General features: G+C 63.9%; 50 protein-coding genes, 2 tRNA genes and 1 pseudogene. 25 read left to right on the forward strand and 28 right to left on the reverse strand.

The window, feature by feature from the left end:
- Nucleotides 1-403: 403 nt before the first annotated feature.
- Complete coding sequence (locus KBI52_RS17910; protein ID WP_173947574.1) at nt 404-1696, forward strand: adenylosuccinate synthase; 1293 nt, start codon at nt 404-406, stop codon at nt 1694-1696.
- A 34-nt stretch (nt 1697-1730) separates the two neighbouring features.
- The gene (locus KBI52_RS17915) at nt 1731-2918 is read left to right on the forward strand and encodes a histidine kinase (protein ID WP_173947573.1); all 1188 of its coding nucleotides are present in this window, start codon (nt 1731-1733) and stop codon (nt 2916-2918) included.
- A gap of 74 nt (nt 2919-2992) precedes the next feature.
- On the opposite strand, the gene rpoH is transcribed toward KBI52_RS17915, so the two are convergent.
- Nucleotides 2993-3883, reverse strand: a complete 891-nt coding sequence (gene rpoH, locus KBI52_RS17920; RefSeq protein WP_173947572.1) for an RNA polymerase sigma factor RpoH — start codon at nt 3881-3883, stop codon at nt 2993-2995.
- 188 nt (nt 3884-4071) lie between these two features.
- The gene (locus KBI52_RS17925) at nt 4072-5028 is read right to left on the reverse strand and encodes an RluA family pseudouridine synthase (protein WP_173947578.1); all 957 of its coding nucleotides are present in this window, start codon (nt 5026-5028) and stop codon (nt 4072-4074) included.
- A gap of 137 nt (nt 5029-5165) precedes the next feature.
- Here KBI52_RS17925 and KBI52_RS17930 point away from each other — a divergent pair.
- Nucleotides 5166-5241: transfer RNA gene (locus KBI52_RS17930), tRNA-Glu, on the forward strand.
- Nucleotides 5242-5399: 158 nt separating this feature from the next.
- On the opposite strand, the gene KBI52_RS17935 is transcribed toward KBI52_RS17930, so the two are convergent.
- Complete coding sequence (locus KBI52_RS17935) at nt 5400-5810, reverse strand: hypothetical protein (protein WP_173947571.1); 411 nt, start codon at nt 5808-5810, stop codon at nt 5400-5402.
- A 337-nt stretch (nt 5811-6147) separates the two neighbouring features.
- Nucleotides 6148-6429, reverse strand: a complete 282-nt coding sequence (locus tag KBI52_RS17940) for a hypothetical protein (protein ID WP_210809143.1) — start codon at nt 6427-6429, stop codon at nt 6148-6150.
- Between the two features lie 422 nt (nt 6430-6851).
- Between KBI52_RS17940 and KBI52_RS17945 the strand changes: the two genes are divergently transcribed.
- Complete coding sequence (locus KBI52_RS17945) at nt 6852-7229, forward strand: hypothetical protein (RefSeq protein ID WP_173947569.1); 378 nt, start codon at nt 6852-6854, stop codon at nt 7227-7229.
- Nucleotides 7230-7255: 26 nt separating this feature from the next.
- Here KBI52_RS17945 and KBI52_RS17950 read toward each other — a convergent pair whose 3' ends face one another.
- The 3 genes from KBI52_RS17950 to ggt all read right to left on the reverse strand — a co-directional run bounded on the left by KBI52_RS17950 (nt 7256) and on the right by ggt (nt 11254).
- A complete protein-coding gene (locus tag KBI52_RS17950; protein WP_173947568.1) occupies nt 7256-8446 on the reverse strand; it encodes an O-succinylhomoserine sulfhydrylase in 1191 nt (396 codons plus the stop codon).
- A gap of 84 nt (nt 8447-8530) precedes the next feature.
- Nucleotides 8531-9436: a dTDP-4-dehydrorhamnose reductase gene (gene rfbD, locus KBI52_RS17955; RefSeq protein ID WP_173947567.1), complete on the reverse strand. Its 906-nt coding sequence runs from the start codon at nt 9434-9436 to the stop codon at nt 8531-8533.
- 63 nt (nt 9437-9499) lie between these two features.
- Nucleotides 9500-11254, reverse strand: coding sequence for a gamma-glutamyltransferase (ggt, locus tag KBI52_RS17960; RefSeq protein WP_210809146.1), 1755 nt, complete (start codon nt 11252-11254; stop codon nt 9500-9502).
- Between the two features lie 191 nt (nt 11255-11445).
- Here ggt and KBI52_RS17965 point away from each other — a divergent pair, with 191 nt between their 5' ends.
- On the forward strand, nt 11446-11676 hold the full coding sequence (locus KBI52_RS17965; protein ID WP_173947565.1) for a hypothetical protein: 231 nt from the start codon (nt 11446-11448) through the stop codon (nt 11674-11676).
- A gap of 159 nt (nt 11677-11835) precedes the next feature.
- Nucleotides 11836-13164, forward strand: a complete 1329-nt coding sequence (locus KBI52_RS17970) for an MFS transporter (protein WP_173947564.1) — start codon at nt 11836-11838, stop codon at nt 13162-13164.
- On the opposite strand, the gene KBI52_RS17975 is transcribed toward KBI52_RS17970, so the two are convergent.
- Nucleotides 13116-14282: a transglycosylase SLT domain-containing protein gene (locus KBI52_RS17975; protein ID WP_173947563.1), complete on the reverse strand. Its 1167-nt coding sequence runs from the start codon at nt 14280-14282 to the stop codon at nt 13116-13118. The two genes, KBI52_RS17970 and KBI52_RS17975, sit on opposite strands and share 49 nt — an antisense overlap.
- A 523-nt stretch (nt 14283-14805) precedes the next feature.
- On the opposite strand from KBI52_RS17975, the gene KBI52_RS17980 reads away from it, so the two are divergent.
- Nucleotides 14806-15627 carry an ABC transporter substrate-binding protein gene (locus KBI52_RS17980; protein WP_247654474.1) on the forward strand — a complete coding sequence of 274 codons (822 nt, stop codon included), beginning with the start codon at nt 14806-14808 and terminating at the stop codon, nt 15625-15627.
- Between the two features lie 7 nt (nt 15628-15634).
- Here KBI52_RS17980 and cobU read toward each other — a convergent pair whose 3' ends face one another.
- Both cobU and KBI52_RS17990 read right to left on the reverse strand, forming a co-directional pair.
- The gene (gene cobU / locus KBI52_RS17985; RefSeq protein ID WP_173947561.1) at nt 15635-16180 is read right to left on the reverse strand and encodes a bifunctional adenosylcobinamide kinase/adenosylcobinamide-phosphate guanylyltransferase; all 546 of its coding nucleotides are present in this window, start codon (nt 16178-16180) and stop codon (nt 15635-15637) included.
- Nucleotides 16181-16186: 6 nt separating this feature from the next.
- The gene (locus KBI52_RS17990) at nt 16187-17578 is read right to left on the reverse strand and encodes a PAS domain-containing protein (protein ID WP_210809150.1); all 1392 of its coding nucleotides are present in this window, start codon (nt 17576-17578) and stop codon (nt 16187-16189) included.
- A gap of 259 nt (nt 17579-17837) precedes the next feature.
- On the opposite strand from KBI52_RS17990, the gene KBI52_RS17995 reads away from it, so the two are divergent.
- The 8 genes from KBI52_RS17995 to phoB all read left to right on the forward strand — a co-directional run bounded on the left by KBI52_RS17995 (nt 17838) and on the right by phoB (nt 25667).
- A complete protein-coding gene (locus KBI52_RS17995; RefSeq protein ID WP_371823188.1) occupies nt 17838-18893 on the forward strand; it encodes a lysylphosphatidylglycerol synthase domain-containing protein in 1056 nt (351 codons plus the stop codon).
- A gap of 58 nt (nt 18894-18951) precedes the next feature.
- A complete protein-coding gene (locus KBI52_RS18000; RefSeq protein ID WP_210809153.1) occupies nt 18952-20244 on the forward strand; it encodes an ATP-binding protein in 1293 nt (430 codons plus the stop codon).
- A 171-nt stretch (nt 20245-20415) separates the two neighbouring features.
- Complete coding sequence (gene pstS, locus KBI52_RS18005) at nt 20416-21453, forward strand: phosphate ABC transporter substrate-binding protein PstS (protein ID WP_210809155.1); 1038 nt, start codon at nt 20416-20418, stop codon at nt 21451-21453.
- A gap of 39 nt (nt 21454-21492) precedes the next feature.
- Nucleotides 21493-22467: a phosphate ABC transporter permease subunit PstC gene (gene pstC, locus KBI52_RS18010; protein ID WP_210809157.1), complete on the forward strand. Its 975-nt coding sequence runs from the start codon at nt 21493-21495 to the stop codon at nt 22465-22467.
- A 10-nt stretch (nt 22468-22477) separates the two neighbouring features.
- Complete coding sequence (pstA, locus tag KBI52_RS18015; RefSeq protein ID WP_173947555.1) at nt 22478-23386, forward strand: phosphate ABC transporter permease PstA; 909 nt, start codon at nt 22478-22480, stop codon at nt 23384-23386.
- Complete coding sequence (gene pstB / locus KBI52_RS18020) at nt 23383-24201, forward strand: phosphate ABC transporter ATP-binding protein PstB (RefSeq protein ID WP_210809160.1); 819 nt, start codon at nt 23383-23385, stop codon at nt 24199-24201. The genes pstA and pstB overlap by 4 nt, the downstream gene beginning before the upstream one ends.
- Before the next feature lie 29 nt (nt 24202-24230).
- Nucleotides 24231-24944 carry a phosphate signaling complex protein PhoU gene (gene phoU / locus KBI52_RS18025; RefSeq protein ID WP_173947553.1) on the forward strand — a complete coding sequence of 238 codons (714 nt, stop codon included), beginning with the start codon at nt 24231-24233 and terminating at the stop codon, nt 24942-24944.
- Between the two features lie 3 nt (nt 24945-24947).
- On the forward strand, nt 24948-25667 hold the full coding sequence (gene phoB, locus KBI52_RS18030) for a phosphate regulon transcriptional regulator PhoB (RefSeq protein WP_173947552.1): 720 nt from the start codon (nt 24948-24950) through the stop codon (nt 25665-25667).
- Between the two features lie 280 nt (nt 25668-25947).
- On the opposite strand, the gene KBI52_RS18035 is transcribed toward phoB, so the two are convergent.
- Nucleotides 25948-26484, reverse strand: a complete 537-nt coding sequence (locus KBI52_RS18035; protein WP_173947551.1) for a GcrA family cell cycle regulator — start codon at nt 26482-26484, stop codon at nt 25948-25950.
- Nucleotides 26485-26867: 383 nt separating this feature from the next.
- Here KBI52_RS18035 and KBI52_RS18040 point away from each other — a divergent pair, with 383 nt between their 5' ends.
- Genes KBI52_RS18040 through KBI52_RS18050 form a run of 3 tightly spaced genes read left to right on the forward strand, consistent with a single transcriptional unit; the run spans nt 26868 to nt 29985 of the window.
- Nucleotides 26868-28076, forward strand: a complete 1209-nt coding sequence (locus KBI52_RS18040; protein ID WP_210809162.1) for an aspartate aminotransferase family protein — start codon at nt 26868-26870, stop codon at nt 28074-28076.
- Nucleotides 28073-28999: an ornithine carbamoyltransferase gene (gene argF / locus KBI52_RS18045; RefSeq protein ID WP_173947549.1), complete on the forward strand. Its 927-nt coding sequence runs from the start codon at nt 28073-28075 to the stop codon at nt 28997-28999. The genes KBI52_RS18040 and argF overlap by 4 nt, the downstream gene beginning before the upstream one ends.
- On the forward strand, nt 28996-29985 hold the full coding sequence (locus KBI52_RS18050) for an Hsp33 family molecular chaperone (protein WP_173947548.1): 990 nt from the start codon (nt 28996-28998) through the stop codon (nt 29983-29985). Before argF ends, KBI52_RS18050 begins: the two co-directional genes overlap by 4 nt.
- A gap of 53 nt (nt 29986-30038) precedes the next feature.
- On the opposite strand, the gene argE is transcribed toward KBI52_RS18050, so the two are convergent.
- Complete coding sequence (gene argE / locus KBI52_RS18055) at nt 30039-31211, reverse strand: acetylornithine deacetylase (protein ID WP_173947547.1); 1173 nt, start codon at nt 31209-31211, stop codon at nt 30039-30041.
- A gap of 8 nt (nt 31212-31219) precedes the next feature.
- Nucleotides 31220-31612, reverse strand: coding sequence for a Co2+/Mg2+ efflux protein ApaG (apaG, locus tag KBI52_RS18060; protein WP_173947546.1), 393 nt, complete (start codon nt 31610-31612; stop codon nt 31220-31222).
- 213 nt (nt 31613-31825) lie between these two features.
- Between apaG and KBI52_RS18065 the strand changes: the two genes are divergently transcribed.
- On the forward strand, nt 31826-32917 hold the full coding sequence (locus tag KBI52_RS18065; protein WP_173947545.1) for a 2'-deoxycytidine 5'-triphosphate deaminase: 1092 nt from the start codon (nt 31826-31828) through the stop codon (nt 32915-32917).
- A gap of 67 nt (nt 32918-32984) precedes the next feature.
- Nucleotides 32985-33059 (forward strand) — tRNA-Gly (locus KBI52_RS18070).
- Between the two features lie 86 nt (nt 33060-33145).
- Here KBI52_RS18070 and KBI52_RS18075 read toward each other — a convergent pair.
- From KBI52_RS18075 to KBI52_RS18105, 7 genes are all read right to left on the reverse strand, one after another.
- A complete protein-coding gene (locus KBI52_RS18075; RefSeq protein ID WP_210809164.1) occupies nt 33146-34372 on the reverse strand; it encodes an integrase in 1227 nt (408 codons plus the stop codon).
- On the reverse strand, nt 34362-34655 hold the full coding sequence (locus tag KBI52_RS18080) for a hypothetical protein (RefSeq protein WP_371823187.1): 294 nt from the start codon (nt 34653-34655) through the stop codon (nt 34362-34364). The genes KBI52_RS18075 and KBI52_RS18080 overlap by 11 nt, the downstream gene beginning before the upstream one ends.
- Before the next feature lie 131 nt (nt 34656-34786).
- Nucleotides 34787-35122: a DUF2190 family protein gene (locus tag KBI52_RS18085; RefSeq protein WP_210809166.1), complete on the reverse strand. Its 336-nt coding sequence runs from the start codon at nt 35120-35122 to the stop codon at nt 34787-34789.
- Entirely contained in the window at nt 35119-35346 is a 228-nt protein-coding gene (locus tag KBI52_RS18090) for a phage head-tail joining protein (protein WP_210809435.1), read from the reverse strand. Before KBI52_RS18090 ends, KBI52_RS18085 begins: the two co-directional genes overlap by 4 nt.
- Nucleotides 35347-35358: 12 nt before the next feature.
- Nucleotides 35359-37167: a prohead protease/major capsid protein fusion protein gene (locus KBI52_RS18095; RefSeq protein WP_210809169.1), complete on the reverse strand. Its 1809-nt coding sequence runs from the start codon at nt 37165-37167 to the stop codon at nt 35359-35361.
- Nucleotides 37164-38561, reverse strand: coding sequence for a phage portal protein (locus tag KBI52_RS18100; RefSeq protein ID WP_210809171.1), 1398 nt, complete (start codon nt 38559-38561; stop codon nt 37164-37166). The genes KBI52_RS18095 and KBI52_RS18100 overlap by 4 nt, the downstream gene beginning before the upstream one ends.
- A 7-nt stretch (nt 38562-38568) precedes the next feature.
- Nucleotides 38569-39129, reverse strand: a complete 561-nt coding sequence (locus tag KBI52_RS18105; RefSeq protein ID WP_210809173.1) for a hypothetical protein — start codon at nt 39127-39129, stop codon at nt 38569-38571.
- 482 nt (nt 39130-39611) lie between these two features.
- On the opposite strand from KBI52_RS18105, the gene KBI52_RS33030 reads away from it, so the two are divergent.
- Together KBI52_RS33030 and KBI52_RS18110 are read left to right on the forward strand one after the other, a co-directional pair.
- Nucleotides 39612-39857 carry a helix-turn-helix transcriptional regulator gene (locus KBI52_RS33030; RefSeq protein ID WP_247654480.1) on the forward strand — a complete coding sequence of 82 codons (246 nt, stop codon included), beginning with the start codon at nt 39612-39614 and terminating at the stop codon, nt 39855-39857.
- Between the two features lie 113 nt (nt 39858-39970).
- Nucleotides 39971-40648 carry a DUF4145 domain-containing protein gene (locus tag KBI52_RS18110; protein ID WP_262266091.1) on the forward strand — a complete coding sequence of 226 codons (678 nt, stop codon included), beginning with the start codon at nt 39971-39973 and terminating at the stop codon, nt 40646-40648.
- On the opposite strand, the gene KBI52_RS18115 is transcribed toward KBI52_RS18110, so the two are convergent.
- Complete coding sequence (locus KBI52_RS18115) at nt 40602-42458, reverse strand: phage terminase large subunit family protein (protein ID WP_210809177.1); 1857 nt, start codon at nt 42456-42458, stop codon at nt 40602-40604. The genes KBI52_RS18110 and KBI52_RS18115 overlap by 47 nt on opposite strands.
- Entirely contained in the window at nt 42439-42954 is a 516-nt protein-coding gene (locus tag KBI52_RS18120; RefSeq protein ID WP_210809370.1) for a hypothetical protein, read from the reverse strand. The genes KBI52_RS18115 and KBI52_RS18120 overlap by 20 nt, the downstream gene beginning before the upstream one ends.
- Nucleotides 42955-43109: 155 nt before the next feature.
- Here KBI52_RS18120 and KBI52_RS18125 point away from each other — a divergent pair, with 155 nt between their 5' ends.
- Complete coding sequence (locus tag KBI52_RS18125) at nt 43110-43442, forward strand: Rap1a/Tai family immunity protein (RefSeq protein ID WP_210809381.1); 333 nt, start codon at nt 43110-43112, stop codon at nt 43440-43442.
- On the opposite strand, the gene KBI52_RS18130 is transcribed toward KBI52_RS18125, so the two are convergent.
- From KBI52_RS18130 to KBI52_RS18155, 6 genes and pseudogenes are all read right to left on the reverse strand, one after another.
- The gene (locus KBI52_RS18130) at nt 43417-44073 is read right to left on the reverse strand and encodes a hypothetical protein (protein WP_210809391.1); all 657 of its coding nucleotides are present in this window, start codon (nt 44071-44073) and stop codon (nt 43417-43419) included. The genes KBI52_RS18125 and KBI52_RS18130 overlap by 26 nt on opposite strands.
- Nucleotides 44066-44992, reverse strand: coding sequence for a helix-turn-helix domain-containing protein (locus KBI52_RS18135; RefSeq protein ID WP_210809401.1), 927 nt, complete (start codon nt 44990-44992; stop codon nt 44066-44068). The genes KBI52_RS18130 and KBI52_RS18135 overlap by 8 nt, the downstream gene beginning before the upstream one ends.
- Before the next feature lie 664 nt (nt 44993-45656).
- The gene (locus tag KBI52_RS18140; protein ID WP_210809412.1) at nt 45657-47195 is read right to left on the reverse strand and encodes a DUF1254 domain-containing protein; all 1539 of its coding nucleotides are present in this window, start codon (nt 47193-47195) and stop codon (nt 45657-45659) included.
- Nucleotides 47196-47273: 78 nt separating this feature from the next.
- Nucleotides 47274-47561, reverse strand: a complete 288-nt coding sequence (locus KBI52_RS18145) for a hypothetical protein (protein WP_173947522.1) — start codon at nt 47559-47561, stop codon at nt 47274-47276.
- 60 nt (nt 47562-47621) lie between these two features.
- The gene (locus KBI52_RS18150; protein ID WP_173947521.1) at nt 47622-49493 is read right to left on the reverse strand and encodes a DUF1254 domain-containing protein; all 1872 of its coding nucleotides are present in this window, start codon (nt 49491-49493) and stop codon (nt 47622-47624) included.
- A 203-nt stretch (nt 49494-49696) separates the two neighbouring features.
- Nucleotides 49697-52086 (reverse strand): annotated as a pseudogene (locus KBI52_RS18155) (arylsulfatase).
- Between the two features lie 443 nt (nt 52087-52529).
- Here KBI52_RS18155 and KBI52_RS18160 point away from each other — a divergent pair.
- A complete protein-coding gene (locus KBI52_RS18160) occupies nt 52530-52796 on the forward strand; it encodes a hypothetical protein (RefSeq protein ID WP_173947520.1) in 267 nt (88 codons plus the stop codon).
- A gap of 35 nt (nt 52797-52831) precedes the next feature.
- Entirely contained in the window at nt 52832-53668 is an 837-nt protein-coding gene (locus KBI52_RS18165) for an LssY C-terminal domain-containing protein (RefSeq protein ID WP_173947519.1), read from the forward strand.
- Nucleotides 53669-54037: the final 369 nt, after the last annotated feature.

A 54037-nucleotide genomic window follows, 5' to 3' on the forward strand; every position in this document is an offset into this window, starting at 1 on the left:
CGATCCGGTGAGGCACCGGCGCTTCAGACAGGCGAGATCACCGGGACAAGCCCGGTGATGACGGGAGAGGATCAGGACGGGCCATCCCGATCCGGTGAGACGCGGCGTTCCAACCAATCGAGATCACCAGCACAGAGCCGGTGATGACGGAGGGGGTGTCAGGCCCCGCGCCTCGCAGCATCGGCACACGCCTGGCGATGCAGGGAAGGGGTTCCGCCCATCGACCTCCAGGCGATCGCGGCTCGATGCAAAATCATATTCCCGCCGCGCAGGGCTCCTATGATGGCGGGATCGAGGCGCATTCCGCCTTGACCTGAGGCGCGCGATCCACCATGAGGGTTTGCAAGGTTTTTGACCCAACCCTGGCCTTGCGCCGGGGTTTTTTTGTGTGAGGCATTGAGCGATGGCGAACGTGGTTGTCGTGGGCGCCCAGTGGGGCGACGAAGGCAAGGGCAAGATCGTCGACTGGTTGTCCGAACAGGCGGACGTGGTCGTGCGGTTCCAGGGCGGGCACAATGCCGGCCATACCCTCGTGATCGGCGACAAGGTGTACAAGCTCTCGCTGCTGCCCTCCGGGGTCGTGCGCCCGGGCAAGCTTTCCGTCATCGGCAACGGCGTGGTGCTCGATCCGCATGCGCTCGCCGGAGAGGTGGAGCGCCTCGCCGAGCAGGGCGTCTCGATCACCCGCGAGTCCCTGCGCGTGGCCGAGAACGCCACGCTGATCCTCTCGATCCATCGCGAGCTCGACGCCCTGCGCGAAAGCGGCAGCGCCGGCACGAAGATCGGCACGACCAAGCGCGGCATCGGTCCGGCCTACGAGGACAAGGTCGGCCGCCGCGCCATCCGCCTCATGGACCTCGCCGATCTCTCGGCTCTGCCCGAGAAGATCGAGCGGCTGCTCACCCACCACAACGCCCTTCGCCGCGGCTTCGGCCTCGATGAGTTCGAGCCGAAGGCGATCTACGAGGAATTGGCCTCCGTGGCCCCGAAGGTGCTGCCCTACATGGACGCCGTATGGCGCCTGCTCGACGAGGAGCGGCGGGCCGGCAAGCGCATCCTGTTCGAAGGCGCGCAGGGCGCGCTGCTCGACGTGGATCACGGCACCTATCCCTTCGTCACGTCGTCCAACACGGTGGCCGGCCAGGCGGCGACCGGCTCGGGCCTCGGGCCGGGCGGCGTCGGCTACGTGCTCGGCATCGCCAAGGCCTATACGACTCGCGTCGGCGAGGGGCCGTTCCCGACCGAGCTGTTCGACGAGATCGGCGAGATGATCGGCCAGAAGGGCAAGGAATTCGGCGTGGTCACGGGCCGCAAGCGCCGCTGCGGCTGGTTCGATGCCACCCTGGTGCGCCAGACGGTGCGCACCTCCGGCATCGACGGCATCGCGCTCACCAAGCTCGACATCCTCGACGGCTTCGAGACCATCAAGATCGGCGTCGGCTACAGGCTCGACGGCGAGACCATCGACTACTTCCCGGCGAGCCAGGGCGCGCAGGCCCGCGTCGAGCCCATCTACGAAGAGATCGAAGGCTGGAGCGGTTCGACCGCAGGAGCACGCTCCTGGGCTGACCTTCCGGCACAGGCCATCAAGTATGTTCGCCGCGTCGAGGAACTGATCGGAGCGCCCGTCGCGGTGCTCTCCACCTCGCCGGAGCGTGACGACACAATCCTCATGAAGAACCCCTTTGAGGGTTGACGACGGAGCCACGGCGGGTCATTCCCAGAGAGAAATGGCAGATTATTACCCTCTCATCGCACGAGCCGTCGAAGGCTTGCCCGAGCAGACGCCCGACAAGCGGCGCGCCGTCTACGAGCGCGCCCGCACGGCTCTGATCGCCCAGCTGCGTTCGCTCAATCCGCCTCTGAGCGAGACGGAGATCCAGCAGGAGGGCCGCTCTCTCGACGAGGCGATCGACCGGGTCGAGGCGGATTACGTCGTACCTGCCGCAGGGTTCGATCCCGATCCCTTCCCGCCTGCGCCGGCTCGCGACCGGGCGGGGCCGGAGGAGACCCGGAGCTCAGGTTCCGTTCACGGCCTCCGGGCTCCCGCCCCTCAGGCTGCCGCCGACGAGGGGGCCGCGGACGCCTATGCGGAGCCGGCCGTAGCCCGTCCCAAGATCGACAGCCGCCCTCATCCGGCCATGCAGGGCAAGGGACGGCGCCGGACGATCATCTTCGGCTCGGTGCTCGCTCTCGTGATCGCGGCCATCGCGGCCTTCGCGTTCCTATGGCGCGACAAGCCCGAGGATCTCGCGCCCGAGGCCCCCGTCGCGACGGCGCCCCAGCCGGCCCCGGCCGATTCCAAGATCAACGAGCGGGTCGGCGGACAGGCTCCTTCGACGACCGCTCCCGCCTCGGCGCCCCGCCAGGAGACCGGCGTGGTGCAGCGTGCGGTCTTCTACGAGGAGGATCCGTCCAATCCGCAGACCCCCAAGGCGCAGGTCGGGCGCGTGACATGGCGTCTTGAGGACGTGAATCCCGGTCAGGGGCAGCCGCTCGAGAAAGCGGTCAGCGCCCTGATCGAGGTGCCCGAGGCCGGGTTGACGATGCGCATGGTCTTGAGGCGCAACCTCGACGCGACACTGCCCGCCTCTCATACGGTCGAACTCACCTTCACGACCCGCGAAGGCGACGTGAACCGCGTCATCCGGGATGTCGGGCTGCTCCAGTTCAAGGATGAGGAAGCCGCGCGCGGAACCCCGGTCGCCGGGCTGCCGGTGCCCGTGCGCGAGAATCTGTTCCTGATCGGGCTGTCGAACCTGCAGGTCGACGTGGCGCGCAACACCCAGCTGTTCGTTCGCCGCAACTGGATCGACCTGCCGGTCCGGATGGTGTCCGGTCAGCGCGCGATCCTGAGCTTCGAGAAAGGCGGCTCCGGCAGCCAGATCCTCAACGACGCCTTCAACCAATGGCAGTAGGGCAACCCTGCTCCTGACAGCAAAAAAGCCGCGCTCGCTGCGCGGCTTTTTTCATGGTTTCGTCGCCAGCCGGCTTATGCGTCGGCCGACGAGGTCTCGATCTGGGTCAGGTTCTTCTTGACCGCTTCCTGGATCTTCTCGAAGGCGCGGACCTCGATCTGGCGGACGCGCTCGCGGGAGACGCCGAACTCGGTGGAGAGCTCCTCGAGCGTAATTGGATCATCCGAAAGACGGCGCGCTTCGAAGATGCGGCGCTCGCGTGGATTGAGCACGGAGAGCGCCGAACGCAGGGCGGTCAGCCTGTTCTGGCCTTCCTCCTCCTCGACGAGCACCTGTTCCTGGCTCTGACTGGTGTCGACGAGCCAATCCTGCCATTCGCCGCCGCCTTCACCCTCGTCACGCAAGGGCGCGTTGAGGGAGGCGTCACCGCCGAGGCGGCGGTTCATGTCCACCACGTCCTGCTCGGTCACCCCGAGCTGGGTTGCGATCTGCTTGACATGGTCGGGGCGAAGATCGCCTTCCTCGAATGCGGAGATCCGGCCCTTCGCCTTGCGCAGGTTGAAGAACAGCTTCTTCTGGTTCGCCGTGGTGCCCATCTTCACGAGGGACCAGGAACGCAGGATGTATTCTTGAATCGCCGCTTTGATCCACCACATGGCATAGGTGGCGAGGCGGAAGCCCTTGTCGGGTTCGAAGCGTTTGACGGCCTGCATCAGACCGACATTGCCTTCCGACACGACCTCGCCGATCGGCAGGCCATAGCCGCGATAGCCCATGGCGATCTTGGCGACCAGGCGCAGGTGGGACGTCACGAGCTTATGGGCCGCTTCGCGATCTCCATGCTCGCGCCAGCGTTTGGCGAGCATGTATTCCTCATGCGGCTCAAGCATGGGGAAGCGACGGATCTCGTCGAGATAGCGCGAAAGGCCCCCTTCATTGGCAAGCACCGGAAGCGCTGCAGCCATATCTTCTCCTCCTTTGGCTCCCTCACCATGAGGCAAGCCTGGGGCGGCCCCCCTCCGAGGCCGGCCGCCCTAACCCCCTATATAAGCGGTTCAACGTTGTCCGAATAGAGGCATCAGGCTTCAAGACGTGGTGAACGCTCCAGAGTCGCAAGGGTGCCAGCGTGACGTCATTTTGCGACCGATTGACGCTAAATTTCAGCCCGCAAAGCTTCCAGAAGTGCCGCCATGTCCGACGGGAGAGGGCTCTCGAAGCGTAAGAATTCCCCGCTGCGCGGATGTTCGAACCCGAGGATGGCGGCATGCAGGGCCTGCCGATTCAGGGCATCGAGCGCCTCCTTCTGTGCGCCGGAGAGCCGGTTCGCCTTGGTCTTGAAGCCGGACCCGTAGGTTGCATCCCCCAGAAGCGGATGGCCGAGATGGGCCATGTGGACCCGGATCTGATGCGTACGCCCCGTCTCCAGTTCGCAGCGGACGAGGCTCGCGAGAGGCTGGTCCGGGGGCAGTCCTTCCAGCACCTCGTAATGGGTGATCGCATAACGGCCACGGTCCTCGCCCACCACGACGATCTTCTCTCGATTGTGGGTGCTGCGAGCGAGCGGTGCGTCGACGGTTCCTCGCCGGCGCTCGGGCACGCCCCAGAGGATCGCCAGATAGGCCCGTTCCAAGGGACCCGTGCGGCCGTGATCGGCGAACTGCGCCGCCAGCGCCTGGTGGGCGAGATCGTTCTTGGCGACCACCAGCAGGCCTGAGGTGTCCTTGTCGAGGCGATGAACGATCCCGGGCCGCTTCACACCTCCGATGCCTGAGAGGCTCTCGCCGCAATGGGCGATGAGGGCGTTCACCAGGGTGCCGGAATCGTGCCCGGCGGCCGGATGCACGACGAGCCCGGAGGGCTTGTCGATAACGATCAAGTCATCGTCCTCGTAGACGATGGTGAGATCGATCGCCTCGCCGGCAGGTTCGGCCGGGACGGGCGGCGGCACGGTCAGGGTGATCCGGATGCCGCCGGCAACCTTCCGGTTCGGATCGAGGACCGGCACGTCGTCGATGGTGACCTGCCCGTCCCGAATGAGAGCCTGGACGCGGCTTCGTGACAGATCCGCCTGCAGGCGTGTCAGCACGCGGTCGAGCCGATCCGCCGTCATGTCGTGTTCCAGAAGCCATTCCTGTCGCGTCGCGCCGTTCACCGCATCCTCATTTGATCTGAGCCGTTCGCTTTTTTCAGCAAAAGGGCTTGAAGGGATTCGGAAGGGTGGTTATACGAGCGGCCTCAACCTTGCTAGCTCCCTTCGTCTAGCGGTCTAGGACGTCGCCCTCTCACGGCGAAAACAGGGGTTCGAGTCCCCTAGGGAGCGCCAAAGGTTCGATAGGACAGCCCCGCCAAGAGCGGGGCTTTCTCTTTTCTGGACACGGCCAATCGAGCGCCCGCGCCGAGCTGGAATTCCGCAGGCGCGAAGGCGTGTGGGTCACCGCCGCGGTGAATGCGGGGCAGCAGGGGCTGCCCTTCGGCATGCTGTCACTCGGCAGGCGTCAGGCGGGCCGTCGGCGACGCAGCGATGTCCCGCGCCGGCCTGAAGACGAAATAGGCGAACAGCATCATCGCAGCCAGGACGATCAGGGAAGCGAGCGCGGCAACCGGATCGAACGCCGTATAGCCGAGATGAAGCGCGGCGACCGCGACCGTCAGGATGACCGTGCCGATCGACCAGACAACCACTTGGATCATGGCGAGGCGGCTTCTGTCGAGCGCGGGACGACGCTCGTAGTAGATGCCGAAGAGGAACAGCGACACCCAGCCGAGCAGGTTGAGATGCGCGTGGGCCGGCATGATCGAATGATCCTGGGAAGCCGCCATCCCGATCCCCATCGCCATGCCGGCGATGACGAAGAGTACAGCCAGCTTGAAGCTGAGCGACGATGCAGTCATGAGGTCCTCCTAGAAGTATTCCCTGGGTCGTTTGCTTTTGTTTTCACTACAACCGTGAGCACAATGTCCGATGTGTGGGAAAGCACAATAGATCTTCTAGGGTATTATCACTACAATATTGTTATAACAATTCACATGTCTCCGGTGATAAGGTGCCACTCAGGAAACTCGACTGCTATATGAAACGACCCGCTTTCGCGGGCCGCCGGAGCAGAATTCAGCGAAGTCAGCTGCGTTGGGTCACTCGCTCCTTGCGGGATCCCAAGATCTTCCGTTTGCGGCCCTTCGCCTTCTTCCAAGACGGTCTCATACGGGCTTTGCGGGCCATCGCGTACTCCTATGGCGTGCTGCGGCTGTCCGCCGTCGAGGTTGCCGGATCGGCTTGTTCCAACCCCTCGCGCTGATCGTTCTCGTCCAGTCGGCGGTCGCTGGCAGAACGATCGTCGCGGCTTCGATGGACAGAGTTCTCCTCGGTCGGAGGGACGATGCTGGTGTTCAGGCTCCGCTCGGCCAAACCTTGAGCGCGGTCGTCAGCCTTGCCGGCCATGACTTCAGCCTTTGCTTTGAATATCGCTGCGGTGCGCGCCCGACCCCATGCCTTGCTGGTCTTGGAGCGCATGTTCGCAGCGCTCCACATGACTGGCCGCGCGCTGCTGCATCTCCTGGGCATTGTGGCAAGGGTTCTCGATTTCCTGGTGGCAGAACTGGCACTTCATGACGGCCTCCTTCTCAGCAAGAGCAGAAGGCCAACGTAGAGGTGCAGTCGAGGTTCCGCGGCTCATGCGCCTCGTGAGAGTATGGAGACAAGCCAGATTGCACTGGGGAATGTCGGATAATCCTGGTTTCAGCCACTCCGATGGTCGTGCCGCGCCCGGCTCAGGTCCGGTGCACTGCAGGTTCGGATGCAGCAGGTGCGCGCCCCACAGGAACCAAGCGTCCTGTGGCCTGTTCACATCCGTTGGTGATGGCGCGCAATTGCTTCGTGCCACGAGGAAGCGGATCCATTCCTGTTTCTAGCATCATCTCCGGAGGAAGATTTCTATGAAGAGAGCATTCATTCTGGCCGCTGGCCTTGTCGTCTTGGCGACCGGCGCGTGGAGTCAGGAATCATCGCGAAGCCGTGACGATTTCGGTCGCGGAAGCTGGCGCGAGAGCCACGACGGATGGGATCGCGACCGAGACCGCCGCCGCAGCCCGATCATGCGGGACGATGACGATGATCGGGATGAGCGGCCCGAGCGCGGAGCCCGGTTCTTCCTGCGCAGCGGCGATACGCAGCTTCGGGTCGTCTGCGGGAATCGGGAATCGACGCAGTCCTGTGTCGATGCGGCCCTGCGCATGTTCGACCGGGTGCAGTCTCAGCAGGGCACCGGTGCGCGGTCGCCCGCAACGTCCGCGCCCTCGCAGACGCCGCAATAGATCGGCTCAAGAGTATCGGTTTGCGCTCACGCGCGCTCGAGAGCACCCGTGAGATCGGCCAGCAGGTCGTCACGATGCTCGAGCCCGATTGAAAGGCGCACGAGGCCGTCCGGAATGCCCATCTCGCCGCGCTGACCCGGCGTGAATCGCTGGTGCGTGGTCGTGGCCGGGTGGGTGACGAGGCTCTTCGCGTCACCCAGATTGTTCGAAATCCGGATCAGGTTCAGCGCATTCAGGAAACGGAAGGCTGCTTCCTTGCCGCCCTTCACCTGGAGGGCGATCATGGTCGAGCCACCGCTCATCTGGCGCCGGATCAACTCGGCCTGAGGATGGTCAGCCCGACCCGGATAGGTCAGCCGCTGAACCTTGGGATGATCATGGAGGGCGTCCGCAAGATAGCCTGCCGTTGCCGTCTGCCTCTCGACACGCAGGGGAAGGGTCTCCAGGCCCTTCAGGAGCACCCAGGCGTTGAAAGGTGAGATCGACGGCCCTGTCATGCGCAGGAACTGCTGCACTTTCGTCTCGATGAATTCGGTCGAGGCCAGGATCACGCCTCCGAGACAGCGGCCCTGTCCGTCGATGTGCTTGGTCGCGGAATAGACAACGCAGTCCGCCCCCAGGACCAGGGGCTTCTGGAAGAGGGGTGTGGCGAAGACGTTGTCGACGGTGAGCGTCGCGCCCGCCTCATGCGCGATTGCTGCGACGGCCGCGATATCGATGATCTCAAGGCTCGGGTTGGTCGGGGTCTCGAGCAGGAAAGCTCTTGTTTCCGGTCGCACCGCCTCGCGCCATTGGTTCAGATCGGCGCCGTCGACGAGAGTGCAGCCGACGCCGAAGCGGGGCAGGAGATCCTCCACCACCCACCGGCACGAGCCGAAGAGAGCGCGGGCGGCCACCACATGATCTCCCGCCTGGACCTGTCCGACCATGGCGGCGGTCACCGCTGCCATGCCGCTCGCCGTAGCCCGGGCCGCCTCAGCCCCTTCAAGGGCAGCGATCCGCTGCTCGAAGGCGTCGATCGTCGGATTGGAGTAGCGGCTGTAGCTATAGCCGGGCTCCTCGTTCAGGAAGCGCCTCTCCGCGCTCTCCGCACTCTCGTAAACAAAACCCTGGGTGAGGAAGAGCGCTTCCGACGTCTCGCCGAAGGGCGTGCGTTGATGGCCCTCATGAACGAGGCGGGTTTCCAGGTGATAGTCGGGTTGGTGCGGCGAGGTCATGAGGGGATCCTACGATTGTTCTTTAAAAAGAACAATCGTCTTTTCTCGCGGAAAGTTTCATAATTTCCTTCTCCGATCCGGCCGTCAGCGCGCCACTTCCTTGCGCGCTTCCTCGATCAGACGCTTGACGCAAGGTTCCAGGGACGATCGCCAGAGCGGCAGGACCACCCCGTGGACGTCTTTCAGCTTGCTGCAGTCGAGCCGGGAGTTGGCTGGCCGTTTGGCCGGCGTCGGGTAATCCGCCGTTGCGATCGGCCGGACCTTCGCCGAAGGGCCGCCGAGCCGGGCCGACAGGGCGAAGATCTCCGTGGCGAATTCCGCCCAGCTCGCGAAGCCCGTCCCCGTCATATGGAACAACCCGCGCAGCGTCCGGTCCTCCCGCCGCTCGAGAAGGTTGCGGCTGATGGCGAAAATGCCGTCCGCGATGTCGAGGGCGCTGGTGGGCGATCCATGCTGGTCGCCGACCACGCCGAGCTCTTCACGGTCGGCCGCGAGGCGCAGCATGGTCTTCACGAAATTCTTGCCGAACGGACTGTAGACCCAGGCGGTGCGCAGGATGACATGATCCTCAGCCTCGGCCGCCACGGCTTCCTCGCCCAAAAGCTTCGACGTGCCATAGGCTCCCAGCGGCGAGACCGGATCGTCCTCTCGATAGGGCCGGTCGGCCGTGCCGTCGAAGACGTAGTCGGTGGACAGGTGGATGACGGGCACGTTCATCGCCGTGGCGGCACCGGCCACGACGCCCGCGCCGATGCCGTTGATGGCTTCCGCCAGTTCAGGGTCCGTTTCCGCCTGGTCCACGGCCGTGTAGGCGGCGGCATTCACGATCAGGTCGCCGCCGGTTTCGATCAGCGCGTCCTCGATGCCTGAGGGATCGGCGAGATCGAGCTTGGGGCGGCCGACGAGGACGGCCTGAGCGCCGTGCGCCCGCGCGCGCTCCGCCAGCGCACGGGCGACCTGTCCTTCCTTGCCGACGATGATGATACGCATGGACACCTGCAATCCTCTATGATGGTGAGGGCGGCCTAATCGAGCAGAGCCGCCCAGGCAAGATCAGTTGCCGATGGCAACGCCTTCGCGGCGGCTGTCGGCGCCGCCCACCAGCCCGGCTGGCGTCACGACGATAGCATGGATGCCGGAGTTCTGGTCGATCAGCTTGACCTCGTGGCCCTTCGCCTCCAGCGCCGCCTTCCATCCTTCGGCCTCCGTGCCGGCCTCCAGCTCGGTCGGGCCGTTGCGGCTCCCGACATTGGGAAGATCGGCTGCGACCTGCGGATCGAGCTTCCAGTCCAGGATGCCCACGAGGGTCTTGGCCACGTAGTTGATGATGAGGCTGCCGCCCGGGGAACCGACGACCGCGTAGAGCTTGCCGCTGCCGTCGAGCACGATGGTCGGCGCCATGGAGGAACGGGGGCGCTTGCCCGCCTCGACGCGATTGGCGACGGGCTTGTCGTCGTCCGTCGTGGCGAAGGAGAAATCGGTGAGTTCGTTGTTGAGCAGGAATCCGCTTTTGGTCATCAGCCTCGAGCCGAAGCCATCCTCGATCGTGGTCGTCATCGACACCGCGTTGCCGTTGCGATCCACGATGGACATGTGGCTCGTGCCGAATTCGATTCCGTCCGACGGCCCCCACAGGAAGGTCTTCTGGAAGGGCGGATCGCCGGGCTTCGCCTTGCCCATGGACTTGTTCGGGTCGACCAGGGCCGCACGGCTCTTGAGATATCCCGGATCGGTCAGGCCCCTGACCGGCACGTTGACGAAGGCGGGATCGGCCAAAAAGAGTGCCCGGTCCGCATAGGCGAGGCGGCCTGCCTCGGCGATCCAATGAACCGCCTCCGGGTCGGGCTTCAGCGACCCCATGTCTTGCGTCTCCAGGACGCCCATGATCTGCTGCACCGCGACCTGACCCGAACTCGGCGGGCCCATGCCGCAGATCCTGTAGGCCCGGTAGTTTCCGCACACGGGATCGCGCTCCTGGACCTTGTAGCCCTTCAGATCGTCAAGGGTCATGTCGCCCGGATTCGTGGCGTGGCCGGTCACCGTGGTCACGATGTCCTGGGCGATCTCGCCCGTGTAGAAGGCATCCGCGCCCTTGTCGGCGATGGCCCGGAGGGTCTTGGCGAAGGCCGGGTTCTTGAGGACCGTTCCGACCGCCTTTGGCGTGCCGTCCGCCTCATAGAAATAGGCGCGGGCCACTGGATCGTTCTGGAGATACTTTTCCTGCCCCAGGAGCCCGTTGAGCCGCGGCGAAATCGCAAAGCCCTCCTCGGCGAGACGAGCCGCGGGTTCGATCACCTGCGGCCAGGCCAGCTTGCCCCAGTTTCTGTGAGCCGTTTCCAGCAGGCGCAAGGTGCCCGGAACGCCGACCGAGCGGCCGCCGACGACGGCATCGTAGAATTTCATCGGCTTGCCGTCGGGGCCGAGAAACCGCTCCGGCTTCGCGGCAGCCGGAGCCGTTTCGCGCCCGTCGAGCGTCGTCATTGTCTTTCCGTCCCAGAAGACCATGAAAGCGCCGCCGCCGATGCCTGAGCTCTGTGGCTCGACGAGATTGAGGACGAGCTGAACGGCGATCGCGGCATCGACCGCACTGCCGCCAGCCGCGAGAATGTCCCGGCCCGCTTGTGCGGCCAGGGGATTGGCGGCGGCAACCATGTCTTTCGTCGCCGTGCCGGCGGACTTGAGCGTTCGCCCCGTGGGAGCTTCTGGAGCAGGAGCGAGGGCTTGGGCCAGAACCGGCGCGGACAAAGGCAGGCTGGCAAGAAGACCGAGCCCGAAGAAACCTCGCCGAAGAGCATTCCAATTGGTCATGCTGATAAGCTCCCTCTTCCGTGGTTGGACCTACCGGTCTGGAACGAGCCTAACAAAGGATCGTCTCCTTGCGCCACTTCGTTTGGACAGAGTCAGAGAAGAAATTCTGTATTTGCTGCGCTGCAATATCACACTCCTGTCACTCTTTTCCGGCAGGGTGCGATTCGTGAGGCCGACACAGGAGCAGGGACATGTACTCATATAATCTGTTCCAAAGTACGCAGCCGGACGGTCTGGTCTGTGCCGTCCCGGAAGAGCGCTCGGTTCCCTCGTTCGTCGTGGGACCGCACTGGCAGTTCGGCGGTCGGATCGAAAGCCAGGAGGCACCCCTCGGTTTCGACCGGAAGGCCGCCATGGAGGGCGTGCGCTTCAACGGCTTCTACCTCTTCGCCAGCTTCCAGAAGGATCGCCGGGGCCGGTGAGGCCTGAGGGGACATGCGTGCGTGTCCGGCAGCGCGGCCGGGCCGATCGGGCCGACTAAAGAAAATCGATAGGGTTCGGATCAACTCTTGATCTTGCGTGGCACCTGCTTTCTATCTTGGTGATCTTTGCGGCTGCCGCTTTGCATCACCGATTCGATTGTGAACTCATCCCTCGCACTTATCTGGACCATCACGGCTGCAACCACCTTGCTGCAAGCCGGCAACGGCCTGCTTCAGGCGCTCATGCCCTTACGCATGCAGGCCGAGGGGATTTCCGTCGCATCCATCGGCGTCGTGGCGGCGGCTTATGGGCTCGGCTTTTCGACGGGCTGCTTGCTGGCCCCAAGTTTCATCCGGCACGTGGGGTATATCCGGGCCTTTGCCAGCCTCGCCGCGGTGGTATCCGTCCTGATCCTTGTCATGACCCAGGCTCATTCGACCCTGGCCTGGATCTTCCTGCGGGGGCTGACGGGTGTGACGCTGGCCTGCATCTTCACCGTGACGGACGGGTGGATCAGCGCCCGCGCGATCTCCAGCCATCGTGGGCGCATCCTGTCGATCTACATGATCTGTACCAAGGTTGCCCTCATGGTATCCCCGCTCGGGATTGGATTCGGCAATATCCGCACCGATGGCTTGTTCATGGCGGTGAGCGCACTGATCACGCTCTCGCTCCTTCCGATCGCCGCAACGACCACCAAGGAACCGGCGGCGCCTCAAGGCGTCCGGATCGAAGTCAGGAAGCTGTTCGCGACGGCGCCGTCTGCGGTGGTCGGCGCCTTCGTGGTCGGCTTGGTCAATGGCCCGGTCATCGCCATCACGCCCGTCTTCGGGGTCACCATCGGATTGAGCCAGGATCAGGCGGCAGCCCTTCTGTTCGCCCTCCAGGCCGGAAGCCTCGCGATGCAGTGGCCGCTCGGGTGGCTATCCGATCGGGCGGACCGCCGCTACGTGATTGCCGGGCTCGCTGCGGGAACGAGCCTCGTTTCACTTCTGATTCTGTGGGCGAGCGCACAGGGCGCGAACGTGTTGATCCTGTGGTCGTTTGCGGCCTGGGGCGGCCTTGCCCTGTGCATCTATTCCGTCTGCGTCGCCCATGCCTGCGATATCGTTGATCCAGGACAGATCGTCTCCACCGTCGGCACCCTGCTGTTCTCCTGGGCGACGGGCGTCACGGTCGGTCCCCTTTTCGGCGCCCTGGCCATGGAGATGATGGGGCCGAAAGGCCTGTTCATCTACTCGGCCTTCGCCTCGCTGGGCCTTGTCGCCTTCATCGTGATGCGGATTCTTCAGGTGCAGCGGTCTCCCGCCCGGGGTGGCTTTGCCGATATCGCACCGACAAGCACGGCGACGGCCAGTCTGACACCCCGTGCAGACGTCGATGGCCTCGACGATCAGAGCCTCGCAACAGCCGGCTCCCGCAAAGCGGAGGCGTCGGATCAGAAGGCCGAGCCATCCGCCGTGGCCCGGGCCGATACGGCCTCGTAGCGGTTGAGGCGCTTGTCGATCATGTCGTCGATCTTGTCGTAGACCTCGGCGACGCTCAGCTGACGGGTCTTCTTGCCATCCTTGGTGAAGAACAGAGACTTGTTCGACTTTGCGGCGGCCGGGAAGGCATCGGGTGCGCTTTTCTTAGGCGTGTCGTCCACCAGAGCGATGAACCGACTTGCACTATCGACTCCGAAGAAGTGGGAGAGATAGAACTCCGAGCGACTGAGCTTGCGTCCGAGCTTCGTCTCGATCTTCCCCTTGTCGCGCTTCATCATCTCGGCTGCCATGAGAGCCGAGATGTAGGGATTTCGGCGCAGGCCGAGGATATGCTCCCGCATCGTCGCGTCGGTCACCTCGATCTTAGCCCCCGAACCGACGACCGCCTCCGCTTCGGCGATCAGGCCGTGCATGGGGCCGAATGATTTGACGGCTTCCAGCCATGTGCTGGAAATGAACTGAAACAGGCCGAGCGCGGACGAGGTTGACGCCTTGTTGCCTGGCAGGAAGCTCGATTCCTTGTCCGCCAGGGCCATCATGTACACGGGATCTGCACCCGTTGCCTTGGAGGCGCGCAGGATCGTGTCGACGATCCAGACGGGCACGCGCATGTCCTCGAACTCCATGAATTCCGTGAGCTCGCGGGAGACAGGTTCCTCGGTCGCGGTGCTGCCAGAGGTCGGTGCATCGGTCAGGGGAATGGACAGGATGATCTGCTTCTGCAGTTCGGCCGGCGTCGCGTTCACGGCCCCGACAGAAGCGATGGCTTCGAGCGGGTCCGCCGGCGCGGTGTTCCCGGCCGACAGGGTGGACGGTGTCATCGGCTGCACAGGCGGCACCCGGATGGCGTTCTGGCCGGCATCGAGGGCCGGTGGCAACGCCGTCCACGACTCAGCCGCCGAGGCGCTGGGCGTGTGGACGGCCGTGCCGATGGCAATCGTCAGGCATGCGCCAAAACCGAAGGACTTGGTGAGGTCGAGGAGCGTTCTCCCACCCTGCAGCCGTGAGAGCCGGTCAACGGCGTCACGGACGGTAGAAGACCCGCTCCTGTTCTCGCTTTCGAGGCAAATGGCCGTCTGCTGGCATGCGTCATGTGACGCTGTCAGAGGGATTTGCATATGGATAAGCCCCCAAGAGTGCGCCGCTTCTCCGCCAAGGCGGGTGCACGGCCGTTCTTCGTTCAACGGAGGCAAGTATGTGCTAGGGTGATATGTCCAGAATAGGTCAGCTTGGCGTTAAAATTTCGAATTTGTTCCCGGGTGCGACTATTTGTTCAGGCTGATTCATGAATGATCATCTTCATGGAAGCCTTATTTCCCAACGAAAATCTTAGAATGAGAACCATATAACTGATGGCGAGATGACGCAGGGGTAATAATACGATTTGATGAGCCGACAATAGGCAAGCTTTACTCATTTGCCGCAACGTAATACTCGACGTCACAACGTGTGGATCTCAAGTCCTCCTCGGGAAACCGCACTGTGGGATCTGCCATCGAGAGCGATCCTGCGCCTCGGCACCAAGGCTGCCCATGGACATGCGCGTGCTTCCGCCGATGGATCGTCGGGTATAAAGAGCCTGCAGCTCGCAGACCCGGTCCACCCACGATGCTCCTCAGATCCATCCTCCGGCATGCTTGGTTGCTCCTTCTGCCGTTCCTGACGACATTCATTCCCGGAGACACGCAGGCTCACGCGCGGCCTGAAAGGATCGCGTCTCTCAATCTCTGTACGGATCAGCTGCTGCTCGCGCTGGCGGATCGCAGCCAGATCGCCTCGTTAAGCCGGCTCGCGCGGGATCCGTCCATTGCCTTTCTGGCCGATCAGGCTGGCGCGGTTCCCCTGAATGACGGCAGTGCCGAATCCATCATCGTCGAGCGGCCGGATCTCGTGCTGACGGGCACCTACGGCCAGCGGGAGCAGGTCGCGCTTCTGTCACGGCAAGGGATAGACGTGCTGTCGCTGGGACCCTGGGAGAACCTCGCGGATGGACGCAGCCAGATCCGCACATTGGCCCGTCGGCTTGGTCAACCGGAGCGCGGGGAGGCTCTGATCGCCCTGATCGATGCCGCTCTGGAGCGGGCGCGCGGAACCGTGCCTGAGGGACAGAGCATCCTGTCCCTGGAACGGGGCGGTTGGGTCACGTCACCCCGTTCGCCCCTCGGCGAGATTCTGGTCCGCATGGGCTTCAAGCTTCACCAGGAGGCTCTGGGGCTGGTCGAAGGAGGAGTGGCGCGCCTCGAGAGGATCGTCACGACGCCACCGGCCTTCATGCTTCTCGATGCGGCTACGGACCAGGCGGCCGACAACGGGACGGCGCTGCTCCTTCACCCGGCCCTTGCCGAGGCCGTGCCCCCGAGCCGACGTTTGGTGCTTCCCGGCAAGCTGACGATCTGCGGCGGGCCCTCGACACCCGCGGCCATCGATCATCTGGGAGCCGAGGCCCGGGCGAAGGTGCGCTGATCGCGGTCTATTCCAGGTGCAGCCGCAGGGGAGGGGCGGGTTTGAGCAGGATTGGTTGGCCAGCCGCGACAAAGATCACGGCATCGCAGACCTCAGCGACCCTTTGATTGAGGCGGCCCTGCTCGTCCCGGAACGAGCGTCCAAGAGGGGTCGACGGGACGATACCGTGGCCGACCTCGTTCGAGACCAGGATGAGGGGACCCCGGGCGTCCCGGACAGTCTGAACGAGCCGATCGGCCTCCCGGGACGGATCGCGCCCCGCCAGCATGATGTTCGAGAGCCACAGCGTCAGGCAATCGACCAGCACGGCGTGTCTGGGGGCGGCCCGTGCCTGAACGGCCTCAACGAGATCCAGGGGCGCGTCGATCGTCTGCCAGGATCGGTCGCGCTCGGCGCGATGCCGATCGATGCGCTCGCGCATCTCGTCGTCGAAAGCCTGAGCCGTCGCGATATAGTCTCGCTCAGGCGATGTGCTCTCAGCCAGCTGCAGCGCAGTGCGGCTTTTCCCCGAGCGTGCTCCGCCCAGTATCAGGACGCGGCGGTGAATGGTCATGACCGCTCAGGCGCTCAACCGGCTGACTGGCAGGATCATGTGGACGCGCAAGCCTTCCGGCCGCCATTCGCGGTCGAGAGTGCCGCCCAGTTGTCCGGTGATGCTTCTCTGGGACAGTTGCGTGCCGAAACCCTCGAAGGTCGGGGGGCTCTCGATGGTCGGGCCACCGCTCTCGGTCCACAGGAGGTCGACGTCGTCTCCCTGAAGGGTCCAGTGGATGGCGAGGTCCCCCTCTGCGCATGAGAGACAGCCGTATTTGGCGGCATTGGTCGCCAGCTCATGCAGGACGAGCGCGAGGCTCGTCGTCGTGTTGGACCCCACGAGCACGCGCGGGCCTTCGGTGGCGATCCTGTTCTGGCCGGACTGCCGGTAGGGTTCGAGAACAGCCTCGATCAGCCGGCCAAGTTCCACGTCGGGACCTTGCCCCGTCTCTCCTCCCGCGACGGGCTGCACCAGTTCGTGCGCCCGCGAGAGAGCGCTCAGACGCCCGCGCAGGGCATTGGCCATGTCCTTGGGGTCCTTAGCCGTGCGGGCGGTCATCGAAACCATGCCGTTCGCAATCGCGAACAGGTTCTTCACACGATGGTTGAGCTCGCGTGTCAGAAGCTTCTGGGCCTCTTCCAGAGCATGTCGCTCGGTGATGTCGCTGACGACGCCATACAGGCTCACGGCGCGATGGGTCCCGCCCTCGTCGGTGTAGAGCGCCTGTCCGTGCGAGCGGAACCAGCGGAGTTTCCCATCAGGCAGGATAGCCCGGTACTGGCTGTCATACTTGCCGTCGGCTCCGGCAGACGCGGCCGCAGCAATCCTGGCCCTGACCCCCTCCACGTCCTCGGGATGGATCATGGCCCAGGCCTCTTCGAGAGTGAGGCTGTACAATCCGTTATGAGGAAGATGGTAGAGGGCGCACGAGCCCTCGTCCCAGGTGATCAGGTTCTTGTCCAGGTCGATCTGCCAGGTCCCGAGATCGGCGGCCTCGAGGGCGATCCTGTACTGGTTCTCGAGCATGCGCACGGCTTCCTCGGCGGTCTTCTGCGCATTGATATTCGTGCTCGTGCCGAACCATCGGGTGATCTTTCCTGACAGATCCTGGATCGGGATGGCTCGGCTGAGAAACCATTCGTACCCGCCTGCAGCGGTTCGGACCCGGTACTCCCATTCATAGGCCTGTCCGGTCTCAAGGGATCGTTGCCAATGTTCCCGGACCTGAGGAAGATCGTCGGGATGAATGGCAATCTCCCAACCGGATCCGAGGAAATGCTCGCCTGGAAGTCCCGTGAACTCGCGCCACCGGCGATTCACGTAATCGACAGATCCATCGGGACGGGATGACCAGACGAGTTGAGGCAGAGACTCCGCCAGAACAGCAAATTGCGTTTCTGTTTCCTTGAAATCCACTCAAAACTCCCGGGCCATCCTTGCGGCCAAGTCTCCGATGCCAAAGGAAGCATTGTTGTAGGCCTTTTTCGAGGCTGACAACCCACATCGGGCGCCCGCGGCGTTTTCTCCGGCGAAAGAGTAGCGCCAGCCTTGCGAAACCATTAAAAGGCCGGTGCCGACTGGCGGTTGCCCATGCCAGCGCATAGATGCAGGACAGCCTTCGTACCCGATGCGACCTTTCTCACGCTGAGGCTGATTGACCGATTTCATGAATGATATGAGCTCCCGTCCGGCGCCGCCGCCGGAGATGTCCTCTGCCGAAGCCCTTCATCCGAAGGAGCGCCGTTCCCGCCGGTTCGCCTGGATCGGGATGGCAGCGAGCATCATTCTGTTCGGCGCCTCGCTGGTGGTTCTCTGGCATATCGTGTCAGAAATCGACGTCAATGAACTGAAGGCGGCCTTCACGGCGGCCAGCCCGCGCCAGATCGGCCTCGCCGTCCTCCTGACCGCCGTCAGCTACAGTCTTCTGACCTGCTACGATGCCATCGCCCTGCGGCAGCTCAAGCTGCAGATCCGCTATCGCACAACGGCGCTCGCCTCCTTCACCAGCTATGCGGTGAGCTTCACGCTGGGGTTCCCCCTGCTGACGGCCGGCACGGTCCGCTACTGGATCTACTCGCCGAAGGGGGTGAGCCCGGGGCGGGTGGCGAGCCTCACGGTGATCGCCGGCGTGACCTTCTGGCTCGGCATGGCCCTGGTCCTGGCCTGGAGCCTGATCAGCAAGGCCGATGAACTGGCGAGCCTCGTCTACACCCACATCTGGATGAACCAGCTGGTGGGCCTTGGCGCCGCCATATTCGTCGTCGGTTACATGATCTGGGTTTCGATCAAGCGGCGCGCCGTGAAGATCCAGGGCTGGAAGCTGGAGCTGCCGGGATTTCGCCTGTCGCTGGCCCAGATCCTGATCGGCGCGGGGGATGTCTGCGCCGGCGCCGGAGTTCTCTTCGTGCTCCTGCCCGGGGGACACAATCTGAGCTTCGAGACCTTCCTGGCGGTCTATATCTTTGCCGTCATGCTCGGCGTGGCCAGCCATGCGCCGGGCGGCCTCGGGGTCTTCGAGGCCACCATTCTGCTGGCCCTCTCGAACTATCCCCGTGAGCCGGTCTTGGGCGCGCTGCTCCTCTACCGCCTGTGCTATTACCTCGTCCCCTTCGTGATCGCCCTGGCGATCCTGGGCGCCTATGAGATCCGCAACCGCATCCGGTCGGCCCGCCTGGCCTTCAAACCGGACGAGAACGAGATCTCCGGCGACGTCGAGCTTGGCGGGAGATGACACAGGGGCCGCCGTCCCCTAAAGAGGGCAGGCCCCATCCCCGAGACGTCCTGGCCCGATGACCGATCCTGACGACCTCACGCCGGACGCCCTCCGGCAGAGCGCCACTCCGATCCGGGACGCTGCCCTGCGCGGCGCGGTCGTCGCCTGCTTCGTGCTGGTCGCCGTGGCGCTGGTGCGGGGCTATGGGGATGGGTGGCTTCTGGTCTGGGCCGGAGTGGCGATCCTCACCGGTTTCCTCGTGGCGAGCCCCAAGCGCCCGCTCGGAACGGCCGTCAGGTCGCAGACGAAGGCGTCCCCGCGCTCGAGCGTCGCCGAGGCGGTTCTGGCGCAGATCCCTGATCCGGTCATCCTGGTGAACCAGCGGGCGCTGGTGATCGAGGCCAACAGGGCCGCCTACGACCTCCTGGCGGGCCTCAAGACGGGTCACCCCCTATCCTTCGCCCTGCGCAGCCCGGACGTGCTCGACGGCATCCAGGAGGTGCTGGAGACCGGCGAACCCCTCAAGGTCGAGTATTCGGAGCGGATCCCGACGGAACGGACCTTCGAGGTGCATATCGGCCCCCTGCAGGCGGACGTCTCGGATGCGGAGGTCCAGGCCGGTGTCGTCCTGTTCTTCCGCGATCTCACCTCGGCCCGGCGCCTCGAGGCGATGCGGGCCGATTTCGTGGCCAATGCGAGCCACGAGCTGCGCACGCCCCTGGCTTCGCTTCTCGGCTTCATCGAGACCCTCCAGGGACCCGCCCGCGAGGACGTGAGGGCGAGGGAGCGTTTCCTCGATATCATGAAGGGGCAGGCGCAGCGCATGAAGCGCCTGATCGACGATCTCCTGTCCCTGTCGCGGATCGAGATGCGCGCCCACCTGTCGCCCACCCAGACGGTCGATCTCGCCACGATCGCCTCTCAGATGGTGGAAACCCTCTCGCCGCTGGCCCGGGAGAGGGGGGTGGTCATCAAGGCCTCGCTGCCCGACCGTCCGGCTCTGGTCCTCGGCGATCGGGACGAGCTGCTGCGCATCGCCGAGAACCTGATCGAGAACGCCGTGAAATACGGCGAGAGCGGTGGAAGGGTGGATGTCGAGGTCGCCCGCATCGACGGGCCGGTGCCCCAGGTCGTCTTCTCGGTCCAGGATTACGGCCCCGGCATCGCCCCGGAGCACCTGCCGCGCCTGACCGAGCGGTTCTACCGGGTCGATGTCGTGCAGAGCCGGGACAAGGGCGGGACGGGCCTGGGTCTTGCCATCGTCAAGCATATCGTCAACCGTCACCGGGGGCAGCTGGCTATCGCCAGCGAGCCCAGGCAGGGCGCCCGGTTTACGGCGACCTTTCCGGAGGCCGGCCCGCGCCAATAGTTCCGTCCCGTCGCGATGCTTTTAGCCGCTCCGAGGGATCCTTCGGGGGTGTCATCTAATTGTCATCCAACTGTCGTAGAGGAGACATCCGTCGGGCCTAGCTGTCCCATCGCGAGACACGGCCCGGGCTTTTCAGCCGCCTGTCGCTCTTGCATGAACAGGAGACCTATCGTGAAGATTATGTCCTACGCCATTGCGGCCGGCCTTGCCGTCGCGAGCCTTACGACCACGGCATCTGCGGCCGACATCACGGGCGCAGGCGCGACCTTCCCGTTCCCGATCTATGCCAAGTGGGCCGAGGCCTACAACAAGGAAACCGGGAACCGGATGAACTACCAGTCCATCGGGTCCAGCGGCGGCATCCGTCAGATCCGGGCCAAGACGGTCGATTTCGGCGCGACCGATGCTCCGCTGAAGGGCGAGGATCTGCAGAAGGACGGCTTCGTGCAGTTCCCGGCCGTCATGGGCGGCGTGGTGGCCGTCTACAACGTCCAGGGCGCCGGCCAGCTCAAGCTGACGGGCGAGGTGCTCGCCGACATCTTCAACGGCAAGATCTCCAAGTGGAACGACGCCAAGATCGCCCAGGTCAATCAGGGCGTGAACCTTCCCAACGCGGCGATCACGCCGGTCTACCGCTCCGACGGATCGGGCACCACCAGCGTGTTCACCACCTACCTGTCGCAGGTCTCGGAAGGCTGGAAGAGCGGCCCGGGCGCCGGTTCCTCCGTGCAGTGGCCGGTCGGTCAGGGCGGCAAGGGCAATGAGGGCGTGGCGGCTCTCGTGAAGCAGGTGCCGAACTCGATCGGCTATGTCGAATACGCCTATGCCAAGCAGAACAGCATCCCGTTCGCGCAGCTTCAGAACAAGAACGGCAAGTTCGTGGCGCCGGAAGCCAAGACCTTCCAGGCTGCCGCCGCCAACGCCGATTGGAAGTCGGCCCCCGGCTACGGCATCTCGCTGACGAACCAGGCCGGCGACGAGGCTTGGCCCATCACGGCGCCGACCTTCATCCTCGTGCCCAAGACCCCCGAGAAGCCCGAGCAGGTGGCGGAGGCCTTGAAGTTCTTCGACTGGTCCTTCAAGAACGGCGACCAGATGGCTGTCGAGCTCGACTACGTGCCGCTCCCGAGCCAGCTGAAGGATCAGGTTCGCGCCACCTGGGCGAGCGAGATCAAGAACGCGTCGGGCCAGCCCGTCTTCAAGCAGTAATCTGATCTCGGTCGATTGAACAACAAAGCGGATCGGCGAATGACAGCTCTCTCGCAAGAACGTCTCGTGACGCGCGCGGATGCTCCCGCCCGCCGATCCTCCCAACCGGGCTTCGACCGGATCTTTCGGCTCGCAAGCCTCGGATCGGCCCTCCTGGTGCTGATCGTGCTCCTGGGCATCATCGGTGCCATGATCTATGGAGGCCTGCCGGCCTTCCGCGAGTTCGGCTTCGGTTTCATCACGTCGAGCGTCTGGAACGTCAACGAGGACCAGTACGGTGCCTGGGTGGCCATCGTGGGCACCCTGTCGACGGCGCTGATCGCCCTCGTGATCGGCGTTCCCCTGTCGCTCGGCATCGCGATCTTCCTGACGCAGCTTTGCCCGCCCTGGCTCAAGCGTCCGGTGGCGACCACCATCGAGCTGCTCGCGGCGGTGCCCAGCATCATCTACGGCATGTGGGGCCTCTTCGTCTTCGCGCCTCTCTTCGCGAACTACGTGCAGATCCCCGTGTCGAACATCGTCGAGGGCATGCCCATCGTGGGCACCATTCTTTATGCGCGCACGCCCTCCGGCGTCGGCATCCTGACGGCCGGCATCATCCTGGCGATCATGATCATCCCGTTCATCGCGTCGATCGCGCGCGACATTCTCGATCAGATCCCATCCGTGCTGCGCGAGAGCGCCTACGGCATCGGCTGCACCACCTGGGAGGTGGTGCGCAACGTGCTGCTGCCGCAGGCGGGCGTCAGCATCATCGGAGCGGTCATGCTCGGACTCGGCCGCGCGCTCGGCGAGACGATGGCCGTCACCTTCGTGGTCGGCAATGCCAACCGGCTGTCGGGCTCAGTCTTCGATCCCGGATCCACCATCGCGTCTCGCATCGCCAACGAGTTCAACGAGGCCATCGGCCTCCAGCTCAACGCCCTGATGGCGCTGGGCTGCATCCTGTTCCTAGTCACGTTCACCGTGCTCGTGCTCGCCCGCCTGTTGGTGGCGCGCGTGAAGGTCGGGTAGGAGGTTCATGATGGATACCGCTCTCCAGACCCGCACGCCGGCGAAGCCGTCGACGACCGCTCCGGCCCCTTGGGGCCGGGTGCGCCGCAGCCGCCATGTGGCCGACCAGGCCCTCAAGATCATCTGCACGCTCTTTACCGTCCTGGGCGCTTTCGTCCTCGGCTGGATCCTGCTCATGCTTCTCGTCGAGGGCATCGGCGGTCTCTCGCCTGCCGTGTTCACGCAGACGACGCCCGGTCCCGGAAGCCAGGGCGGCGGCATTGCCAATGCGATCGTCGGCAGCCTGATCCTGACCGTTCTCGGCATCGTGGTGGCCACGCCCGTCGGCGTGCTGGCCGGCACGTATCTCGCCGAATACGGCAAGGGTTCGAAGCTTGCCGAGATCATCCGCTTCGTGAACGACATCCTGCTCGCCGCGCCCAGCATCCTCATCGGCCTCTTCGTCTACATGCTCATGGTGCAGCCGATGGGCGGCTATTCCGGATGGGCCGGCGGCGTGGCGCTCGCCATCATCGCGGTTCCCGTCATCGTGCGCACCACCGAGGACATGCTGCGCCTCGTGCCCGGTTCTCTGCGCGAGGCCGGGGCGGCGCTCGGGGCCCCGATGTCGACGGTCATCATCAAGATCAGCTGGAAGGCGGCCCGCGCCGGCATGGTCACGGGCGTGCTGCTCGCCACCGCCCGCATCGCCGGCGAGACGGCGCCCCTGCTCTTCACTGCGCTCAACAACAATTTCTGGTTCAGCCCGACCCTGATGGGCGGCGTCTCGAACCTGCCGGTCATGATCTTCCAGTTTGCGCTCTCGCCTTACGAGAACTGGCGCGAGCTGGCTTGGGCCGGCGCCCTCATCATCACCCTGTCGATCCTGGCGCTGTCCATCGTGGCGCGCCTCCTCCTGAACAAGGATAAAGCCCGATGAGCACCATCGCCCTCAACACGAGCAGCGCCATCGGCAATGCGGCCGCGGCCGATACCGGCGCGCCGGTGCGCATCGCGGTCAAGAACCTCAACTTCTTCTACGGCGATTTCCGCAGCCTGAAGGACATCTCGCTCGACTTCTACGACCGGCAGGTCACGGCTCTCATCGGCCCTTCGGGCTGCGGGAAGTCGACCCTGCTGCGCACCTTCAACCGCATCTACAGCCTGTACCCCGAGCAGCGCGCGGACGGACAGATCCTGCTCGACGGGCAGAACGTGCTCTCGCCTTCGATCGATGTGAACGAGCTTCGCGCCCGCGTCGGCATGGTGTTCCAGAAGCCGACGCCGTTTCCCATGTCGATCTACGACAACATCGCCTTCGGCATCCGCCTTTACGAGAAGCTGCCGAAATCCGAGCTCGACGACCGTGTCGAGGAAGCGCTGCGCAAGGCTGCGCTCTGGGACGAGGCGAAGGACAAGCTGCGCCAGTCCGGCATGGGCCTGTCGGGCGGCCAGCAGCAGCGCCTGTGCATTGCGCGCACCATTGCCCAGCGGCCGGAGGTGATCCTGCTCGACGAGCCGACCTCGGCCCTCGATCCGATCTCCACCGGCAAGATCGAGGAGCTGATCGAGCAGCTCCGCTCCGAGTTCACCATCGTGATCGTCACGCACAACATGCAGCAGGCCGCACGCATCTCGCAGTTCACGGCCTTCATGTATCTCGGCGAGCTCGTGGAGTTCGGGCCCACGACCAAGATGTTCATGAACCCGACCAAGAAGCAGACTCAGGACTATATCACGGGCCGCTTCGGCTGATCGAAGCTCTTCGAGGGAGACTTAATCCAATGGCGGAACATATCGTCAGCTCCTACGACAACGACCTTCAGGGTCTCCGGCAGCGCATCTCCGAGATGGGCGGCATCGCCGAGAAGATGCTCGTCGAGTCCATCGCGGCGCTCGTCCGCCACGACAAGGCGCTGGCCCAGACCGTGGTGATCTCCGACAAGCGCCTCGACATTCTCCAGCGCGAGGTGGAGGAGAGCGCCATCCTGACCATCGCCCGACGCCAGCCGCTGGCCGTCGATCTGCGCGAGACGATCTCGGCCATCCGCATTTCCGGCGACGTCGAGCGCATCGGCGACATGGCCAAGAACATCGGCAAGAGGGCCCTGGCGATCGGCGACGACTTCCAGCCGCAGAAGATCGTCGTCGGCCTCCAGCACATGGGCGATCTCGTCCTCGGCCAGCTCAAGGACGTGCTCGACGCCTATGCGCAGAAGGATACCGAGAAGGCCCTGGACGTGTGGAAGCGCGACGGTGCCATCGACGCGCTCTACACGTCCCTGTTCCGCGAGCTCCTCACCTACATGATGGAAGATCCGCGCAACATCTCGTTCTGCACGCATCTCCTGTTCTGCGCCAAGAACATCGAGCGCATCGGCGATCACACCACCAACATCGCCGAGACGGTGCATTACCTGGTGACGGGCGAGACGCTGGCCATCGACCGGCCCAAGAACGACCGCTCCATCGACACGACGGTCGCAGCAGGAGCCTGATGCATGGGACCGCGCGTTCTGATCGTCGAGGACGAGGAGCCCTTGATGCTGCTCCTGCGCTACAACCTCGAAGCCGAAGGCTACGAGGTTGACAGCGTCTCGCGCGGCGACGAGGCGGAGATCCGCCTCCGGGAGCAGGTTCCCGACATCGTGCTGCTCGACTGGATGCTGCCCGGCCTGTCCGGAATCGAGCTCTGCCGGCGCATCCGCGCCCGCACCGAGACCGAACGCCTGCCGGTGATCATGCTCACGGCGCGCGGCGAGGAGGGGGACCGGATCCGCGGCCTCTCCACGGGCGCCGACGACTACATCGTCAAGCCCTTCTCGGTGCCGGAGCTGCTGGCCCGCGTGCGTGCGCTGCTGCGGCGGGCCAAGCCCGCGCATATCGCGACCCTGCTCAAGGCCGGTGACATCGAGCTCGACCGCGAGACCCACCGGGTGCGGCGTGCCGGCCAGGAGCTGCACTTGGGACCGACCGAGTTCCGGCTGCTCGAGTTCCTGATGCAGAGCCCCGGGCGCGTTTTCTCCCGCGAGCACCTGCTCAACGCCGTCTGGGGGCATGACGTCTATATCGACGAACGCACGGTCGACGTCCATGTGGGCCGCCTGCGCAAGGCCATCGGCCTGCCGCGCCGCCCCGACCCGATCCGGACCGTGCGCGGCGCCGGCTACTCCTTCGACGAGACCTTCGCCCGCGAGGAGCAGCAGGCGGCGAGCGCCTGACGCATTCTGAGAGCGCAACTCTCCCGATCCCGAAGTTGCCGTTCCACCCCACGTCATGGCCGGGCTTGTCCCGGTCATCCCGATCCGGTGAGGCACCGAGCCCTTACGATCGGGATCACCGGCACAAGGCCGGTGACGACGGAAGAGAGATCCGATCGTTACCCCCTTGCTTTTTTGTCGGACCGGTGGTTCTGCAGGATTCTGTGACGGGCCAAGGGCAAAAACGCAAAAGGCCGCGCCGGACATCGTCGGCGCGGCCTTTTTCTTGAAACGATTGTCCTCAGGCCCGGGCGAGCCTGCGCTCACGCTTGCGGTCGGCCACTGGCTGGTAGGCGATGCGGGCGTGATGGGTGCAATAGGGCAGGCCCGTGATCGAGCGGGCGCCGCAGAAGCGGAACTCGGGCTTCGTCGGGTCGCCCATGGGCCAGCGGCACATGGACTCGCGCAGATCCATGATCGTCACCCGCTCGGACATGGGGATGGCGACCTCGTCCTCGGCGAACACCACGGGCTCCTCGGCCGCGGGCTGCAGCGGGATCGGGGCCAGCACCACGTTGTTGTTGTGCGGCTGGGGCGCAATCGGAGCCGGCGCGCTCGGGGCGCGGGTCGCCTTGCGGGGACGGGCGGCCGCCGAAGCGACAGGCTTCGCATCCTTGGCCCGGCCGGACAGGCCGAGGCGGTGAACCTTGCCGATCACCGCGTTGCGGGTCACGTTGCCAAGCTCGGCGGCGATCTGGCTCGCGCTCAAACCATCGGTCCAGAGCTTCTTGAGAAGCTCGACCCGCTCGTCCGTCCAAGTTCCGCCCGCATCCATCATTTTTAAACTTTCCTCCTTCGCGACAGGCGTCAAGCTCAGAATCCCGGATGCCTCGCGGACAGGGTTTTGTGTCCGACCGCGTTGCGAGGATCGCTCCTGAGGGTGAATGCCGTGGCACGAATGCTGTACTCGACTACCCCGAAGGTACAGGATGGGTGGACTCGGGCGCAAGAGTCCCCGTTGAGGCCCTGTCGTTTTCCCCAAGGAACTCACCCTGGCCCGAAATCGGCAAAAATTCCTTGTGATGAGTGACTTCATTTCTCTTGAATTGACAGGGTCCCGCACCTCGTTAGAATCCCTTCCCGTGCCGCCCCCGTTGGGGCGGCGCTTTCTTTTTCGGGCCCGGGTGCGACCTTGGGCCTCTCTTCAGGCGGAGACAACCCGTGACATCGCCATTGCTGCCGACTTTTGCCCGCGCCGAGCTTTCCTTCGAGAAGGGAGAGGGCCCCTGGCTCTACGGCCGAGATGGCGAGCGATATCTGGATTTCGGCGCCGGCATCGCGGTGAATGCCCTCGGCCACGCGCATCCGCACCTGGTCAAGGCCCTGTCCGAGCAGGCCGCCAGGATCTGGCACAGCTCCAACCTGTTCCAGATCCCCGAGGGCGAGCGCCTCGCCCAGCGGCTCGTCGACGCCACCTTCGCGGATTACGTGTTCTTCACCAATTCCGGCGCCGAGGCGAACGAGGCCGCGATCAAGATGGCCCGCCGTTACCATTATGTGAACGGCAACCCCGAGCGCTTCCACATCGTGACCTTCGAGGGCGCCTTCCACGGCCGCACGCTCGGCACGATCGCGGCCGGCGGCCAGCCGAAGTACCTGGAGGGCTTCGGTCCCAAGGTGCAGGGGTTCGACCAGGTGCCGCCCGAGGATCTCGAGGCTCTCAAGGCGGTGATCGGCCCGCAGACGGCAGCCCTCATGATCGAGCCGATCCAGGGCGAGGGCGGCGTCAGGAGCGTGTCGGCCTCCTTCCTGCGCGAGCTGCGCGCCCTGTGCGACAGCCAGGGACTGCTCCTGATCTTCGACGAGATCCAGACCGGCGTCGGCCGCACCGGCAAGCTGTTCGCCTATGAATGGAGCGGCGTGACGCCCGACATCATGACGGTGGCCAAGGGGATCGGCGGCGGCTTCCCGCTGGGCGCGTGCCTCGCCACGGCCGAGGCCGGCAAGGGCCTGACGCTGGGCACCCACGGCACCACCTTCGGGGGCAATCCGCTCGCCATGGCGGTCGGCAACGCCGTGCTCGACGTGATCCTCGAACCCGGCTTTCTCGACGGGGTCGAGCGCAAGGGCCTGCTGCTCAAGCAGCGCCTCGCCGAGCTGAAGGACCGCCATCCCAGCGTCATCGCCGAGGTGCGGGGCCAAGGCCTCATGATGGGTCTGCGCACCGTCGTGCCCAACACGGACTTCGTCAGCGCCGCCCGCGACCAGAAGCTCGTCGTGATCGGGGCCGGCGACAATGTCGTCCGTCTCCTGCCGCCGCTGATCATCACCGAGGCCGATCTCGGAGAGGCCATCGATCGTCTGGATGCCGCCTGCGCGGCCATCGAAGCTGGTCAGCAGGCAGCCGCCCAGCCGGGAGCAGTTCAATGAAGACCCGTCATTTCCTCGATCTCAGCGACTTTTCCGGCGCGGAGATCCGGCACCTCCTTCAGATCGGCCTGGACATCAAGGCCAAGCGCCGGCGGGGCGAGAAGGCCAAGGACCGCCCGCTCGAAGGCAAGGTCCTGGCGATGGTGTTCGACAAGCCGTCCACCCGCACCCGCGTGTCGTTCGACGTTGGCATGCGCGAGCTTGGCGGCGAGACCCTCATGCTCACCGGCAAGGAGATGCAGCTCGGCCGCGGCGAGAGCATCGCCGATACGGCCCGGGTCCTCTCGCGCTACGTGGACGCCATCATGATCCGCACCCTTGACCATGCCATGGTGACGGAACTGGCCCAATATGCGTCGATTCCGGTGATCAACGGCCTGACCAAGGTGACGCATCCGTGCCAGATCATGGCCGACATCATGACCTTCGAGGAGCATCGCGGCTCCATCGAAGGGAAGACGGTCGCCTGGACGGGCGATTCCAACAACGTGCTCGCCTCGTGGATCCATGCGGCCGCCCGGCTCGATTTCACCCTGAACATCGCGTCTCCGCCGGAACTTGCTCCCCGTCCCGAGCTTTTGTCCTGGGCGAAACGGGAAGGGGCCAAGATCGGCGTGACCACCGATGCCTTCGAAGCCGCCGAGGGCGCCCATGCGGTCGTCACCGATTGCTGGGTCTCCATGGGCGACGACGACGAGTTCCGCCGCCAAAACCTGCTGAAGCCCTATCAGGTCAACGGCAGGCTCATGGGCGTGGCCGACAAGGACGCGATCTTCATGCATTGCCTGCCCGCCCATCGCGGCGAGGAGGTGACGGATGAGGTCATGGACGGTCCGCAATCCGTGGTCTTCGACGAGGCCGAGAACCGGCTTCACGCACAAAAGGGCATCCTGGCATGGTGCCTCGGAGCAGCAAGCGCATGAGTTCAGCCCCGCTTGAAGGAAACGATGACGTCGTCCTGCCTTTCGCCGTCGAGCCGCTCGACGTGCGCGGGCGCGTGGTGCGTCTCGGGGCCTCCATCGACACGATCCTGGCCCGCCACGGCTATCCCGACCTGGTGGCCCGCGTCATCGGCGAGGCGGCCGCCCTGACGGTCATGCTCGGCGCATCCCTCAAGCTCGAGGGACGCTTCCAGCTGCAGACCAAGACGGACGGCATCATCGACATGGTGGTGGTGGACTTCAACGCCCCGGACCGCCTGCGCGCCACGGCCCGCTTCGACAAGGACAGGCTCGAGGCTCTTGGAAGCACGTCGCCGGGAAGCGGCGAACTCCTCGGCTCAGGCTACCTCGCCATGACGATCGATCAGGGCTCCGAGCGCAGCCGCTACCAGGGCGTCGTCGCGCTCGAGGGTCAGGGGTTCGAGGAGGCGGCCCATCAGTATTTCCGTCAGTCCGAGCAGATCCCGACTCAGGTGCGCCTGGCCGTGGCGGAGCAGTTCGAGAACGGCCGCCACACCTATCGCGCGGGCGGCCTGATGATCCAGTTCCTGCCGTCATCCCCGGACCGTCTGCGGCAGGCCGACCTGCATCCCGGAGACATCCCCGAGGGGCATCCGTCGAACGATCTGGCGGCGCCCTCGGAGGACGATGCCTGGCTCGAAGCCAAATCCCTGGTCGGCACGGTCGAGGATCATGAGCTTGTCGATCCGACTGTCTCCAGCGAGACGCTGCTCTACCGCCTGTTCCATGAGCGGGGCGTGCGCGTTTTCGAGGGCCAGCACGTGCACGAGGAATGCACCTGCTCGCACGAGCGCATCATGGGCATGATGCGCCGCTTCTCCCCCGAGGACCGCCGCGACATGGTCGGAGACAACGGCCGCATCGGTATCACGTGCGAGTTCTGCTCGCGCTTCTATGATCTCGATCCGGCCGAGGTCGAAGCCGAGATCGCGAAGTCCGAGGCTTGATGTCCAATCTTCCGTCATGGCCGGGACAGGCCAGGCCATGACGGCAGGGGCGCTCAGGAATTCGCGCAGGTCGCCGCAAGCCGGCGCATGAAGGCGAGGCCCGCCTCGAATTGTTCCAGCGTGATGTACTCGTCCGGCTGGTGCGCCTGATTGATGGAGCCTGGACCGCAGACGACGGTCGGAATGCCCGCAGCCTGGAAGTGGCCCGCTTCCGTGCCGAAGGGCACGGTCTGCGTGTGGTTCCGGCCTGCAAGGCGCAGCGCCAGAACCTCCGCGGCCGAGCCCGGATCCGGCGCGAGACCCGGCACGTCGGCGTGCAGGATGGTCTCGATCCGCCCGAACTCGCCGAAACGGTTGAGGCGCTTCAGGGCGACTTCCTCGACGAACCGGTTGAGACGATCCGGAATCTCGTGCGGGTCGAGGTTCGGCAGCCCGCGGAACTCCCAATGGAAGGTGCAGGTCTTCGACAGGATGTTGCGCGCCGTGCCGCCCGAGATCGTGCCCACATGCACCGTCGTGTAAGGCGGATCGAAGCGCCCGCTGGCGTCGCCGCGCTCCATCATGTCGTCGCCGATGCGGTTGAGCTCGGCGATCAGCTCGGCCGCCGTCATCACCGCGCTGGCGCCGAGATAAGGCTTCGACGAATGGGCCTCGAAACCATGCACCGTCGTCGAGAAGGTGACCACGCTCTTGTGGGCGTCCGCCACCTCCAGCATCGTCGGCTCGCCGACGATCACAGCCTTCGGCATGGGAAGGTCATGTCCGAGACGGCGGATCGTATCGACGACGCCGAGGCACGTCGTCTCCTCGTCGTAAGAGAGCATGATGTGGATCGGCGTCGTGAGACCGGCGGCCTGGAACTCCGGGATCAGCGCGAGCGCCAGTGCGTCGAACGCCTTCATGTCCACCGCGCCGCGCCCGTAGGCGCGGTCGTTCTCGATCCGGAGCGTGAAGGGGTCGGACGTCCACGCCTGGCCGGTGACCGGCACCACGTCGGTGTGACCCGACAGCACGATCCCGCCCTGGTCCCGCGGTCCAAGAGTGGCGTAGATCGCCGCCTTGTCGCCGGACTCGTTGGGCACGCGCACATAGGGCACGTTCCAGCTCTGCAGATAGCTTTCGACGAACTCGATGAGTGGCAGGTTCGACTTCGAGCTCACGGTGTCGAACGACACCAGCTTCGCCAGCATCTCGAGCGGCGTCAGCCGTAGACCGGTAGAAGACATCAGGAACCTCAGTGCAGCACGCGCTTGGTGCGGGGTATATCGAGCGAGAAAGCGGGGATTTCGGCCTCGAAAGTTTCGCCGGTGGCGGTCTCCATCAGGTAGGTGCCCTGCATGGTGCCGCTCGGCGTCTGCAGCGGGCAGCCGCTGGTATAGCTGAAGCTCTCCCCGGGACCCAGCACCGGCTCCTCGCCGACCACGCCGGCGCCGCGCACCTCCTGGACCTGACCGTGTTCGTCGGTGATCCGCCAGTAGCGGGCGCGGAGCTGGACCCTGTCCAGGCTCGTGTTGATGATCTCGACCGTATAGGCGAAGAAGTAGCGGTTCTGATCGGGGGAGGATTCTTCCGGCATGTAGCGGGGCGTCACCGTCACAGAGATGCCGCGGGTCACGGCTTTATACATGAGCTTGCCTCACGCCGGTCGAAGAATTCCATGCGGTTCTGGTACGGCGGCCTTCGAGCCCCGTCAATCGACCGGGCGGCGAATGGGTCCAGCCTCCTTCGCCGGGATATCGTATCCCCAGGACGCCGAAAGCCGTTGAGAATTCCGCAGCAATCCTTACAGATATTGCCAGGCTCAACATTCAATTGGGGGCAGGCCCCTCGGAAGACGGACATGGTTGCGTTGAAGGACGGGATCCAATCGGCTGATGCCATCATGCACCTGGCCGAGGCAGGGGCCATCAGGCCGGAGACGCCCTTCGCGTCCGACCAGGTCCAGCCGGCGAGCCTCGATCTCAGGCTCGGGCGCCGGGCCTACCGGGTGCGCGCCAGCTTCCTGCCGGGCCGCAACCATACGGTCCAGGATCGGCTCGACCAGCTGAGCTTTCACGAGATCGACCTCGGCAAGGGGGCAATCCTGGAGACCGGCAGCGTCTATATTGCCGAGCTGCAGGAGGAGCTGGCCCTGCCGGAGGATCTGTCGGCGGCGGCAAACCCCAAGAGCTCGACCGGCCGCATCGACGTGTTCACCCGCGTGATCACCGACCGGAGCCAGGAATTCGACACCATCGGGGCCGGATATCGGGGACGCCTCTTTGCCGAGATCTCGCCGCGGACCTTTCCCGTGCTGGTCAGGACCGGCACGCGGCTGTCGCAGCTGCGCCTGCGCAAGGGCGATGTTCGCCTGAGCGATGCCGAGCTCCTGGCCGTGCACGAGCGGGAGCGGGTCGTGACCTCGACCGAGCCGTCGATCCAGGACGGGGTCGCGGTCAGCGTGGATCTTGCGGGCTTCGGCCCCGACAACCTCATCGGCTACCGGGCCAAGCGCCATACGGGTCTGGTCGACGTGGACAAGCCCGGCTCATGCCGCGTCGCGGACTTCTGGGAGCCACTCTATGCCGATGCCAGCCGAACCCTGATCCTGGATCCGGGCCAGTTCTACATCCTCGCCTCTAAGGAGGCCGTGCACGTGCCGCCGGACTACGCCGCCGAGATGGTGCCCTTTGATCCTCTGGTGGGGGAGTTCCGGGTTCATTATGCCGGCTTCTTCGATCCGGGCTTCGGCCATGCCGAAGCGGGAGGGGAGGGGGCCCGCGCGGTGCTCGAGGTCCGCTCCCGCGACGTCCCCTTCATCCTCGAGGATGGGCAGATCGTCGGACGGCTCGTCTATGAGCGCATGGCCGAGCGCCCCAGGGTGCTCTACGGCGCGGGCGCCGGTTCGAACTATCAGGCGCAAGGGTTGAAGCTCTCCAAGCATTTCCGCTGATCTTCGCCGGAACTCCGGTCGAACCCCCTTGCCGGATCGCCGGAAGGCCGGATATGAATAGTGCAACGCGGGCGTAGTTCAGAGGTAGAACGTCAGCTTCCCAAGCTGAATGTCGTGGGTTCGATTCCCATCGCCCGCTCCACCTAACTCATTGGTGGATAAGGATTTCAACGTCCTGCCTCTGATCTCGCGTTCCCCACGTTCCTCATCACGTTCCCTATGGGCTGTTCAGGCCCCGTTCTTCGCGTTCCGGTGAGCGATTCGAAGCTCCGCTACCTTTCGCGACTTCTCGATGTTCCCGCCACGTTTGTAGCGTTCCGTCGTAGAAGACTGAGTGTGCCCTGTCTGAGCACGAATGCTATCCGTATCTGCTCCGGCCTCGTCGGCTTCGGAGACGCCGCCGGCTCGAGCGTCCATATTCCAGACGTGATCCGGAATCCCGGCTGCGCGAGCGACGAGGCGCCATTCCCTGCCGTAGGCGTCATCAGCGTAGGGCCGGCCGGCCTTCTCGTCGATGATTAGCGGTCCGACGCGGCGCTCTGGCGGCACCTTATCCAGAAGTCCGAGGACTAGAGGGCAATAATTCAGATCATGCGCGACGATCGCGCCCGTTTTCGTCGTTTCCTTCCGGATCTCGAGGCGATCCGAGATATCAGCCCATGTGAGCCCGTTGACCCAACGGCGCCGGTTCATGACGATACCGCTCTCCGGCTCGCCTGGATCGAGCGGAGCCCACTCGCCGATTACGTCCCGCTGACGCATCGTCGTCTCGAACTGGATAGCCGTCCCAAGGGCGAGGGATAGGCGTCCCATCTCGAGAGCCTTCGGAATGAAGGATTGGAGATGGTGGATCTCTAGCCGGACCCGCCGGCGGCTCGGCTGCTGGAAACGCGCCTCGTCGAGGATCGCCTTGAGACGAGCACATCCGGTTAATTCGGCCATGACGCCATAGGCAAAGAGGCGCCGCAACATCGCGATAATGCCGTGAGCCTTCCGGATCCGCTCCGGGCCTCCGGGCATCTTCGGCTTCTTCACTTCATCGTACCAACGATAGAAGTCGCCGATCTTCAGAGCCGATAGGGTGCGCTTGCCGAAGGCCTTCTCAATGATAGCGAGGGTATAGGTATCCTTCTCGCGCGTGTTCCATTTGCAGCGCTGGAAGGGGCTCGCCGGATCGGTCTGATACTTCCGAGAGAGGGACAGAAGTGTTCCGTCAAAGCGGTTTAGTTCCCGCTTCCGGCCGGAGGACCATTCGAGCATCTCCGCCTGATACCGCATACAAGCGGCCGTGATCAGCGGATGCTGTTCGGGATCTGTAATGTCGTATCGAAGTGGGATAGTCTCCGGCTCGTAACCAGCCTTCACGAGATCGGCTCTCGCGACCCAATAAAGGCGGATCGTTCCGTCCTTGTTCGGCCGCTTCTTGAGCCCTGGCGCTTTGAATTCAGATTGCATCGAGGTTCTCCTCTCCGTCTGGTGGGAAGACCTCAATGGTAGACAGTCCATAGCGCCGGTTGAAATAGGCATTGACGGAGGGCCAGTGACGACCGCCCATAATCGGGTCGATCTTTGGCAGGCCCTCCCGCTCCAAGACCTTTGCTTTCGAAGCCCACTCCGCGGGCTCCTGGCTGAGCCGGCGCGCGATCTCGGCCTCGGACGGGAATAGCCCTTGGTCGCGAACGTCGCGCCCTTTGGTGCGAGGCTTGCCTCTTCCCGATGCCGTGTCAGCGTTCATCATTTGCCGGACTCAATGCCTTCAAAATTGGTTGCGACCTTGCTCTCCTTGACCCCATCTTCAATCGCCGGGGCGGGGAGAAGAGCTTTCCGTTATCGGACGGGCCGCGACGCCCTCTCTCGATGCCCCGAGAACTAGATGCTGGTGCCGTCGAGACGGACGCGAATGGTTGTGTCTGGGCCGGCGCCCGCGGCTGCGGCGACGCCGATCAATTTGTTACCGGATGCCGTCGAGACGACGTTCTTCGCGGTGCTGTCCCAATAGGCCTTGGCGCCGATGTCGAGCGCGACGCCTGCGGCCTTCGGAAGCTCGAAGACGCCGACGAGTTCGATCTCGAGTTCCTCGCCTTCAGCGGCCGTATAGGCGGCGACGCCGAAGAGAGCATTGATCAGGACGCCGTCTCCGGAGAGAGCGCCACCGGCGGGAGCGGGAACGGTGAGGACGTTCCCCTGCTGGATGTAGTTTCTCATAGGATGAAACCTTTCGAAGATGAGATGCGAACGGTAGTGACCCGCGGCCCTGTCAGTCCTGCGAGCCGGCGCTCGAGATCGGCAATCGCGGCCGCCATATCGGCGTCGCTGCGGTACTCGATCTCGCGTTCGACCTCGTTAGAGCGGTAGCGAACTCGACGCTCGCCGGAGTACCGCGCGGTGAGGAGCGCCGAATGCAGGGACTGAAGGGTCGCAAGGTCCATGGGGGCGGCTCCTTAAGCGCTCTTCGGCGACTTGTACCAAGAGCGCCAGTCGACGAAGCCGGCGCCGAAATCCATACGGATCCGGAACTTCACGCCGTCGATCTCGAAGCCTGCCTGCGTCGTGATCTGCGGTCCCGGCTCGCCCTCGAGGTAGGCGTATTCGAGGCCGTCGATCTCCGCCGGATCAGCGACGAGGAACCAAGAGTCGTCTTCGATCCGCGGCTCGACGATCAGGAGCAAGTTCGAGAAGGCGTTCACGTCCTCGATCGTCGCCGGGGTGATCGACGCGACGACCTTCTCCGCGACGGTCTCAAGTTCGGGACCGACGATCAGGAACTTCGGCGTTACGGAGATGAACTCGCCCTTGAGTCCCTTCTGCGTCCGCATTGCCTTGCGGGCGTCAGAGAGCGCCGTCTGAAGGGCTTCCCCTCCGGATGCAGCCAGATTGCCGTGATCGGCGTGGAAGAGCGTTTTCCCGTCGCTCATCTTCGGGTTCGAGAGGACGACCTTCACAATGGCATCCGACCGGAACCGAGCGACCGACTGTCCCATCCGGCGGGTAGCATCGGCGAAGGCGCCGAGGTTGTCGTTCACGATCGCCTGACGGGTGATGCCGAAGATCTTCCCGAAGGTGTCGATCTTGTAGCTCTCGCCGGACTCGACGAAGTTCCCATGCTTGAACTCGCCGTGTTCGTTGACCTTCTCGAGATCAGAAAAGCCCGACAGCATAAGGCTTTGCCTCTTCCGGAAGTCCGGGGCCGTCGTCTGACGAGCGACCTGAAGGATGCCCGACGGCGCCGCTTCGTAGCTCTGACGAAGGACGCGGCCCATCGTGTCGCCCATGATCATCGGGAAGTCGGACGTCGTATTGAGCGAGCGCTCGACGATTGCCGCCTTCGAGAGGCCTGTCGTCGAGATGCCGCGGACGCGGAGGCAATCGCGAGCGACGTCGGTCGGCGACAGACCCATGTAGGCTCTCGCGGCCTCGGAAGGCTGATGCGAGGGATTGAGGCCGGCGAAGAGCGCCTCGCCGATGGTGCGAGCGCGGAACTCCGGATCGGTCGAGTCGTGGCCGCCAGGAACGACGGTGCTCCGGATGCCGGAGACGGGAGCCGTCCGGCTCTGCATAGCCTCGAAGGCGGCCGCGCGAGCCTGATCGGCCGTCGCCTCGGCGTCGATCTGCTGATCAATCCAAGCCTGATCGAGGTTCGAGACGCGGGCGATCGAGCGGATCTCCGTATTCACGGCCGCGCGGGTAGCGGTCTGCTGGACGGCAGCGGGAGGAGTCGTAACGACCGGCTCCGCGGCCGGAGGGGTAATTCCGGACATACTTTCACTCCTTGTTCCGGCGCCAGGATCGGCCGGGATGGGTACGAGAGAGACTTCGACGAGTTGCCAGCGCGTGGCGGTCTTGCTGCGAACGGCGGTTTTGGGGTCCGTCGTTTCCTTCCACTCGAGGACGCGGTACCCGACGGACACGCCATATCGGGCACCGTTGGTGAGTTCGTCTCGAGCGAGAAGAGCCTTCCTATTGCTGCGGGAGAGCGTCAGCCGAGCGCGAGTCTCGCCTCCGACGGCGCTGACCTGATCGACGGTGCCGATCATATCCTCGATGCTGAAGCGGGCGTGACCGTCGAGCAGAGGAACTTGATCGACAGGATCCGGCGTCGGCGAGAGGAATTCCATGTAACGGCCGCGTTCGTCCCAACGCTGGACGCCTGCGCCGGCCGCGATAACTGCGCTCACGGTCCCTGTCTCAGGGTTCCATGAGGAGAGCGGAGCGCGGCGCGTGACGATATCGGAAGGGGTGTGCGCGTTCATGCGGCGACTCCTGAAGGCTTTTGAGTGAAGTCGAGGCCGAGTTCTCCCTCGCGGCGCTGATCGTCTGCGATCTCGCGATCGATCTCCTCGACGTCGTACCCGCGAGCGGCGACGGCCTTCCGGCGCGATACGAGGCCGCCGGCGATCGCGGCGAGTTCTGCCTCGACGTCGTTCTTCGGATCGACCCAATCAGTCTTGGGAGGCATCCAACGCGCGAGGAGGTACGGCTCCGGATTGCGGAAGAAGTCCGGTGCCTGGACGCGGCCGGCGAGGATCTCCGTCATCACGAAGCGGCGCCAGATGGGCCGGCATGCCTGGAAGACGATCACCTGATGCTGGATAGCCTCGACGCGGCGCCGAAACTCGACGAGACCCGCGCGGATGCTGGAATAATTGACGTCCGAGAGATCGCCTGTGATGGCCTCATAAGGGACGCCGAGGCCGGCCGCGATCTCCCGCGCCGAGACCTTGAGGAAGTCGATCACTTCGGAGCCGACCTTCGCCGGATCGCTGAAGGTGATATCCTGCCCCGGACCAAGGACCTTCAGCGTCCCAGGCTCGAGGGAGACGTCGAGAGCGTCCGTCGGTGCCGTAGTCCCTGAGAAGCCGCCGGCGGTGCCGTTCGGATCCCGAATGAAACCTGTGAGGAGCGCGGCGATCTTCTGCCGGACGAGTTGAGCGTCGATCGACTGATCATGCTCCGAGAGCCGGAGGAGGATCGAAACGAACCAAGAGAGGCCGCGGACCTGCCCCGGCGTTACCGGCTTGAAGAGATGGATCACGTCGCGGGCGTCGAGTCGAACCGTATCAAGAGATGTCGCCAGCGGAAGGCCCGAGCGCTCGCGAAGGATATGATACGCAACACGGCGACCAGCCGCGTTGAACTCAACGCCCGCAACGATCCGACCTCCTCCGGGGAGTTCCCGATGAAGGGCGGTGTCGACCTGTTCGGCGTCGATGAGGCGGATCCGGAAGCCTTCAGGAGTCGTGACGAGGACCGCGAAGGCCTCTCCGTCGATGACCATCCGGCGAGCCATGACTCGTTGAATGCCGTAGAAATCGGACATTTCGTCCGCGTCGGCGTAATCGGTCCACGTTTCCCAATGGCGTTGCAGGGTCTCGCGGACAGACGAATCAGGGTGCGCCGACATTGGCGTGATGCCAGCCCCGACGAGGGCCGACTCCCATACGCCGACGCCGGACGCGGCGAGAGGATTGTTCCCTTCGAAGTACCGAGCGCGACGGGAGAGCGGTCCTCTCGAGGCGAGGATCGCGGCGTTCGTCGACGGCATATCGACGCCAGCGGACCAGCGGCGGCCGCCGGCTGCGCCTTCATACATGCGCCGTCGATCAGGCCTGAGTCCCTGGAAGAGAGATGCGAGGCTTTTCAGCATCTTCGCCTCAGTCCTCGGCAGTTTCGGTCTTCAAGGTTTCGATGCGCCGGATGACGTCGCGTCGGACATCGCTGAGTGAGATCACAGTAAGAGCGAGTGACGCGAAGGGGCCGCGCTTCCTGATGGAGAACTCCTCAATCAAGCGACCTGTCGAGAGGACCGCGTAGCGCTCTCCCGCCCAAACTGATTCCTTGTGGGCTGCGACAACAACGAAATGATCGGCGCCGGCGTCTCCACAAGGCTCAATTGTGCCCTCGTCGATCTGCTGCGCCTGATACTGATACTCCCAAACCTGTTGTGCGCTGACGATCTCGCGCGCGGTCTCAGCATCGACTCCGGCGTCCATGAGGACCTTGGCGAGTCGGAAACCGCAAATGTCGGTGAAGGTGAAGTTCGACCACGTCCAACGCTTCGCATGATTAGCGGGGATCTCCGCGCTTGGATCGTCAGGGAGGCCCACACCTTGAAGCAATCCTTGCTTCAACTGCGTCTGAAGACCTGCGGCGCCTTTCCATCCGGCGATTTGTGCAGCCTCGCGAGGGCGAGCAGTGAACTCCGAAGGTCTCATTTTGCGCTTCCACCTCTTGAACGACGGCCAAAGCAACCCGGAAAATCCACGGAGTCAACATTAGTTTTGAGAAAACTATTTTAGAGCGCAGACCTCGCCGAAGCCCTGCGCTCAATCTGAGCCCCTATGGTCTAGTCAGCGGCCAACGCGATGCTCAAAGTGAGAGGGCGAGATCCGGACAATTTGTCCGGCCATACGGGGGAGCGCCCTCTCGACCAGCCGACCACGGTGAACGATCTTCCCGTCTGCCTCGATCAGGAAGCGATGAGGAGGAACGGAGGGATCGGGGCGGACGATGCCGACGGTCGAACGGCGGAGGAATCGAATGTGATCTGCTGCACTCATAAGTGTTGCCCCTGTGGAAAGCGGACATTTTGTCCGCACATAGTACTAACGAGCGCACACTGTATGGACTCGCTCGCATTGTCAATCTGTTCTGATAAGCATACGGTGTGCGCATGATCACACCTGTTCAGTGCAGAATGGCCCGCGCGGCGCTCAATTGGGGCGTGAGGGACTTAGCTCGCGAGGCGAACGTAAATCCGTCTACCGTGACGCGTATTGAAGCAGGAGGGAAAGCAATCCCTGCGACTCTCGCCGCTATCCAACGGACACTTGAGGGTGCCGGGGTGATCTTCATCGACGAAAATGGCGAGGGGCCTGGTGTGCGCCTTCGAAAGCTGAAATCCGCAGGAACAGTCAGCAGAGCATCCCTACGAGAGCAGTAAATTCCTCTAAATACCTAAGGTATTCAAGTAATATGAACTGGACTTGTCCCTACTGCGATCGCCCTCAAGTTGCATCGCGTCAGAATTCCGAAACACTTAAGAACAACGCACAAGTGGAAGGTTCTTCGTATATTAGCACTGAAACATTTGCAGTGCGCTGTCTCAATCAAAACTGCGAAAAATTCACTGTATATACTGACTTTGCGATCATCGAAGACGGTACAACGCTCGCGAAAGCTGGGATGCGCATGCTTCCGCAGTCATTGGCACGGCCGCAGCCCGACTACATCCCTAAGGCTCTCCGTGAGGACTACGAGGAGGCCTGCCTCATTCGGGATCTCAGTCCGAAGGCAAGTGCAACACTTGCGCGGCGTTGCCTACAAGGCATGATCCGGGATTTCTGCAAAATTGCGAAACCTCGCTTAATCGACGAGATCAAGGAACTCCGGACACGTCTTGAGAGTGGAAATGCACCTCCCGGCGTTTCTGCTGAGAGCATTGATGCCATCGACAATGTTAGAGAGATCGGGAACATCGGCGCACATATGGAAAAAGACATCGACATCATTGTCGAGGTTGATCTAGGCGAAGCCCAGTTGCTTATTGAACTGATCGAGGCGCTATTCTCCGAGTGGTATGTCGCTCAGCATCAAAGAGCTCAGCGCTTCGCAGCAGTAAAAGCAGTTGCCGCTGAGAAGAAAGCATTCGTTGCTGCCGCTAAAGCTCCTCCAAAATTACTGAGCATTAGCGATCTAGCCACTTCGGCCGATCCACCCACATCGAGCGAATGACGCGCCGAAGCTGCGGTTCAGGACTAGGCTCGTCCGCCGAACGGTAGCTGGCACTTTCGATCCGTTTCGCCTCTTCATTGAGCATGAATCCCGCTGCATAAGCGCCGTGAAGTGCTGCCGTCGCATAGACGCGGCAATCGAGCGGCTCATTTCTGACACCTCGATCGGCAATCCACTCGATCCGCGCAACTCCTCGCGTGAACTTCCGGATCGGCCGCTCCGAGACGAGACCGGCGAACCACCAGTAATCCCGATCGGATGGCAGGTGACAGACTCCGGTCCCAGCCACGTCCTCTAGGCGGAGACGGACGAGAAGTGTGTGTTTGATACCGTCGACACCGACGATATGAACGGGCGCCAGTGAGGCTCGCAGGGGCTTTGGCGGCCGTTTCGGCCACGCGGGAACACCGGGGCCGCCTCGTCCCTTAATCGCCCATACCCGACGATTGAGCCTCGCGGCGCTGTATCTCATGACCTGATCGGTCCGATGGCCGCCGGAGTCGATGGCGACGGCTGCGATCGGGAGATCAGGGACGGCTTTCGAATGTCGGAAGCGGCGCGCCAGGTGCTTATCAAGCGCGTCCCAAGGCTCCGGCCGCGTCGTGTCGCCGGCGATCACGACGTAATCGATGGACCACGACTCCTCCCCCTTGCCCCATCCGACGACTTCAAGCTCGAGGCGATCGTCCTGGACGTCCACTCCGGCCGTGATGACGAGGACGCCGGCCGGGAGGAGATCGCCCCAATCCTCGGCGCGAGCCTGAAGGGTGTCCGGAGCGAGAGGCGCCGTCTCGCGGTCCTCGAAAGGCTCGCCGAGCTTCAGGTTCACCCACGTTTGCAGACGAGCCGGATCCTTCCGGACAGTGAGGAACTCGGCCGCGATCTCGCCCCATGTGACAAAGGGCGAGTAAAGCGCCGACAGATGGAACGAGGCCGTCCGGCCGTCGCCTGGAGCTGTCGCTCGCCAGTCCCCGCGGCGCAGAATTGCCGCTTTATGGCGCTCTTCGATGCGTTCGGCGCAGTGCTGACACTCGACGAAAGCCTTCCCTGGCTCGTTCTCCGGCCATTTCACGGCGGCCCATGAGAGAGCCTGAAACCCGCCGCAATGCGGACAGGGGACGAAGAACCGACGCTGATCGCCCTCTTCGAAGGCTCTCTCGATCCGGCTCGCGCCGGCATGGGTCGGAGTTGAGCAGAGAAAGACCTTCCGGCGGCCGCGGAACGTCGCCGCTCTCTCGATCGCCAGCGCGACGGGATCGCCTTCGCCGTCGACGTCATGCGGATAAGCGTCGATCTCGTCGAGGAAGAGGTATCGGGCCGGTGTCGATCGGAGGGCGGAGGCGGAATTCGCTCCCGTCATGATGATGAGGCCGCCGGGGAAAGCCTTCGTAAAAGTGTTGTTGGCAGAGTCGCGTGAACGAGCAGCCGAGATCCGCTCCGAGAGGACGGGCGTCGCCTCGATCATAGGATCGATCCGGACGCGAGTATTCCGCTTGACCATATCGAGCGAGGGCATCACGGCGAGCATGACGCCGGGAGCATGAGCGATGACGTAACCGAGCCAGTTCAAGCCGGCTTCGGTCCCTCCGATTTGCGCCGACTTCATGAAGACGACGCGCTCGATTGCGGTCCCTGTGGATAGCGCGTCCATTATGCCGCGGAGGGGAGGATTCCGATCCGTCCGCCAGCGCCCCGGCTCTGCGGCCGTAGCCGGTAGCATCCGATGAGCGTCAGCCCATTCCGAGACGGTGAAGGGCGGCTCCGGGGTGAGCGCGGCGCGATAGACCTCATCAAGCCACGCGAGACTCATGGATTCCCTCCTCTTCGGGGACCGGCGTCTCCGCCAGGTTGCGGAGGAATTCCCTCATCTCCGCTTCGAGGCGAGCATGAAGCTGCGCCGGATCGATCTCGAATTCGCCGGCGAGCGTCGCCGACAGACGGGAAACAAGGGCGAGATGAGCGTCCCGATTGAGCCGGCCGCGAGCCTCAAGGAAGCGCTTCACGTCGGCGCGGGGAATGAGGAGGCCTCTTGCCCTGTCGAGATCGAGTTGAGCCTGCTGGACCCTGATTTGCTCATGCGAGCGCTTCATATCGGCAAGGCTTCCGCGCTCCAATTCGTTCTCCTCCGGCTTCCAGCCATTCCGCCGCTGATGATCGAGGTTCGCCTCGATCCAGCGCTTCGCGGCGATCGGATCGATCTTGTCCTCGGGCGTGACGGGAAGCCCGCGGCCGATCAACTGCCGGACGCGGGCCTCCGAGATGCCTTGCGCCTTTGCAAAGGCTCTCCGGCTGAGGTGCGAAGTCATTGCGAAGTCGTCCCGCTAGCAAAATTCCGGGCCGCAGCGCCCTCGTATCGTCTGATGTGGGGAGGACCCAAGACCCTAAGGGTCAAGGTGCTTGACGCGATCAGGACACATCGACGAGAACTGGAAGGATGGAAGTAGCCGCGGGGGTGAGGGTGATGAAGAAGTTTATCGTAGGGAGTATTATTCTTCTCGCTAGTATTTCTACTAGCTTTGCAGATGAATACTTTGTTACCGGACAGCAATTCGTCAATGACCACTGCGATAAAAATCAGGTAGCCGCAAACCGCTATGTTGTTGGCATCCATGATGGTTTTCTCGCAGCGAATAGTGATAATCCGAAGAAGCAAATTTGCTCTCCTAACAACGTTACGGCTGGACAGCTCACGGCTGTTGCTTGTAAGTACGTGCGGGAAGATCCGAAGAGTTGGAATAATCCTGCATCGTACCTAATTATTTACTCACTCATACTGGCTTGGCCCTGTCCGTAACCCTCTGCTCATCCTGAGAGTCGGACGCAGCCTCGAGCGCAGTCCGGGTGCGGTCGATGAGGCGTTCGACCTTCTCGCGGGTCTCGATCGCCTTCTCGGCTGCGCGGAGATGGGTTCGATACTGATCGAGCTTGGTCCGGCATGCCTCGAGGACTTCGCTGATGGAGGGGAGGAACTTCGACGTCCGGCGGAGATGCTGACACGCTGCGACGATCGCAGCCGGCTGGATTCCTGCCTCCTCGAGATCAATCAGCATGAGTTCGAAATAGGCTTCAGGGTCCGCCGGCCTGCCAGCCGGATAGGCGCTGAGCATGACGCTGACCGAAAGCCTTGTGAGGTTTCGGTCGAACGGGCAATCGAGCGCCTCGGCGAGGGCGATCTTCGCCTCTGCCATCTCAGAAAGGGTAGGGATTCGAGCGAGATACTTCCCGAAGGCCTCGATCGTATGGTTCTGAATGTCGATCCGCTCGCGGCCGCGATAGTTATCCCACGTCGGAAGCGTCGGGATCTTCGACGCTCCGAGGACAGCGGGGCCGAGATCCTTCACGAACCGATCTGCGGCGAGGAAGCCGTTCAGGATCTTCAGGGACGAGCCAGAGACGGACGGGGGGAGGTTAGTGATGTTAGTCATGTGCCCAACCTTTGTTGGCGGCGAAAGCGAGCCAGGGATGCGCCGACGGCGAGGACTGCCGCGGCCGAGTTGCCGGGACCATGTCCGGGGTAATGATCGTCACGTTCGGATCTTCGGTCGGGATCCCTTCGAGGAAGTCGCCCTCTGGGATCTCCTCGTCGTCTGGCTCGTCGAGGCCGCCAGTCTTATTCAGCCAGGACGACGGGTGCGGGGTCCATTTCTTGAGGCCGCCGGTTCGGATCCGAGCGCGCTCCTCGTGGTTGTGACGGATGAAGGAGGTTTCTAAATCCTCGATTGTTGCCTCGCCGCTCTGGACGATCCGCTTCCAGGCTTTGAAAGCTGCCGGCTTCGATCTCTTCCGGATCGCGTGTTTCCAGAATCTAGCCTCGAAGGCCTCCGCTAGCTCCTCCTCGGAGAGCCTCTTCTTCCTCTCCTCCTTCTCAGGGTCAAATCCAGGCAGAAGGAGCATTTGAGTCTCAGAGGGTTTCTTCAGAGAGTTATTCAAAGAGTCTTGTGCGCACTCCGGTTCGCAGGGGTACGAATCCCGGTGCGCAGGGGGGTGCGCACTGTGGTTCGCACCCTGATCAATCTCCTCCGGAGCCACATCGACCCCCTCAACGAGGATTGCCGCGTCCTTCAGAATCCATCGATAGTGGTTCGTCTCGCCCCGATCCTTTTGACCGTCGACCGCGAGATGACCGCGCTCCTCAAGCTCATAGAGGGCCTTCTGAACGCCGCGGCGGGAGGCCCCGACTGCCTTCGCGAGCTTCCCTTGGCTCAGCCAAGCGTAAAGGCGCTCCCGATGAACATATCGCGAGACGAGAAAGGCGACCTTGAAGGCGAGGGGACTCAGGTCAAAATCGGCGAGAACCTGATCGAGCCAGTCGAGGCGATCGCGGGTGAAGGTGTCATTACCCATGGGAGGACGCCCCCATAGCTAAGGTGATTGCGAATGCCCGTCCGGTGTTGTAAAGTTCAATACGTTGATACGACTTAAGCAGTTTCTCGCCGTTCCGGGGTCCAGCCGGAGCGGCGATTTCTTTTTGAGGCTTATCGACTCTGTCTCTCACGAGACGTTCCTTTCATCCTTGCGGATGAGGAACGAGGCTCAACTAGATCAATGGCTTGCCTGAGCTTCCCAAGCTGAATGTCGTGGGTTCGATTCCCATCGCCCGCTCCACCTTTGGAGGGCGACAGACTCTCTGAGACTCGATCCCACTGAAATGCCTAGCCAATTTCGCCCCGGCGACATCGTCTTTGGATCAGAACGACATCACTTCGAGATAGGCCGTCCTTGCGCGACAGGATCCTGAGATCGCAGGATCTTGAGATCGTTAGGAGACCGCAAGTGAGCCCCTTCCCTTCTGAATTGCGCTTCTGCAATGGCATGGTGAGCGGACCTTCGCTTTGTCCGTTGAACGCTACATTCTGACCCGGTGCTGACTTTCAGGGTCGGAGCGATCCGATGGCTGTGCAGGAACTGAAGCTTCGGCCACACGTCTCTGTGGCCGATCCCTTCTCGGATTAGCCTTGGTTCTGATGCGCCGCCCGCCCCAAGGCCGTGACCTATCCGTTGGCTTCGGCTACTCGACCAGCTCGATATCTCCGGGCTTCCAGCTCTTGTCGAACCAGGGCTCCAGCGGACCATATAGCCGCAACAGCACATTCCAGCCCTTGCCTGGCATGGTCTGGACCCAATTCCTCTCCTGCCCGGCCGGGGCCTTGGGAGCGAACCAGACCGTCGCGGAGCCGTCCGGATCGGTCTTGAGACCGGGCTGCGTGCTGTCCACGCCGGCGAGCTTCTGATCAGTCTCCAACAGCGAGCGGGTCTGATTGTCATAGACGACGAAGGACCAGAACTCCTTGGCCGGGATCGGCCCCGGCAGCCGGACCTTGTAGGTCTTGACCCCGTCGAAATAGCGTCCCGTCGCGTCGCGGAACGTGGCCGCATAGGCGGAGCCCGACCCAACCCGCGCCATGGCCATCGCCGGAGTGATGCCGGTGGCGTAGTAGAAGAACATCGACTTCGCATCGAGCAGACGCTCGGCCCCCTCCTGGAACAGATAGCTGCCCCCGACGAAGGCCGTGACCCACTGGCGATCCGGATAGAACTTCGCCTGCTGGTCGCGCGAGGCGAACAGGAACGATCGCCCCGTGGCGTTGCCGACAGCGATTGCATCGGTCAGGATGCCCTTCATCCGGGCATCGGGCGCGAAGCGCTGTCCTTTCCTGATGCCGATCGCAGCGAAGAGCCCGACCTGATCGGGATCGAGAAAATCGGCGGGCTCGGTCTGCACGACCTCGTTCAACTCCTCGTAGAAGCGGAATGTGTTGGCACTGATCGTGTTGAACTTCACCCCGGAGGTGTTGATGAACTGCGCTTTCGGGGGCTCCCCGCTTTCCGACGTCGCATAGAGCGGAAACACGTTGGCGCCGGCTTTGACGTGTTGAACCGCCGCCGCGATGTCGCCGCCCTTCACGAACGCCCGGAAGAACACGAGCAGGGTGTTGGTGCGCGGCCTGGCAACGAAATAGCCGTCCGATGGCAGATCGCCGGTGTAGCCGGGCGGAACGTAGAGATACTCTCCACCCCGGCCGCCGTCAGGCCCGGTCACTCCGATGTCCTTCACCCAGCGGAAATAGGCATCGTCAACCGTCCCCAAGACGCCCGTCGGCACCTGGAGCACCATCGGGCCATTCCGGAGGTCGAGACAGGTGAAGCCGTAGACGGTGGTCGTGTTGGGGGTCAGGAAGAGGGAGCGGGCATCCATGAGGTCTTCGGTGATGCCGAACGCCTGGTTCCGCTTGACCCCGGCTTGCTCGATGCCGTTGCAGAGGGCGCGCACGGAGGTTGCCGGCATGCCGGTCAGGAACGCCTCGACCCCGCGGGAGAAATCGAGCTGATCATAGACGCGCCTGACGGTGTCCTCGTCAGGGACGCCGTTGCGGAACCGGAGGGGGCCGATCCGCGTCTCGACGCTGTCCGGCGTGGTGATCCAGGCGGGGACGTCGGCCGAGTATGTGGGGGACGGGCCCTGGGCCAAGGCTGGTCCGACGGACAGGGGCAGCACACTGGCGGCAGCGGACAGCAGGAAGGAACGGATCACGCAGCGGCTTGTCATGGCGGCTCTCCTCCGATCGATTGGGCGGGGCGTTCCGGCAGAGCCCCGCCGTTGGCGATCGCTTCCGCGACCGTGTGCTCAGAAGTCGTCGTTCGGCCCGTCCGCGCAGCGGTAGCCGACAAAGCACTGGGCCGTGTCGTCACTCGGCACCCAGGCGGGCTGCGGGTATTGATCGACCTGGCAGTATCGGGCATCCCGCACGAAGCGGCCATATGTGTATTGGCCCGTGCTCAAGACGACCGCACCACGGTCATTGACCAGTGCGCGGTCGGCCGAGCACGGCCGGCCCGTGGTCGAGGGGCCGACCTGCGCCAGGGCACCTGTCGTCAGGAAGGTCAACGTAAGAACAGCAATCAGTCGTGTCATGGCGGCGTCTCCATGTGCTTGTTTGCGATCGGGGCGCTGCGGGATGGCGCCCCGCCATCGCTACTCGTTGCTCGCCCGCACGAACCGGGGCATGGCTTCCAGCGACTGCCTGGTCGCGTTCGGCAGCATGATCTCGCCGTCCTTCAGGGTGAACTGGCTGACGGGCACCGCCGTCAGGTGCTCCCCGAGGTCGAGGAAGCCGCCGGTTCCGACGATGGCGTAGGTTGCCACCTTGTCGGGTGCCACGATCAGATCCGTGACATGGCCGACGCGCTCACCCCTGTCGTTGTAGATCTCGCGCCCGAGGATCTGGTTCTTGACGCTGTAGCCGCTGTAGAGCGTCCGCACGTCCACGATCGCGACGCCGACTGTCGAGGAGCCCGCGACAGGGCCTGGTCCGGCACTGCCGGTCTCTGCCGGGATGCCGGCGCTGGTCGGCACGAGCCTGCTCTGCTCCAAGGCGGCACTGGCCTGCCGATCGCTGGCCCGCTCCACCTTCGGCGGCTCCCAGGTGCCGTTCAGGATCGACGGAGAGGTCTCCTTGGGCCAGTAGAGCCGTAGCATCAGGTTCATGTCGCTGGCCGGAGCCGGCAGCCAGTTGGCCTCCTTGCCGGCTCCGGGCGGCTCGCTCTGGAGATAGAGGTCGATTGACCCGTCCGGATTCTGGGCGAGCTGGTTGCGCTGGCTCAGGGTATAGCGGTTGAGGGGATTGGCGACGAAGAAGTAGTTCGCATCGTACATGGTCAGGGACCAGAAGCCGTTGACCGGCGGCAGTCGGCCCTTGTCGAAATGGATCACGTACTTCTCGGACCCGGTCAGCTTCCGGCCCGCCGAGTCGACGCTCGTCGTCGGGTAGACGGCATCCTGCGGCAGGTTCGCGCCCAGCCCGACGGCGGTGACCGTGGCGCGCTTGAGATAGTCCGTTCCATAGCGCCCGAGCGTCGTGGCGACCACCCAACCGTTTTCTAGGGTGCCGACCGTGCGGATGCCCGCCATGATCTCTTCCCAGCCGGCCCGGTGGGCACGCTCGACGCCCTTGGCGATCTCGGGATCGAGCTGGCGCGTGTCGAAGTTACGCCCCGGGGCGATGCCGATCTTCGCCATGCGGGCGAGCATCGGGGCATCCTCCGGCGGGGGCGGATTGTCCTTCATCAACTGCGCCAGCAGGTTGAAGTAGGGGCCGGGCTCCAGGCGGTTGACCTGGGTGCGCACGGCCGTCTTCATGTCGATGGCCGGGTCCACCTTGCCGGGCGGCGGAGTGTAGGGCTTGCCGTAGGCGCTGAGCGGCACAAGCTTGATCTGGTCCTGGATTGCCCAGACCGCCTTGTAGTCTTCCGGCGTGCCCGTCGAGTAGAGGCGGCCGATGAACCAGACCATGTCGGTCGGTGATTTGATCTCCTTCACACCATCTGGCAGCGCACCCTTCCAGCCCGGCCCTGTGATGGCGTAGGTCTGAGGTCCGGTTCCGGTGGTGCGCGTGCCCGGGTCGGCGATGACGTTGGTCCAGGCGGAGAGCATCGGGAACAGGTAGTAGCGCCCGTTCATCTCCGGCAGGGAGAGCACGTAGGGTTCCTGGCCGATGTTGATGAAGCCCGAGGTGTAGAGAGTGTCGGCGTTCGGGGCCGTCACGTCCCGGTAGGCGGCGGTCGGGTATTCGCGCTTGCTGACCAGTTGACCCATCGGGGCGCGCGATCCGCCAGGCTGGTCGACGTTGGTGAAGACGCGCCGGGTCATCTCCATGGTGACGAGCGGATAGCCATAGACATAGGCGTCCTTGGCGATGGCAAAGGCCTCGTGCTCCTTGAGGCTCGTGGCCGACAGGGCCCGGCCGGCCTCGATGGGCTGCGCCCAGGCAGGGACCGTGCCGAGGGAGGTGAGGGCGGTCGCCATCAGGGCCGCCGTGGCGATCCTCGAAAGACGTAAATGGGTCATGAGGCAGGCTCCTCTTGCGCAGGTCGTGGCAACGGCGAGATGACTCGCGGCCTCCACGGGTTCAACCGGCCCACACCCCAACTCGGATCAGTCGGGACTTGGCCGTCTAGGCTTGAAGGGACGGTCGGATTGATGCGCTCACTTGACGACCCAATCCGTCCCTGCGTCGGCGTGCTGATCGCACGGACCTTGCATTCCCCCGTTCAATCCAACCGCACCGGCTCGAGCTTGAGGTTGAGCTTGTTGATCTTGCCGTTGAAGGCGAACGGCACCTGATAGTCGGCGTCGTTGACCCCCGTGCGCAGGTCGGCTCCGATGTCGAACGTCTCATCGACCGGACACAGCAGTGGGATCGTTTTCGGCATCTTCACCGTCGCAACATCATTGCCGTCGACCTTCAACACGCCGGTGCCGCTCTTCGCCAAGCCCGGCCCATCGTAGGTGAAATCGAAGACGATCGTGTGCTTGCCGGCCGACAGCGGCTGCGATCCCTCCGCACGGAATCGGGCGAGCATCAGGCCGTTGTAGTTGAACACCGGCTTGCCCTTGTGCAGGTAAAGCCCAAACCCGCCCCATCGGCCGCCCTGCGTCGCGATCATTCCGTCGCCGCCGTCCGGCACATCGACGTCGGCCGTGATCGTGAACGACCGGTTCAGCACGCTCGGCGCGTCGCTGAGCGGAATGCCGAGGTTCACCCCGCTGTAGGTGAAGTCCGTCTTGCCGGCGGTGGCGCTCGGCCGGGGCGTGATGGCGCGCTGGAACTGCGTGTTGTCCAGCGGCAGGACCTGGTACTTGGCCGCCTCCTCGATGAAGAGGGCCTGGAGCTCCTTGAGCTTGTCCGGCATCTGCGCCGCGAGGTCGTTGGCCTGGGAATAGTCCTTGGTGAGGTCGTAGAGCTCCCACTTGTATTCGTTCACCGGCGGCCGGGGGGTGTTCAGGACCCACGGCGCCACCGGCGGCGTAGTGGCGGCGTACCAGCCGTCGTGATAGAGGCCCCGATTGGCAGTGATCTCGAAATACTGGGTATGGCGGGTCGAGGGCGCGTTGGCGTTCGCCTTGTCCCAGGTATAGGCCATGCTCACGCCTTCGATCGGCTTCTGCGCAATGCCGTCGACGATCTGCGGCGCCTCGATGCCGGTGGCCTCGAGGATGGTTGGCACGACGTCAATGACGTGATGGAACTGGCTCCGGATGCCGCCGGCATCCTTGCTGCGGGACGGCCAGGCGATCGCCATGCCCTGCCGCGTGCCGCCGAAGTGCGAGGCGATTTCCTTCGTCCATTTGAATGGCGTGTCGAACGCCCAGGCCCATTGGACCGCCATATGCGGATAGGTCGTCGCGGAGCCCCATTGATCGTAGTACTTGAGCTGCTCCGCGACCGGAACATCGAGGATGCCGTTGAAGGCTGTGTACTGGTTGGGCGTCCCGCGCGTGGTTCCTTCGGGGCTCGTCCCGTTGTCCCCGAAGATGTAGATCACCAGCGTGTTGTCGAGCTTGCCGAGATCATCGATGGCCTGGATCACACGACCAATCTCATAGTCGGCGTAGGCCGAATAGCCCGCGAAGACCTCCGCCTGCCGGGCAAACAGCTTCTTCTCGTCCGCCGACAGCGTGTCCCACTTCGGCAGGTCATCGGGCCAGGGGGTGAGCTGGGCGTTCTCGGGAATGACGCCCAGCCGCTTCTGGTTTGCGAAGATTTGCTCGCGCAGCGCATACCAGCCCATGTCGAACTTGCCCTTGAACTTGTCGATCCACTCGGCCTTGGGCTGGTGCGGGTCATGAGCGGCACCGGGCGCATAGTACAGGAAGAACGGCATCTCCGGCGCGACGGCGTTCAGGCCGTTGAGGTACTTGATCGCCTCGTCGGCCATGTCGGTGGTGAGATTGTAGTCGGGCTTGCCGACCCACGGAAAGATCTGGGTGTGGTCCTTGAAGAGGAACGGCTCCCATTGATCCGACTCGCCGCCCATGAAGCCATAGAAGTAGTCGAACCCCATCCCGGACGGCCATTGGTCGAAGGGACCGGCTATGCTGTACTGGAAGGCGGGCGTGTTGTGGTTCTTGCCGAACCACGAGGTTGCATAGCCGTTGTCCCGCCGGATCGTGCCGATGGTCGCGCTCTCCGGCCCGATGATCGAGTTGTAGCCGGGGTATCCCGTCGACAGCTCCGTCACGATGCCGAACCCCACCGAGTGTGGTTGCGCCCGGTGATCAGCGCCGCCCGCGTCGGCGAGCACAGGGCCGTCGAGTTGAATTGGGTGTAGCGCAAGCCGCCATTGGCGATCCGGTCGAGCGCCGGCGTGGGGATCACGCCGCCGAAGGTGCCGGAAACCCCGTAGCCCTGGTCGTCGGTGAGGACGAGGAGCACGTTGGGCGCGCCCTTCGGCGGCACGACGCGGGGCGGCCACCAGGGCTTGGAGTCTTTCGCCGATTCCCTGATCGTACCGCCGAACCGCGGCGGCGGGGGCGGCAATTGCCGGCCGTCGATCGTGGTGGTCGCGTCCGGCGAACCGGAGGTTCCGGTGGTCTGCTGGGCCTGGGCGGCCGAGATCGTCAGGACGCTGGCGGAGGTCAGGGCAAGGGCAAGTGACATCGCTTTCATGGCGTGATCCCCTCGAGGGCGCCGACGCCCGACTCACGCCATTGCAGCGGACAGACCCGCTGCCGGATGGTGCGACGTCCTGGCTGATCGCCAGTATCGCCCGAGGAGACCCGGCTGTCCCGCCATCAGGGCCAATCCTGAAAGTGATGGGGGCAAACCCTGATTTGTGGCATCGGCACTGACCCGCCGGGCCGGAAACGCACCTCAACGGGAGCGTCTCCAGCTATCGGGCGAACGGATCTAAGCCCTGACCGGGCACCTGGGAATGCCTTGGTTGGCACGCCAACCTAGGCCAACGGCGGAATCCTCTCCTGACCTTTCAGGGCCTGTCCCCGCCAGTTTCAGGGTTTTGCCCAGGTGGATTCGGCATCCGGTAGGTATATCCTGCATGAGGGTCAGGGCGGGGCTGGCATCCTCATTCGGGAGACATCTCGATGCGCCGTCACCTTTGCCTCGTCACCCTTGGTACGCTGATCGCCTCAACTCCCGCTCTGTCGCAGGACAGCAACCGACCGTTCACGCCCTCGGGAGAGATCCAGATCCCGTCCGGTGCAGCGATCGATCGGATGCTCGACAGCACTACCGTGCCTGCGCCGAGCAAGGAATTCTCGACCAATGACGCCAAGGCGATCCAGCAGATGGATCAAAGGGCCAAGCGCATCGATCAGGAGGTCAAGCAGGGCATCTGCACGGACTGCTGATCGACTGCCGCGTCAATTGTGACGGAGCTGGGATCATGCGATGGCTGAACCGCCTCCTGCAACGCCTGATCATCCTCGGGCTGGGCGTCTTCTCCGTCTGGCTCATTGTTTTCGTCGTCTTCGATACCGCCGACCGAAGGCTGCCCTGGATCCTGGCCGTGGGCTTCACCTATGCCATCGCCGCCTACGTGATTCTCCCATGGGTCATCCGCATGGGACTCAAGCTCCTCCATCGCAAACGCGTGCCCAGCTTCACGACGACCGGCGATGGGCTGCCGGGTGATCCGGTCAACGTGGCGCTCGTGGGAACCCTCGCGCAGCTTCGCGCGGCCTTTGCGGCGCTTGGCTGGTCGGAGGCCGACCGATTGGGCCTGGTCAGCTCCTGGGGCATGATCCGGGCCTTCGTGTTCGACTCGCCCTATCCGTCGGCTCCGTTCAGCACCCTTTATCTGTTCGGACGCGGTCAGGATGTCGGGTTTCAGAAGGCCATCGGCGACAGTCCCCGCAAGCGCCATCACATCCGGTTCTGGTCCTTGAGCATCGTGCAGGCCGAGAGCACGTGGGCCGGGGGGGCGGCAGGCTTCTGGCTCAACACCGATCGTCCACCCGAGGACGAACGGGTGCTCTGGATTGGGGCGGGCACGAGGGATACGGGTTTGTCCCTGACCCATCTCACCTTCCAGGTCACCCACGCCACGGATTCGGACACGAATGTCGAGCGTGATTTCATCATCGCCGAGCTGGAGACCATCGGGTCCATCACGGACGTGAAGGTGTATCAGGCCGGCCAACGTCTCGCCACGGAGCATGTCAACCACTATAGGTCCGATGGACGGGTGACCTTGGCGAGCCTTGTGGTCCGCGCCACTTGATGCGCGCTCCCACCACGCATGCTTGACCGGGTGAGGCATCGGCTCGCCAGATCCGGGCATCCCTGGCACCAACCAAGGTGCCAACTCAACTGACGGCGGTCATGCATGCGGACGGCACCCCGGACCTTAGCCGGAGGAGCTATGGTCCCAGGTCTGCGGCGCTAGCCGCAGTCACCATGCCCGCGAAGCAACACTGGCTGCCAAACATCCAGGTTCTCCCCGCGGTTACTGATTCCTGCCTTGACGGTAGGCAGGGCCTCCGCTGCCATGGGGTGCCTCGGAGACACGGGAAATGGCAATCCAAGGGGGAATGATGCGCTACCTTCCGCACTGGCTGTCGTGTGGCGTCCTGGCTTCGGCCGGACTTCT

The sequence above is a fragment of the Microvirga sp. HBU67558 genome (assembly GCF_018069605.1).
In the GTDB taxonomy this organism is placed as follows: Bacteria; Pseudomonadota; Alphaproteobacteria; order Rhizobiales; family Beijerinckiaceae; genus Microvirga; species Microvirga terrae.

What these genes read in the sequence shown, in the direction of transcription:
- KBI52_RS17910 (WP_173947574.1), top strand. Translation starts at nt 404, where the DNA reads ATGGCGAACGTGGTTGTCGTGGGCGCCCAGTGGGGCGACGAAGGCAAG.
- KBI52_RS17915 (WP_173947573.1), top strand. Translation starts at nt 1,731, where the DNA reads ATGGCAGATTATTACCCTCTCATCGCACGAGCCGTCGAAGGCTTGCCC.
- rpoH (WP_173947572.1), bottom strand. Translation starts at nt 3,883, where the DNA reads ATGGCTGCAGCGCTTCCGGTGCTTGCCAATGAAGGGGGCCTTTCGCGC.
- KBI52_RS17925 (WP_173947578.1), bottom strand. Translation starts at nt 5,028, where the DNA reads ATGACGGCGGATCGGCTCGACCGCGTGCTGACACGCCTGCAGGCGGAT.
- KBI52_RS17935 (WP_173947571.1), bottom strand. Translation starts at nt 5,810, where the DNA reads ATGACTGCATCGTCGCTCAGCTTCAAGCTGGCTGTACTCTTCGTCATC.
- KBI52_RS17940 (WP_210809143.1), bottom strand. Translation starts at nt 6,429, where the DNA reads ATGCGCTCCAAGACCAGCAAGGCATGGGGTCGGGCGCGCACCGCAGCG.
- KBI52_RS17945 (WP_173947569.1), top strand. Translation starts at nt 6,852, where the DNA reads ATGAAGAGAGCATTCATTCTGGCCGCTGGCCTTGTCGTCTTGGCGACC.
- KBI52_RS17950 (WP_173947568.1), bottom strand. Translation starts at nt 8,446, where the DNA reads ATGACCTCGCCGCACCAACCCGACTATCACCTGGAAACCCGCCTCGTT.
- rfbD (WP_173947567.1), bottom strand. Translation starts at nt 9,436, where the DNA reads ATGCGTATCATCATCGTCGGCAAGGAAGGACAGGTCGCCCGTGCGCTG.
- ggt (WP_210809146.1), bottom strand. Translation starts at nt 11,254, where the DNA reads ATGACCAATTGGAATGCTCTTCGGCGAGGTTTCTTCGGGCTCGGTCTT.
- KBI52_RS17965 (WP_173947565.1), top strand. Translation starts at nt 11,446, where the DNA reads ATGTACTCATATAATCTGTTCCAAAGTACGCAGCCGGACGGTCTGGTC.
- KBI52_RS17975 (WP_173947563.1), bottom strand. Translation starts at nt 14,282, where the DNA reads ATGCAAATCCCTCTGACAGCGTCACATGACGCATGCCAGCAGACGGCC.
- cobU (WP_173947561.1), bottom strand. Translation starts at nt 16,180, where the DNA reads ATGACCATTCACCGCCGCGTCCTGATACTGGGCGGAGCACGCTCGGGG.
- KBI52_RS17995 (WP_371823188.1), top strand. Translation starts at nt 17,838, where the DNA reads ATGAGCTCCCGTCCGGCGCCGCCGCCGGAGATGTCCTCTGCCGAAGCC.
- KBI52_RS18000 (WP_210809153.1), top strand. Translation starts at nt 18,952, where the DNA reads ATGACCGATCCTGACGACCTCACGCCGGACGCCCTCCGGCAGAGCGCC.
- pstC (WP_210809157.1), top strand. Translation starts at nt 21,493, where the DNA reads ATGACAGCTCTCTCGCAAGAACGTCTCGTGACGCGCGCGGATGCTCCC.
- pstA (WP_173947555.1), top strand. Translation starts at nt 22,478, where the DNA reads ATGGATACCGCTCTCCAGACCCGCACGCCGGCGAAGCCGTCGACGACC.
- pstB (WP_210809160.1), top strand. Translation starts at nt 23,383, where the DNA reads ATGAGCACCATCGCCCTCAACACGAGCAGCGCCATCGGCAATGCGGCC.
- phoU (WP_173947553.1), top strand. Translation starts at nt 24,231, where the DNA reads ATGGCGGAACATATCGTCAGCTCCTACGACAACGACCTTCAGGGTCTC.
- phoB (WP_173947552.1), top strand. Translation starts at nt 24,948, where the DNA reads ATGGGACCGCGCGTTCTGATCGTCGAGGACGAGGAGCCCTTGATGCTG.
- KBI52_RS18035 (WP_173947551.1), bottom strand. Translation starts at nt 26,484, where the DNA reads ATGATGGATGCGGGCGGAACTTGGACGGACGAGCGGGTCGAGCTTCTC.
- argF (WP_173947549.1), top strand. Translation starts at nt 28,073, where the DNA reads ATGAAGACCCGTCATTTCCTCGATCTCAGCGACTTTTCCGGCGCGGAG.
- KBI52_RS18050 (WP_173947548.1), top strand. Translation starts at nt 28,996, where the DNA reads ATGAGTTCAGCCCCGCTTGAAGGAAACGATGACGTCGTCCTGCCTTTC.
- argE (WP_173947547.1), bottom strand. Translation starts at nt 31,211, where the DNA reads ATGTCTTCTACCGGTCTACGGCTGACGCCGCTCGAGATGCTGGCGAAG.
- apaG (WP_173947546.1), bottom strand. Translation starts at nt 31,612, where the DNA reads ATGTATAAAGCCGTGACCCGCGGCATCTCTGTGACGGTGACGCCCCGC.
- KBI52_RS18065 (WP_173947545.1), top strand. Translation starts at nt 31,826, where the DNA reads ATGGTTGCGTTGAAGGACGGGATCCAATCGGCTGATGCCATCATGCAC.
- KBI52_RS18075 (WP_210809164.1), bottom strand. Translation starts at nt 34,372, where the DNA reads ATGCAATCTGAATTCAAAGCGCCAGGGCTCAAGAAGCGGCCGAACAAG.
- KBI52_RS18080 (WP_371823187.1), bottom strand. Translation starts at nt 34,655, where the DNA reads ATGATGAACGCTGACACGGCATCGGGAAGAGGCAAGCCTCGCACCAAA.
- KBI52_RS18085 (WP_210809166.1), bottom strand. Translation starts at nt 35,122, where the DNA reads ATGAGAAACTACATCCAGCAGGGGAACGTCCTCACCGTTCCCGCTCCC.
- KBI52_RS18090 (WP_210809435.1), bottom strand. Translation starts at nt 35,346, where the DNA reads ATGGACCTTGCGACCCTTCAGTCCCTGCATTCGGCGCTCCTCACCGCG.
- KBI52_RS18095 (WP_210809169.1), bottom strand. Translation starts at nt 37,167, where the DNA reads ATGAACGCGCACACCCCTTCCGATATCGTCACGCGCCGCGCTCCGCTC.
- KBI52_RS18100 (WP_210809171.1), bottom strand. Translation starts at nt 38,561, where the DNA reads ATGCTGAAAAGCCTCGCATCTCTCTTCCAGGGACTCAGGCCTGATCGA.
- KBI52_RS18105 (WP_210809173.1), bottom strand. Translation starts at nt 39,129, where the DNA reads ATGAGACCTTCGGAGTTCACTGCTCGCCCTCGCGAGGCTGCACAAATC.
- KBI52_RS33030 (WP_247654480.1), top strand. Translation starts at nt 39,612, where the DNA reads ATGGCCCGCGCGGCGCTCAATTGGGGCGTGAGGGACTTAGCTCGCGAG.
- KBI52_RS18115 (WP_210809177.1), bottom strand. Translation starts at nt 42,458, where the DNA reads ATGAGTCTCGCGTGGCTTGATGAGGTCTATCGCGCCGCGCTCACCCCG.
- KBI52_RS18120 (WP_210809370.1), bottom strand. Translation starts at nt 42,954, where the DNA reads ATGACTTCGCACCTCAGCCGGAGAGCCTTTGCAAAGGCGCAAGGCATC.
- KBI52_RS18125 (WP_210809381.1), top strand. Translation starts at nt 43,110, where the DNA reads ATGAAGAAGTTTATCGTAGGGAGTATTATTCTTCTCGCTAGTATTTCT.
- KBI52_RS18130 (WP_210809391.1), bottom strand. Translation starts at nt 44,073, where the DNA reads ATGACTAACATCACTAACCTCCCCCCGTCCGTCTCTGGCTCGTCCCTG.
- KBI52_RS18135 (WP_210809401.1), bottom strand. Translation starts at nt 44,992, where the DNA reads ATGGGTAATGACACCTTCACCCGCGATCGCCTCGACTGGCTCGATCAG.
- KBI52_RS18140 (WP_210809412.1), bottom strand. Translation starts at nt 47,195, where the DNA reads ATGACAAGCCGCTGCGTGATCCGTTCCTTCCTGCTGTCCGCTGCCGCC.
- KBI52_RS18145 (WP_173947522.1), bottom strand. Translation starts at nt 47,561, where the DNA reads ATGACACGACTGATTGCTGTTCTTACGTTGACCTTCCTGACGACAGGT.
- KBI52_RS18150 (WP_173947521.1), bottom strand. Translation starts at nt 49,493, where the DNA reads ATGACCCATTTACGTCTTTCGAGGATCGCCACGGCGGCCCTGATGGCG.
- KBI52_RS18160 (WP_173947520.1), top strand. Translation starts at nt 52,530, where the DNA reads ATGCGCCGTCACCTTTGCCTCGTCACCCTTGGTACGCTGATCGCCTCA.
- KBI52_RS18165 (WP_173947519.1), top strand. Translation starts at nt 52,832, where the DNA reads ATGCGATGGCTGAACCGCCTCCTGCAACGCCTGATCATCCTCGGGCTG.